A 55,490-nucleotide genomic window follows, 5' to 3' on the forward strand; every position below is an offset into this window, starting at 1 on the left:
TGACGCCTGTTGAAATCTCGGCGCTCTATATAGCCGCCAATATCCTTCTGCTGTGGTATCTTTCCTTCCGCGTGATCGGTCGCCGGCAAAGCGCCCGGGTCTCGCTGGGCACCGGCGGGGACAACGAACTCGAGATCCGTACCCGCGTGCATGGCAACGCGTCAGAGTACATTCCGGTGACGATGCTGGGCCTGTTCGTGCTGGCCACGCTGGGGGCGCCCGGCTGGGCGATCCATGCGGTCGGCGGCGTCTTCACCGTCGGGCGCCTCGTGCACGCCTTCGGCCTGTCGCGGACGATCCTGCCACTGCGGGCGGGCGGGATGGTGCTGACCTGGCTAGGCATGCTTTCCGCTGCCGGCGGTCTGGTCTGGCTGGCGTTGCATTGAGCCTCTGCGCACCGGCCCTGTTGCGCAGGGCTGCGGCGCGGTCCATCTAGCGCGGATGACTGGATTCACCGTACCTCCGGCCGAGCTTCTGGCCGGTCTGCTCGACAACTGTCTCAAAGCCGGCGCCAGCGCAGCCGATGCCCGGATCGGCGTGGCCGACGGCGTCAGCGTCTCGGTGCGCGATGGCAAGCTGGAAAGCATCGAGCGGGAGGAAAGCGCCAGCGTCGCGCTGCGCTGCTTCTTCGGCAAGCGCCAGGCCCATGTTTCGGGAGCGGACCTGACACCGGACGGGCTGAAAGCTTTATCCGAACGCTGCGTGGCGATGGCGCAGGCCGTGCCGGAAGACAAGTATTGCGGCTTGCCGGAGCCCGGCGCGCTGTCGACGGGCCCGTTCGACATGGACCTGACCGGTGAGCCGGAGATTTCCGCTGAGGTGCTGGAGCGGGAGGCGCTGGCGGCCGAGGCTGCGGCGCTGGCCGTGCCGGGCGTCAAAACGGTGGCCGGGTGCGGCGCTGCCTGGAACCGGTCTGAGCGCTGGGTCGCGGCGACCAACGGCTTCCGGTCCTGGAAGACCGGCACGTCCACCAGTCTGGGCCTTGCAGCCGTAGCGGAGAAGGACGGTCAGATGGAGCGGGACTATGACAGCTGGTCTGTCCGCTTCACCAAGGACCGTCCGGCCGCGGAAGAGATCGGCAAGACGGCCGGCGAGCGCACAATTGCCCGTCTCGGGGCCCGCAAGGTCGACACGCAGAAAGCGGCCGTGATCTTCGACCGGCGCGTTTCGGATAGCCTTATTGGCGCTTTCCTCGGTGCGATTTCCGGCCCGTCGGTGGCGCGCGGCGTGAGCTTCCTGAAGGACCGGATGGGCGAGCAGGTGTTCGCCAAGGGTGTCTACCTGACCGATGATCCTTTGCGCCCGATGGGCATGGGCAGCCGCGTGCATGACGGCGAAGGCCTGCCGGTCGCCGAGGCGCACCTGATCGAGGACGGACGGCTCACGTGCTGGCTGTTGAACACGCCGACCGCCCGCCAGTTGGGCCTTGCGCCGAACGGCTTTGCCGGCCTGGGCTTCGGCGATCCGCCGGGCGTGTCGACGTCGAACGTCTACCTGCGTCCCGGTACGCAGTCGCCCGGCGCGTTGGCCAAGGCTGCCGGCAAGGGCCTTCTGATCACGGACATGTTCGGCCCGTCGATCAACCCGAACACCGGTGACTACTCTGTCGGGGTTGCGGGCTTCTGGTTCGAGGATGGCGAGATTGCCTATCCGGTTTCGGAAGTGACCGTGGCGGGCGACTTGCCGTCGATGTTCGCGCGGCTCGTGCCGGCATCGGACCTCGAGATCCGCTCGACCCGGGATGCGCCGTCGATCCTGATCGAGGACATGAACCTTGCTGGCAGCTGAGCGGACACTCGACGCAGACGTCCGCTTGCTTTGCCAGCTGGCGCAGGAAGCCGGCGACCTCGCGATGTCCTATCTGGGCAATGGCGGGCCGGAATCCTGGAACAAGACGACCGGCGGTCCGGTCACCGAGGCCGACCTCGCCGTGAACCGGCTGTGCGCGCAGACGCTGAAGACGGCCCGCCCGGAATATGGCTGGCTGTCGGAAGAAACGCTGGACGATCCCGGCGCGCGGCAGAAATCGCGCTGCTGGGTGGTGGACCCCATCGACGGCACGCGCGCCTACATGCGCGGCGGGGCGGACTGGTGCGTGGGCCTGGCGATCGTGGAAGAGGGCGAGGCGGTGGCAGGGGTGATCTATGCCCCGGCGCTGGGCCAGTTTTACGAGGCGCGGCGCGGGGCTGGGGCGAGGCGGAACGGCCAGCGCATCCAGGTTTCGCAGCGCCGCGGCGAAGCCGGCACGCGCCTGATCACCAATGAAGGCATGATCGGCCACCCGAGCTGGCGCGAGCCCTGGCCGGAGGTGCAACTTGCCCGGCCCAAGCCGAACGCGACCCTTCTGCGCCTGGCGCTGGTGGCCGCCGGAGACTGGGACGCAGTGATCGTGCTGGCCGAAAAGGCCGACTGGGACCTTGCGGCCGGCGCCGTGCTCGTTTCCGAAGCGGGCGGGCAGGCGACGACCCATGCCGGCGAGCCGCTGGTGTTCAATCAGGCCGTTCCGGCCCAGCGCAGTGTGCTGGCCTCTGGAAACGGGCTTCATCCTTTGTTAGTGCGCCGCACTGGATATGTGCCGCTACCCGACCCGCAAACGCGGGCCGCGTTGAAACCGGCGCCAGAGACGACGGAGCTCCGCAAGATGGCCGACAAGGACAAACACGGTAAACAACTGCTTCACATCGTGTTCGGCGGTGAACTGAAAGACGTGACGGGCGTGGAGTTCGAAGACCTGTCGCAGATCGATTTCGTGGGGGCCTTCCCCAACTACCAGGCGGCCTATGACGCCTGGAAAGCGGCGGCGCAGCGCACCGTGGACCATGCCGAAACGCGCTATTTCATCCTGCATGCGCACCGGCTCCTCGACCCCGCGACGGGAGATACCCATAACATCTGAGCCCGCCCCCGCCGCACCGCAGCGGTCCCTCTGGCGGCTGTTCAAGGTGCATTTCTGGCCGCACCGGGCATGGTTTATCGGCGGCACCGCGCTCGCGTTGCTGACCGCGCTTTGGGGCATCGGCTATGTCGCCGCGCTCGACTATGTCGGCAATTCGCTGCAGGCGCAGATGACCGGCGACGCTGGCGGCGCGCCGACGGGGTGGATCTGGTCCGGCATCGCCGCGATCATCGTGCTGACCGCGGGGCGGTCGCTGTCGATGTATGGCATGACATTGTTGAACAATACCGGCGTGCAACGCGGTCTCGTCAGTGTGCAGACCGTTCAGTATGACGCGCTGATTGACGGTGACTACGCGCGCGTCGCGGCGGATGCCTCGGGCAGCTTCGTTTCCCGCTTCATCAGCGATGTGATCTCGATCCGCGAGGCAGCGCTGCGCTTTGCCAACAATTTCACCAAGAGCCTCGCCACAGTGATCGGTGTACTGATCTGGCTGTTCTGGAAGGACTGGCAGCTCGCGCTGATCATTGCGGTGGTCTACCCACTGGCGCTGGGCCCGGTTGTCTCGCTCGGCAATTCTGTGCGTAAGCGGGCGAAAAGGTCGGCCGAGCAGACGGGCGAAGTCACGTCGCTCCTGTCAGAAGGGTTCCAGTCTGCCCGTGTCGTCAAGGCGTTCGGGCTCGAGCGCTGGCAGAAGGCGCGGGCGGAAAAGGGCTTTGCCGAACGGTCCTCGTTGTTCCTGAAGGTCTTGTCCAAGCGCGCAGGCGTCGATCCGGTGCTGGAAGTGTTTGGCGGGTTTGCGCTGGCGGCGCTGCTAGGCGTCGTCGCCTGGCGGATATCGCAGGGGCAGAACACGCTGGGCGACCTGCTGGGCGTGATCGGTGCAGTGGCCGTCGCGGCGCCGGAAGTGCGCGCGCTCGGCTCCATCAGTGCGGTCGCGCAGGAAGGCGCCGCCGCGGCCGACCGCGTGTTCGAAATCGTCGATGCAAAGCCGAAAGTCGCTGACCGGCCCGGCGCGCTGGGCATCGAAACGGCGCGCGGTGAGATCGAGTTCAGCGATGTGCACTTTGCCTATCCGGACGGCACGCAGGCCCTGAAAGGGCTGTCCTTCACCGCGCGGCCCGGCGAGACGGTCGCGTTCGTCGGCGCGTCCGGCGCGGGTAAGTCGACCGTGTTCAACCTGCTGATGCGTCTCTACGATGCCGATGGCGGCTCGGTCCGTCTCGACGGACTGGACGTGCGCGATGTGACCGGCGCGAGCCTGCGCGGCCAGATGGCGCTGGTGGCGCAGGACGCAGCCCTGTTCGACGATACGATTGCCAACAACATCGCGCTGGGCAAACCGGGCGCAACGCGCGCGGCAGTCGAGAAGGCTGCCATGGCGGCCAACGCGCACGTGTTCATCCAGGCGATGCCAGGCGGCTATGACGCGCCGGCCGGTGAGATGGGCCGCAACCTTTCCGGCGGCCAGCGCCAGCGGGTGGCGCTCGCCCGCGCGATCCTGCGCGGCGCGCCCATCCTGCTGCTGGATGAAGCGACCTCGGCGCTGGACGCCGAAAGCGAAGCCAAGGTGCAGGAGGCATTGTCGCAGTTTGCGCGTGGACGGACGGTATTGATCATCGCCCACCGCCTCTCGACCGTGCGGGCCGCCGACCGCATCATCGTGATGGAGGACGGCCGCGCGGTTGAAGAGGGCACACACGATGCCCTTATGGCCAGGGGCGGCACTTACAACCGGCTGGTCGAGCTGCAGCTGAGCTGAGCGGTTTGCAGGCCTTCGCTATCTGGATTTGGGCTCGATCGGCACCATCACGTGCACCATGGGCGTGTTGTCCCACATGACGTACGGTCCGCCCGCATAGGGATCCCGCGGCAGGCTGGCGATCTCAGCCGTGGTCGGGAAAAGCATCATGATATGCGGGCCATCCTGAACCCACATACCGCTGTCATCGTGCGTCGTCGCGCCCGGGTCCATGTTATGCACCATGGCATCGCCCTGAAGCATGTAGGACACGCCGATAACGTCGGTCGAGAAATTGCTCCCTGTCATCGCCGCCTTCAGCCATGCCGTCCAGGCGGCGTCATTGCACATCGGGTGTTCGTCGCCGGGGATCAGCGGAATGCCGGGGAGGCAAGTCCAGCCATTGCTGCCTTCACGCAGGACTGTTCCGTCTACGTCAACGATGGTCGATTCCGCCGATATGTCGGACGGGGCGGCGAGCATGGCGCGCGCGATCTTCTGGTCAACGACTGACACTTCAGCCGGCTCCGCCGCCGCATAGGTTGCGCAGCCTGCGACGGCGACGGCCAGGGCTGGCGCGGTCAGCAGTTTCAAGGAGTTCCTGGTGTTTGAAAACGTCATATCTCTTGTCCTTTTGGGCTGACCGGGCGCCGTTCGGGCCGGATCAGCATGATGCGCAGTCAAGAAAGGGTTGCTCAAGCGCAATGCCTGAGTGTACGCCGTGCCTGACGCGGTGATCTTTGTACAAATCAACCCGCGCGTATGCGGACTTTCCGTTTGCCCGTCGATGCGCGGGCCTTTCCCCACCTGCGGAAACATGGCGGTCAGCGCCGCATTTCCGAGGATGCGTAACTGTGCGCTTCGAGGACGCGTCCGTCAACCAAAGTTCTGGTCGACACTTTTGCTTGCGGGCAAGGGTTTCCCGTCAGGGGTGCGTTGCGCGTCTAGTCACCTGTGAAATCCGGGTCGCGCTTCTCGAAGAAGGCTTTCACGCCTTCCTTGAAGTCTTCCGTCTGCTGCATCAGGGCGAAGGCTTCGAGGTCCCGGTGCGCCGTGGCTTTGGCCAGCGCGAGTGCGGCGACGTTCACGTCCTGCTTTACCATCTTCAGCGCGGTGGGTGGCAGTTTGGCGGCGGCTTCGGCGACTTCGCGGGCCTTGGCCAGCGCGCTGCCGGGGGCAACGACATGATCAGCAAGGCCCCAGTCCAGCGCCGTCCGTGCACTGATCTTTTCACAGAGCCCGGCGATCCGCTTCGCGCGGGCCGGGCCGACCAGCGCGACGAAACGCGGGATCGATCTCCAACTCATGTTCATGCCGCGCTCAACCTCCGGCACGTAAAGCGTGGAGTTTTCAGAAACGACCCGCAGGTCGCACGAGACGGCGAGCGCCGCGCCGCCGCCGACGCACCAGCCTTCGATGGCGCAGATCGTCAGTGCGTCCACTTGTTCCCAGGCTTCGCACATCGCGGGACCGGTGCGAAGGCCGATGCGGCGTTCGGACAGGCCGAGCCGGCGCACGTCGGCGCCTTCCGGATCGCGCAGGTCTGCGCCCAGCGTGAAATTGTCCGCACGGCCGGTCAGGATGACGGCAGAGATGGCCGGATCGCCTGCGAACAGGCAGGCGGCCGTCGTCAGTTCACGCATCAGTTTCTGGCTGAGTGCGTTAGCCTTGGCGCCGGTGTCGAACGACACGGTGGCGATGCGGCCCTGCGTTTGGATGCGCACGAGGTCCATGGCGGTCAGGCCTGAGGGCCGGCGGGGTGTTCCTCGGTCGGCAGCGTAGCGGCATGGCGGATGAACTTTGCCAGCTTCTCCGCGCTTTCGGCGCCTTGCACGGCGACGCGCCTGTTGGCGATATAAGTCGGCACACCTGAGATACCCATCTGCCGGAAGGTGTCCGCCTCGGCCCGCACGTTCGCTGTGTCCGCGCCATTGGTGAGCAGCTCGGCCACAATGTCCGTATCCAGACCAATCTGTCCGGCGATCTCTGTCAGCACGCCATGGTTGCCGATGTCGCGTGCGTCTTCGAAATAGGCCTGGAAGAGCGCTTCCTTGGCGGCCGCGCCCTTGTTCTGGCCCTGGGCCCAGCGCACGATGCGGTGCGCGTCGAAACTGTTGGGGCGGTGGGAAATCTTGTCGAACCGGTAGGGGATGCCTTCCGTCTCGCCATAGTCGATCAGCGCCTGCCGCATCATCGCCATGCGTTCCTTGCCTTCCGGCGAGGTCACCCGGCTGGACATGTAGGCCTTGTAGTCGACGCCCTCCGGCGGGATCGTCGGATCCAGCTCATACGGACGGAAAACAAGCTGCACATCGACGTCGGGCGCCAGGGCGCGCGCGGCTTCGATGCGGCGAAGACCCAGCCAGCACCAGGGGCAGACGAGATCGGATACCATTTCGAGGAGGACGGTCATGGCAGGACTATAAGCCAGCCGCTGCAGCCCGTCACCTTTGGCGCGAGGTTTCCGTAGCGTCGGGGTCGAGGCCGCGAATTTCCATCGCGCGGCGGATCTCGCGGGCCATCCAGATGTCGGGCTTCGGTTCCGGCTTGCGGCGGATTTCCAGCCCGAAGGGCAGGGTCATGCTTTCGGCCTTCACCGGCGGCACCTGTTCCGGATCGGCGAAGATTGTCTTCGGCGCCGGTTCCGGGATGAGCGCCGCAAGGACAAAGCCGATGGCGACCAGGCCGCCAGCCCAGACATTGGACTTGAACACGCCGAGCGCCGCCGACTCGCCGCGCGTCTTGAGGGTCATCGTCTGCCAGAGGCCATGAACGAGGAAGGCGAGCGCCGCGAGTGCGCCGATGCGTCCGGCATCGTTCAGCGCGGCGGCCAGCGCGATCAGCGCAGCGGCCCCGATATGGAAACCGAACGAGATCAGCACCGCCCGCTTGCCGAACAGCCGCGCCGTGGAGCGCACGCCGATCAGGGCATCGTCCTCGCGGTCTTGCAAGGCGTAGATCGTGTCGTAGGCGATGGTCCAAAGGCCGAGGCCGAAATACAGCACGTAGGCCGGACCGGTGATCAGGCTGGCGGTGGCGGCGCCCACCAGGACGCCCCAGTTGAACGTGAGGCCGAGCCACGCCTGCGGCCACCAGGTGACGCGCTTGGCATAGGGGTAGACCGCGACCAGCGGCAGGGCCAGCAAGGCAGTGATCTTTGCATCGCCGGGCAGCATCAGCCAGACGAGGAACCCGGCGGCCAGCTGGGCCAGCAGGAACATATACGCCTGCTTGACCGTGACCGCGCCAGACGGAATGGGCCGCTGCGCCGTGCGGGCGACTTTGGCGTCGAAGTCGCGGTCGGTGATGTCATTCCAGGTGCAGCCTGCCCCGCGCATCGCGGCGGCGCCGATGAAGAACAAGGCGGCCCAGGCGAGGTCGGCCAGGAACAGGCCGCTCGACAGGCGTTGGAACGCGAGGCCTATCACGCAAGGCAGGTAAAGCAGCCAGATACCGACCGGCCGATCGAGCCGTGCCAGCATCGCATACGGGCGCCATGAAGCCGGCAGGCTCCCCAGCCAGCCGGGGAGGGCCGTGTCAGCCGGAAAGCTGAAACTTCCTGTATCGTCTTGGCGTGGCGGAGCAGTCATCACGAGGGGATATACTTGATTTGCCATGGGCCCGCACCGGTTGTGGTTTCAAAACCACAAAACGTGATGCAAAAACCACACCTGACAGGTGCGCCCGTTCGGGACTATACCGCCCGCTATGCCCACGACGCTCCGACTCTTTGTTTCTGCTGATCTTTCTGCCGGCTCTGTCCTGGTGCTGGACGACGAGCAGTCGAACTACCTGCTGCGCGTGCTGCGGCTCGGGGTGGGCGGTGAGGTCCGGCTGTTCAATGGCCGAGACGGGGAATGGGACACCGCGATCACCTCGGTGACGGGCAAGCGGGCGACCGTGTCGCCGGTTTCGCAGCGGCGCCCGCAACCCGCGCCGACGTCCCCGGCAATGACCCTGCTGTTCGCTCCGGTAAAGAAAGACGAAACCGACCTGATCGTCGAAAAGGCGACCGAGCTTGGTGCAGTTTCGATTTGTCCGGTCCTCACCCAGCGCACGCAGACCCGCACGGTGCGGCTCGACCGGTTCAACAAGATTGCACTCGAGGCCGCGGAGCAGACCGAACGGTTGGACCTGCCCGCGATCACAGACCTGGCCGGACTGGACCAGGCGCTGGACGTGCTGACGCCCGGTACGGCCGTGATCTTCTGCGACGAAGCGGGCGACGAGGCTGGCGCGCCATGGGGCGGCGATACCGGCCGGGCCGGGCCCGCGAGGGCCGTGCTCGAAGGCCTGAGGGGCCGTAATGCTGCCATCCTGATCGGCCCCGAAGGCGGCTTCACGCCGGAGGAACGGGCGTTCCTGCGCGCCCGCCCCGACACCTTTGCGGTCAGCCTCGGGCCCCGCATTCTGCGGGCCGAAACGGCCGCGATTTCGGCTATGACGCTCTGGCAGGCCGTGTGCGGCGACTGGGGCTGAAACCTAATTTCGGTCCCCCCGTTGGCGTTGCCACATTTCGCCCTTATCTGCACGAACAGACAAAACAGAGCCGGGAGGCCCGACGGTGACCACGCCAACCAGCGACATCGATGAGGCCTCGCCCCGGATCGGTGGCAAGACCGAACTGGTCGAGTACCTCGAAGCCGGCTCCAAGCTCCGCACCGACTGGCGCATCGGCACCGAGCACGAGAAATTCGGCTTCCTATGGGACGGGTTCCGGCCCCTGCCATACGAGGGCAAGGCGTCGGTACTCGCGATGCTGGAAGGTCTGCGCGACCGGTTCGGATGGGAACCGATCTCGGAAGGCGGACACCTGATCGGCCTCAAGAAGAACGGCGCCAGCGTGAGCCTCGAGCCCGGCGGCCAGTTCGAATTGTCCGGCGCACCGCTTGAGTCGATCCACGAGACCTGCACCGAAGTCGGCCAGCACCTGTCGGAAGTACGCGAACTGGCTGAGCCGCTCGGCATCGGCTTCCTCGGCCTTGGTGCGAGCCCGATCTGGAGCATGGCGGAAACGCCGGTCATGCCGAAGGGCCGCTACAAGATCATGACCGCCTACATGGACAAGGTCGGACGGCTCGGCCGCCAGATGATGTTCCGTACCTGCACGGTTCAGGCGAACCTCGATTTCGGCTCCGAAGCCGACATGGTGAAGAAGCTGCGCGTGTCGCTCGCGCTGCAGCCGCTCGGCACGGCGCTGTTTGCCAACTCGCCCTTCATCGATGGCCGGCCGAACGGGTTCCTGTCCTACCGGTCACAGATCTGGACCGATACAGATCCCGACCGTTCCGGCATGTTGCCGTTCGCTTTCGAAAGCGGCTTCGGGTTCGAGCAGTATGTCGACTACGCGCTGGATGTGCCGATGTATTTCGTGCGCCGGGGCGGGCAGTACCTTGATGCCAGCGGCCTCAGCTTCCGCGATTTCATGGAGGGCAAGCTGCCGATCCTGCCGGGCGAGCGCCCGGCGATGGACGACTTTGCCGACCACCTGTCGACGATCTTTCCGGAAGTGCGCCTGAAGCGTTTCCTCGAAATGCGCGGCTCGGATGCGGGCCCATGGGACCGGTTGTGCGCCTTCTCGGGATTCTGGACCGGGATCCTGTATTCCCAGTCTGCGCTGGATGCGGCGTGGGACCTGGTGAAGGACTGGACGGCGCCGGAGCGCGAAGCGATGCGCCAGGGTGTGCGCACGCTGGGCCTCAAGACACCGATCCCGGGCGGGCGATCGATGCAGGACCTGGCCAAGCAGGTGCTGGAGATTTCAGGCGCAGGCCTGCGCGACCGCGCCCGGCTCAACGCCGCCGGCGACGACGAGACGGGCTTCCTGTCCGGCCTCCACGAGATCGCCGCATCAGGCCTCACGCCGGCCGAACGCTTGCTGCAGCGCTATTACGGCCCCTGGAACCGAGACCTCACGAAGGTCTTCGCGGAAGAGGCGTATTAGGCCGCAAGATCCGTCCATAAACTGTCCATAAGTGGGCATGTAGAGCGTATGGACTCCTGAAGTTGCGCAAGTTCCGTCCTGCGCAACGGCATTATGGGCCTTGAGCGACCCGGCGGAGCATGGTCAAACCTCAGTCACAGAACGGCTGCCTTTGGGGCATGCCGCTTTTTTATGTGCTGGGGAGCCATACATGCTGGTCATCATTCTGGGCATCATCATCACCTTGGCCACCTGCATACCGGTGTTCACCCAGATGAGGCAGCATCCCAAGGGGCTGCATATCCTGTTCTTCGCCGAGATGTGGGAGCGCTTCTCCTACTACGGCATGCGCGGCCTGCTGATCTTTTACCTGACCCAGCACTTCCTGTTCGACGACCGCACGGCGCAGGGCCAGTACGGCTCCTATACGGCTCTGGTCTACCTGCTGCCGCTCCTCGGCGGCTTCCTCGCGGACAAATACCTCGGCAGCCGCAAGGCCATCGCATTCGGCGCATTGCTGCTGGTCGCGGGCCACCTGACGATGGGCATGCACGGGCCGCAGGCCACCCAGACCATGAAGGTCGATGGCGTCGAGTACAATCTTGCGGTCGAAGGCCGCGGCGGCAATCGTCAGGTGTTCGTCGAGACCGGAACACAGCGCTGCCTGTTCGGCGCGGTGGCGGCCGAAGGCGAATGTTCGGCCAACGTCACGCCGGATGGCGGCATCGCTTTCACCGGCCTTGAGGAAGGCAGCCCGATGCCGGAAGTCGTACCGAACGTCATGGAAACCCTGTCCGAGCCGGCACGGAATCCTCTGTTCACGAACATCCTGTTCCTGGCGCTGGCCCTGATCGTGATGGGCGTCGGCTACCTGAAGGCCAACATTTCCTCGATCGTCGGCCAGCTCTATGAAGAGAACGATCCGCGCCGCGACGGCGGCTTCACACTCTACTATTACGGCATCAACCTCGGCGCTTTCTGGGCGTCGATCCTGTGCGGCTATCTGGGCCAGCAGGTCGGCTGGTGGGCCGGCTTCGGCCTCGCCGCGATCGGCATGGCGTTCGGCTGGCTGGTCTTCACGCGCCGGCGGCTGGCCTTCTGGACCGTGGGCGAGCCCCAACTGCCCGACTCGGTAGGTGCCCCGCCGAATCCGGAGCAGCTTGCCAAAAAAGTGCTGGGGCCAATCAGCCTGGAGAATATGCTCTACCTGCTGGCTATCCCGGGCGTCGCTGTAGTCTGGTACCTGCTGCAGACGCCGCAGTTCACCTTCCTTACACTGATGAGTGGCCTCGTTCTCTTTGGCGGCTACATCATTTTCTACATGATCACCAAATGTACATGGCGGGAGAGCCAGGAGCTCATCCTTGCGCTGTTCCTGATCTTCATGTCGGTTGTGTTCTGGTCGCTGTTCGAGCAGGGCGGCTCCTCGCTGAACCAGTTTGCAGAACGCAACACGCAGCTGCCGAATGACGGCTTCATGACGGTGACGGCCGCGCAGACGCAAAGCTTCAACTCCGGCTTCATCCTCCTGTTCGCGCCGGTCTTTGCCGCGCTCTGGGCTTGGCTGGGCACGCGCAAGCATGATCCCAATACGGCGCTGAAGTTCGGCCTCGCGCTGGTACAGGTTGGTCTCGGTTTCTGGGTGCTCGTCTGGGGCGCGCAGTTCGCGGACGAAAGCTACCGCGTGCCGCTGATGTTCCTGGTGCTTGCCTACCTGCTGCACACAACCGGTGAGCTGTGCCTGTCGCCCGTCGGTCTTTCGATGGTGACCAAACTCTCGCCGGCGGCCGTGGTCAGCTTCATGATGGCGGGCTGGTTCCTGTCATCCGCCTTCGCACAATACGTGGCAGGCATCATCGCGCAGTTCACGGCCAGCGATACGGTGGCTGGCCAGGTGCTTGATCCGGGCAAGGCGCTGGAGACTTATACAGGCGTGTTCTGGAGCCTTGGCGTTGTCGCGATCATCCTTGGCGTGCTGCTCGGCCTCGGCAGCTTCCTGCTGAAGTATCTCGGGCACGGCAAGGCCGGGCGTCTTGCCAGCAAGTCGGCCCTCGAAGCCGAGGCGGCAGCCCAGCAGGCGGGCTGATCTGCCGGTTCAGCGAACGGGATCGACCGGCAGGCCCGCGTCGATCCAGCCGCCGGACATGCTCATGCCGCCTTTGACGTTGTAGACGTTGGTATATCCGGCGGCGCGGGCCTTGTCGGCGGCCTGGCCCGAGCGGTTGCCGGAGCGGCAGATGAAGGCGACGGCCTTGTCCTTGTCGCCGCCGGTGGCGACAGCGAGCTGGTCCAGAAAGTCCGCATCCTGAAGGGTGATGCGAGCGGCGCCCGGGGCAACACCGGTCTGCGCCCATTCCTCGGCGCGGCGTACATCGACGATCAGCACGCCACCGGATTGCGCCTGCGCGTAGGCGGTCTGCACGGACACGTCCTGCGCCGCGGCGTGGCCTGCGCCCCCGAGCGCGAATATCGCGGCGACGATGGATGGGATTTTCATGGGGATCTCCTGAAGTTTAGCCTGCGCCGCCGACAGTGAGGGCGCCGACTTTCAATGTAGGTTGGCCGACGCCGACGGGCACGGATTGGCCGGCCTTGCCGCAAACGCCCACGCCGTCATCCATGGCAAAATCGTTGCCGATCATCGTGACATCTGAAAGCGCTGTGGGCCCGTGTCCGATCAGCGTGGCATTCTTCACCGGCGCGACGACCTTGCCGTTCTCGACCAGGTAGGCCTCGGTGCATTGGAACACGAAATTGCCGGAGGTGATGTCGACCTGTCCGCCGCCGAAATCGACGGCCCACAGGCCGCGCTTGATCGAGGCGACGATTTCCTGCGGATCCCTGTCGCCGCCGAGCATGACCGTGTTGGTCATGCGGGGCAGCGTCTGGGACTCGTAGCTTTCCCGGCGGCCATTGCCGGTCGGCGCCATGCCCATCAGGCGCGCGTTCATCCGGTCCTGCATGTAGCCCTTCAGGATGCCGTCCTCGATCAGAACGGTGCGCTGGGTTGGCGTCCCTTCGTCGTCGAACGAGAGCGAGCCGCGACGGGCCTCGATGGAGCCGTCATCGATAACGGTGACACCCTTGGCGGCCACCTGCTCGCCGATACGGCCCGCATAGACGCTGGTACCCTTGCGGTTGAAGTCGCCTTCGAGGCCGTGTCCGACTGCTTCGTGCAGCAGTACGGCCGGCCAGCCGGGGCCGAGCACGACTTCCATCTCGCCAGCGGGGGCGGGGATGGACTGGAGGTTTACATCCGCTTTCTGGATTGCGCGGCGAACCATCGCCTGCCAGCGCGAGGGTTCGATCCATTCGTCATAGGCGGCGCGCCCACCGGCACCGGCGCCGGCCGACTCGCGTCGGCCATTGGCCTCCAGCGTGACCGACACGTTCAGGCGGACAAGCGGTCGGATGTCGTGGAAATGGGCGCCGTCGGGGCGAAGGATGTCGACTTCCTTGTGGCTGCCCGACAGCGACACAGAGACCTGCACCACGCGGGGATCGAGCGCGCGGGCAAAGGCGTCGATCTCGGCCAGGAGGCTGGTCTTGTCAGTGAAGGCAGGGCTCAGCGTCGGGTCGATGGGCTGGTAGAGGCGACGGTTGGTCGGCTGGGGGCCTGCGGCCAGCTTGCCGGAATGCCCGCGCTTGGCCTGCGCGGCGGTGCCGGCGGCGCGGCGGATGGCGTCGAGGGTCAGTTGCGAGGCATAGCCGGCGCCTTGCGACTCGCCCGCGACCACGCGCAGGCCGAAGCCCTGGTCCGTGTCATAGGCGGCCGATTTGAGCCGGCCGTCATCGAAGACGAAACTCTCGGACCGCGAGCGCTCGATATAGAGGTCAGCATCGTCCGCGCCGCGGGCGGCGTCGGCGAGGATAGGCAGGGCGTCGGAGGCCGCGAAGGGCAGGGGTGTATCAGTCATGCCCCGAAGATGCGGTGGCCCGCGCCCCGGGGCAAGCGCCCCCCTGTCAATTCGTGGTGACCGTGAACCGGGCCAGCTGGCGTTCGGTCTGCGGGAAGTCCGGGTTCAGTTCCCTGGACTTCACGAAGTCATAATAGGCCCCTTCGGTGTCGCCGGTATGTTCCCGGGCAATCGCCCGGTTGTAATAGGCGGCATAAAGGTCCTCGGAATTGAGCTCGATCGCCTTGTCGAGCGAGACCAAGGCCGACTCATAGTCCTTCTTGAAGATGTAGGCGGCGCCCTCGTTCAGCCAGGTGGCGCCCTGGCCCGGCTTCATCCGCTTGGCGATGGCATAGTCCTCCAGGGCCGAATCATACCGGCCCTGACGCATCCGCAGCACGCCGCGATTGGTGTAGGTGGCGGCCTTGTTGGTCAGATTCAGGGCTTCCAGTTCGATGGCGCGGGTGCAGGTTTCTTCCGCATCGGCGGCCCGGCCGAGGCCGAATTTCACAGCTTCGTAGCAGTCCCGGGCGATGCCGCCGCCGATGACCGTGACCTGCGCTTGGGCGAACGGGGCGGCCGCGAGCACGCCGGCAGCGAGAATGAGGGCTCGAAACATGGTCAACTCCCTTTGATTTTGTCCGCCTGATCTATCACGATTTCCCCTCTGCGGCGATGCGCTGCGACAATTTTGAACGCTGAAAAAGCTGGGGTTCGGAACGCGGCTGGTATAGGTACTTCCCGAATCCGAACCGAATTAGAGGTTTTTCATCGTGCGACATCTGCTTGCCGCCCTGTCTGCCATGTTGTTTGCCGCACCAGCACTGGCGGCTCTCCCGGAAGACGGCGCGATCAACTTCCAGCCTGCTGCGACCCGCATTGCGGAACGTGTGCACGAGTTCCACAACGTCCTGCTGTGGATCATCGCCCTGATCACCGTCCTCGTTACCGTGCTGCTGATCTGGGTCATGGTCCGGTACAGCCGGGCCGCCAACAAGACGCCCCGCAAGTTCAGCCACAACACCACGGTGGAAGTGATCTGGACCGTCGTGCCGGCGCTGATCCTGGTTGGTATCGCCAGCCTGTCCTTCCCGAACCTGTTCTACCAGAACGTCACGCCGAACCTCGGCGAGATCGCCGCGACCTCGAAATCGCTTCTGGCCAACGGCAAAACGGCCCAGCATCTGGCCTACACGAAGAACTACTTCCCCGATGCGGCTGAGAAGGGCTTCGTGAACGTCAAGATCCAGGGCAACCAGTGGAACTGGACCTATACCTATCCTGACCTGGTCGATGAAACAGGCGCAGCCGTCGAGTTCGTCTCGAACGGCATCCACAAGGGCCGTCCGACCGACAAGGAAAACTACGAGTCGCTGACGGGCCGGACCGATTTCGACACGCAGCCGACGAACCTCGCCGTCGACTATCCGATGGTCATTCCGGCGGGCCGTTACATCCGTTACTACACTGCCGCTGCTGACGTGATCCACTCGTTCACGATCCCGGCGTTTGCCGTGAAGACGGACGCCGTTCCCGGCCGCCTCAACGAAGGCTGGTTCCTGGTTGAAGAGCCGGGCATCTATTACGGTCAGTGTTCCGAGCTTTGCGGCATCGACCACGCCTACATGCCGATCGAAGTGCGCGTGGTTCCGCAAGCGCAGTATGACCGCTGGGCCGAACTGATGAAGGCCGGCGACTTTGACGGCGCGGCTGCGTCGATCACCACAATCGCCGCGCTCGAGTCCGAGACCCAACTCGCGTCCACCAACTGATTTCAAGAAGAGTACGACCGATGCCCATGGATGAAATCGCCCTCGATCACGGCCACGACGCGCACGATCACAAGCCCGGCTTTGTGACCCGCTGGTTCTTCTCGACCAACCACAAGGACATCGGGACACTCTATCTCGTGTTCGCGCTGATCGCCGGCATTGTCGGCTATTCGCTGTCCGGCCTGATCCGCTGGGAACTGGCCGAGCCGGGCATTGGCCCGATGCTCTGGATCCAGACCAACTTCTTCGGCCTCACCGGCGATGAAGCGATCACCCACGCGAAGCACTTCTACAACGTCGTGATCAGCTATCACGGCCTCATCATGATCTTCTTCATGGTGATGCCGGCGCTGATCGGCGGGTTCGGCAACTGGTTCGTACCGCTGATGATCGGCGCGCCGGACATGGCTTTCCCGCGTATGAACAACATCTCGTTCTGGCTGACGGTCGGTGCGTTCATCCTTGCCAGTATTTCCATGGTCGTTCCGGGTGGTCCGGGCGGCAACGGGTTCGGCGGCGGCTGGACGCTGTATCCGCCGCTGTCGTCGGCGTCCGGTCACCCCGGCCCGGCGATGGACCTGCTGATCCTGTCGCTGCACACGGCCGGTATCGCGTCGATCCTCGGCGCCATCAACTTCATCGTCACCATCCTGAACATGCGCGCGCCTGGAATGACCATGCACAAGATGCCGCTGTTCGCCTGGTCGATCCTGGTCACCGCGGTCCTGCTGCTGCTCGCCCTGCCGGTGCTCGCCGGCGCGCTGACCATGCTGCTGACCGACCGTAACTTCGGCTCGCAGTTCTTCATCGCCAATGGCGGCGGCGACCCGGTCATGTTCCAGCACCTGTTCTGGTTCTTCGGCCACCCCGAAGTGTACATCATGATCCTGCCGGCCTTCGGCATCGTCAGCCATATCGTCTCCACCTTCTCGAAGAAGCCGATCTTCGGCTATCTCGGCATGGCCTATGCCATGGTGTCGATCGGCGTCATCGGCTTTGTCGTGTGGGCGCACCACATGTACACTGTCGGTATGAACGTTGACCTGAAGGCCTACTTCGTGGCGGCCACCATGGTCATCGCGGTGCCGACCGGTATCAAGATCTTCTCCTGGATTGCCACGATGTGGGGCGGCTCGATCGAGTTCAAGGTGCCCATGCTCTGGGCCATCGGCTTCATCTTCCTGTTCACCGTTGGCGGCGTTACCGGCGTCGTGCTGGCCAATGCCGGCATCGACCACTCTCTGCACGACACCTATTACGTCGTGGCGCACTTTCATTACGTGCTGTCGCTGGGCGCCGTGTTCGGCCTCTTCGCGGGCTGGTACTACTGGTTCGAGAAGATGTTTGGCGTGAAGTACAACGGCTTCCTCGCTGGCCTGCACTTCTGGCTGATGTTCGTTGGTTCGAACGTCCTGTTCTTCCCGCAGCACTTCCTCGGCCTGCAGGGCATGCCGCGCCGCTATATCGACTACAACGAAGGCTTCTCGACCTGGCACTATGTCTCGTCGATCGGCTACGCCATCACGCTCGTCGCCACGCTGATCTTCTTCCTGTCGATCATCGAAGCTGCTGTCCGCCGCCGCAAGGCCACCGTGGACGCCCAGGGCCATGGCAATCCGTGGGGCGAAGGTGCCACGACGCTCGAGTGGACGCTGCCCTCGCCGCCGCCGTTCCACCAGTACAACGAGCTGCCGGTGGTCAACACCAAGGGCGGTCACTGATCCCGCCCTCGGCCCGCCGCTCCGGGCCGGTACAGAACTGAACTCCGGGGCGGCCCACACGTGCACAGCGTGCGGGCCGCTTCGTCTAGGAAACACAGGACGACGCCATGACCGAGCTCGCCGCCATACCCCAGAAGCGCTATGCCAGCGCCGCGGACTATCTGAACCTGATGAAGCCCCGCATCATGATGCTGGTGGTGTTCACAGGTCTTGCCGGACTGATCGCAGCGTCCGGCATGACCGGCGTCCACATGCACCCCGTGATGGCCGCCATTGCCACGTTGGCTGTTGCGCTCGGCTCCGGCGCGGCCGGCGCGATCAACATGTGGTACGATTCCGATATCGACGCGATCATGACCCGCACTTCGACGCGCCCGATCCCGTCCGGCGCGGTGCCGCGCGATGAAGCGCTCGCCCTCGGCCTGATCATGTCCGGCGTGTCGGTGATGCTGATGTGGCTCGCCTCGAACTGGCTCGCGGCCGGCCTGCTGGCTTTCTCGATCTTCTATTATGGCGTGATCTACACGATGTGGCTGAAGCGGGCGACGCCGCAGAATATCGTGATCGGCGGCGGAGCGGGGGCGTTTCCGCCGGTGATTGGCTGGGCTGCCGTGACCGGAAACATGCCGGTGGATGCCTGGATCCTGTTCGCCATCATCTTCTTCTGGACACCGCCGCACTTCTGGGCGCTGTCGCTGCTGGCCCACAAGGAATACGCAAAGGTGTCCGTGCCGATGCTGCCGGTGACCCATGGCGCCAAGGCCACCCGCACGCAGATCCTGCTCTACACGCTGCTGCTTGTGCCGGTTTCGCTGCTGCCGGTTGCGACCGGCCTGGGCGGTTGGATCTATGGCGCGGTGGCCCTCGGCCTCGGCGCGGCTTTCCTCGCCTATGCGGTGCGCCTCGTACGGTCGACTGCCGGCGATGCCGAAGCGCAGGGCGCCGACATGAAACTCGCCAAGACGACGTTCGTGTTCTCGATCTTCTACCTGTTCGCGCTGTTCGCGGCGGTGATGGTCGAGCACGGCGCCGGCCTGCACTTTCCGCTGATGGGGGGCTGAGATGGCCGACGCGCCGACCCCTGACCCCGTTCCCCAGCCGGACGCTGAGGCCCTGAAGGCCCGTAAGCGGCGCAATCTCTGGCTTGGCCTGGCGCTCGGCGCCTTTGTTGTGCTGGTGATGGTGGTCACAGTGATCCGCCTCACCACCGGCACCGGTATTGCGGGGCGCATGTGATGGCCCTGTCGAACCGTACCATTGCCACGATCGCGACCGCCGGTGTGCTGGGCATGCTCGGCCTCGCCTTCGCGTCGGAGCCGCTCTACAAGACCTTCTGCCAGGTCACCGGTTTCGGCGGCACCACACGCATCGCCACCAAAGGCCCGGCCACGATCCTCGACCGGACCATCGAGGTCCGTTTCGACGCCAATGTGGCCGACGCGCCGCTCATCTTCCGGCCGCTGCAGACCACCGAAACGGTCAAAATCGGCCAGCACGGGCTCGCCTTCTTCGAGGTCAGCAACCCGACCCAGGCAGAAGTGCGCGTCATCGCGGCCTATAACGTGACGCCCCACTATGCGGGTCCGTACTTCAACAAGCTGGAGTGTTTCTGCTTTTCCGAGCGGGTGATTGCCCCCGGCGAAACGCGGAAACTGCCGGTGGTGTACTTCATCTCACCGGACGTGATCGAGGACCGGGTGGCGAACAAACTCGAGACGATCACACTCAGTTATACATTCTACAATAGTGCGAAATACGCAGGTCCGCGCAATCAGGCGGACAGCGAGGGTGCGGCGAATTCGGCAGCACCCGGCTGAATCGGTTGCAACGTGGCCGGGGCGCACGTTAAACAGCCCCAAAGTTCAGGGATTCCATAGGGGATTTGACACTCATGTCCGGCGGCGAAGTCAAACACGATTACCACCTTGTAAACCCGTCGCCATGGCCGCTGATCGGCTCCTTGGCGGTTGTAACTCTGGCGATTGGCGCTGTGACCTTCATGAAGGGTCTCTTCGGCATGCCCAAAGGCAGCTGGGAGATCATGGCCCTCGGCTTCGCGATGGTCATTTGGGTCATGTTCGGCTGGTGGGCCCAGGTGGTCAAGGAAGGCCGCACGGGCGATCATACCCCGGTGGTCCAGATCGGCCTTCGCTATGGCATGATCCTGTTCATCGCTTCGGAAGTCATGTTCTTCGTGGCCTGGTTCTGGGGCTTCTTCGAATTCTCGATCTTCTGGGATGCCCGCACCGGCCACACCTGGGATTCGCTGAACCCGCTGTTCCAGGAAGGCCTGGACCGCTTCAAGCAGTTCCCGCCCGCCGGCGTCACGACGTTCGACCCCTTCCACCTGCCGCTGATGAACACGCTCGTCCTGCTGCTGTCGGGCACGACCGTGACCTGGTCGCACCACGCGCTGCAGCACGGTGACATGAAAGGCGCGAAACTCGGCCTGATCGTTACCATCGTGCTCGGTCTCTGTTTCACCGCGCTGCAGGTCCTGGAATACAGCCATGCCGGCTTCTCGTACGACGGCACGCTGTATGGCTCGGCCTTCTTCATGGCCACCGGCTTCCACGGCGCCCACGTGATCATCGGCACGATCTTCCTGGCCGTCTGCCTGATCCGCATGTACGCTGGCAACCTGACCCCGCAGAAGCACCTCGGCTTCGAATTTGCTGCCTGGTACTGGCACTTCGTCGATGTGGTGTGGCTGTTCCTCTTCGCGTTCGTCTACGTGACCCCGTACCTCGCCTTCGAGGCGGGCAAGTAAGGCTGCAGCGCCAAGCACCATTGAAAGCCCGCCGGTGCGAACAGCTTCCGGCGGGCTTTTTTCTTCACGCCAAGGACCTGACGCATGACCTTCAAGCCCTATCCGGTGCTGACCCTGTTCACCGCTGTCTCGTTCGTCATCCTCATCATGTTCGGCAACTGGCAATGGGGCCGGTTCGGCGAGAAGAAAGCGATGCTCGCGGCTGAGCCGGAATGGGCCACCGTCTCCGGCGCGCTGATGCCTGGCACCGTGCGCCAGATCTACTCGCTCACGGATGGCAGCGCTGCCTGGCGCGATGTTGTGCTGGTCGACATGGGCGATACCGCCGCCTTCGTCGCGCAGACGATCCATTACGGCATGGAGCCGCCCGCACCATCCGTGATCAGCCAGCCGCAATTCTTCTCCGCGCGGGGCATCTGGCACGAAGGCAAGCATCGCAACACCTTCTCCTCGCCGGATGAACCGGAAAAGGGGCTGTTCCAGGCCTTCGATCCGGCGGCCCTGTCAGCCACGCTCGATCCGGAACTCGCCGCCCACGTCGACCCACGCATCTTCGAGCCCGAGACGATCCTGCGCACGGACGGCGCCTTGCCGGAGCCTGTGGAAAACCCCTTCATGCGTCCGGAACTGGACGATCCGCTGCCGCCAGAGCGCCATTTTGGCTACGCCTTGACCTGGTGGGGCCTCGCCATCGGCCTGATCGGTGTGTATCTCGCCCTGCATCATCAGCGCGGACGCCTCCGCTTCAGGGGAAATGGGAACCCGTGAAATACATCTCCACACGCGGCGAAGCGCCGGAAACCGGATTCGCGGAAGCCTGTCTCGCGGGCCTCGCCCCGGATGGCGGGCTCTATGTGCCGAAGGAATGGCCGCAGATCGCACCCGCTCAGCCCGGCGAGTCCTATTCCGCCGTCGCAGCGCGGATCCTCTCGGCCTTTGCGGGTGATGCGATCCCGGCGGCTGACGTCCGCACAATCTGCGATGAGGCTTATGCCGGCTTCGCGCACCAGTCGGTCGCGCCGCTGACGCAGTGGGGCCCGGACAGCTGGTTGATGGAACTCCATCACGGCCCGACGCTGGCCTTCAAGGACATTGCGATGCAGCTCATCGCGAAGCTGTATGACTACCTGCTGGCGAAGACCGGCGCGAAGCTGACCATCGTTTGTGCCACCTCCGGCGATACCGGCGGCGCGGCGGCGGCGGCCTTTGCCGGGGCCAAACAGGCCCGCCTGGTGATCCTGCATCCCGAGGGCCGTGTTTCGCCGGTGCAGCGCCTTTTCATGACCACGACGGGCGCCGATAACATCCTTAACATCGCCACCGACCGCGACTTCGACGACGCGCAGGCGATCGTGAAGCAGATGTTTGCAGACAAGGACTTCGCCCGCACCGTCAGCTTGTCCGGCGTGAACTCGATCAACTGGGCGCGGGTTGCGGCCCAGTCGGTCTATTATGCGACCAGCCAGGCGCAGCTGCGCGGTGCGCCGATCCGCTATGTCGTGCCCAGCGGCAACATGGGCGACGCGCTGGCCGGCTATGTCGCCGCGCGCTGCGGTCTGCTGACTGGCGGCTTCGAGGCTGTCTGCGCCGTCAACGAGAACGACGCGTTGGCCCGTCTGTTCAATACAGGCCGGATGACCCGCCAGGCGGCCGTGGCCACGCCGAGCCCGGCGATGGACATCTCGGTGCCGTCAAACTTCGAGCGGATCCTCTACGAAGTGACCGGTCGCGACGCGGACGCGGTGCGCCGGACCTATGCAGCCTATGCCCAATCGGGTGATACGCCCTTGCCGGATGGCGCGGCCTCAAAACTCGGCTGCTCTGGCCTGTCGGCGGCGACGATCAACAATGCCGACACACTGGCCGAGATGGAGCGCTTCCGCGGTGAGACGGGCTGGCTGATCTGTCCGCATACGGCGGTGGGCACGGCGCTGGCGCGGCGGCTGCCGAAGAAGGATGCCGTCACCGTGGTTCTGGCGACGGCGTCGGCTGCGAAATTCCCCGAAACCGTGCTGGAGGCGACCGGCCAGGACGCGCCGCTGCCCACGCGCAGTGCGGCGTTGCGGGCCCGCGGGGAAGTGTTCGAGCGCATCCCGTCAGACTTTGCAGCCGTGCGCGCCCGCGTGCTCGACTTTGCGCGCTGATCTGCCATGGGTAGCGTTCCGTCGGAAACGCTGATCGTCTCGTCCCGGCTGGTTCTCGCGCCGGCCCGCCGGTCTGACTATGAGGACTGGGCGAAACTGCGCGCCGCCAGCCGCGCCTATATCGAGCCATGGGAGCCGCTCTGGCCGAGCGATGCGCTGTCCCGGCGCGACTGGAACCGCCGGCTGAAGGCCTGGAATGAGGCCTGGCGCGCTGGTACCGCGTTCGTGTTCTTCATCCGGCGGATATCCGACAATGCGCTCGTGGGCGGCCTGTCCTTCACACAGGTGAAGCCCTGGCCGGCCGACAGCGCCAGTCTTGGTTACTGGCAGGGCGAGGACTTCGAAGGGCAAGGCTACATGCGTGAGGCCGTCAGCGCCGCCTGCAACTGGGCCTTCACCGATCTGGGCCTCTGGCGTATCGAAGCGGGAATCGTGCCCGAAAATGCGCGTTCCCGCCGGGTTCTGGAAGGCACGGGATTTGCTGAAGAAGGGTTGGCCGCCGCGTATCTGGAAATTGCCGGGGCGCGCCGTGATCATGTTCTTTTCGGTCTCGTCAGGCCGCGCCCGGACCGCTAGGACTCCTAACCATGGCTCTCATGAAACCCGCACAGGCCCAGGGCAGCTGGTATTGGCGCGCCGAAGCGGGGCGTCTTGAGATCGAGGCTCCCAGCGGCACCAGCCTGTCCGAACTGGGTGGTGTCTGGTCCATCGAAGCACTGGAAAAGATGTTGGAAGGCCTCAGCCGCGGCCGCCTGAAGCGCGTGTTTGCGCCCGGCGACGGCCCTGTACGCTGCCCGCTGCGCCTCTCCAACGGGCACGATATCCACCTCGTCGGCGCTTTCATCAGCGAAACCGAAGCGCGCGGTATGTTGCTGACCGGAGAGGATTTTCCCGAATTCGACCCCGTCGACCTGCAGCCGGGACCGGATCTTGTGCCGGTTTACCAACCCATCATCTCGCTGCGCGATGGCCGTGTGGTCGGCTTCGAGGCGCTCGCCCGATGGAACGGGCCGGGCCTGACCGCGCCGCCCAGCCGCTGGGAAGACCAGGCGCTCGCTTCCAACATGCTGATCCGCGCGGCGGAAACGCTGGCGGACCTGCGCCGAGAAGCCAAGCGCGACGACCTGTTCATGCACGTGAACCTCACCGCGCGCGAGCTGACCAAGAGCACCATCCCCGCGCTGATCGACGCCCTGTCGACCAGCTACCATTTGCCGGAGCGCGCGATCCGCATCGAGCTGACCGAACAGGCAGCCCTGCGCGACGAGGCCAAGACGCTGGCTTCGGCCATGGCGCTGAAGGCGGTCGGGGCCGGGCTCGTGCTTGACGATTTCGGCACGGGGCATTCCTCCTTCGCCTGGCTCGCAGACCTTCCGTTCGACAGCCTGAAGATCGACCATGACCTCACCGCGCGCCTCGGTCAGGCGCGTACCGACACGATCCTGTCGACGATCACGCTGCTCGCCCAGCGCCTTGGCATGTCGACCACGGCCGAGGGCGTGGAACGACGCGAAGATGCCGGGCGTCTGCGTGCCCTCGGGTTCGACAATGCTCAAGGCTTTGCCTTCTCCAAAGGCATTGATGCGAAATCCGCGCTGAAATTCCTCAAAGGCTGAAACAGGGCCGGCGGGTTGCGCCGCCTTCAGCCGATGTCGCTGAGTGAGCGTTCCATGAAAATCATCATCGGCCGCATCCGCTCGGGATACTCGATGAAGGGCGCGACCTCCTTGAACCCGAACGACTTGTAGAGGCCGATCGCCTCGACCATCTCCCGCGACGTATCGAGCCGCATCACGTCGAAGCCATCCTTCGCGGCAGCCTGCATGATGGCCTTGCACAGCATCCGCCCAAGGCCGCGGCCATTCGCTGTGGTGCGTACGAACATCCGTTTCATTTCGCAGGTGCGCGCGTCGACACGCTTGTAGGCAACGCCGCCAAGGACTTCGTAGGCGTCCTCGGCGATCAGCATGCGGCCGTTCGGCGGGCCGTAAAGCTCGGTCAGCTTCAGCAATTCCTCGTCCAGTCCCTGATAGCTGAACGCCATCTCGATCAGCCACGGATCGTTCTTGTAGCGCTCGCGGCACCAGGCCACGTACTCGGAGATCAATCCTCCGAACGCGTTGACCTCAAGCGGTGAAACCGCATCATGGATGGTCACGGCAGACGTTGGTCTCATGCGTTGCCCGCACCGGCTTGCAGCCGGGACAGGTCAACTCCCAGCCGCGTCATGGCATGACGCCATTTGTGATCGAAGGCATCGCCGAACACGAGATCGGAATCCGGCTCGCACACGAGCCAGGCATTCTCGGCGAGTTCGGCTTCCAGCTGTCCGGCGCCCCATCCGGCATAGCCGAGCGCGAACACCGATTGGCGTGGCGGAACGACCGATGCGATGATGCCGAGGATGTCGCGTGTGGCGGTCATGCAGATATCGCCGTCGACTTCCATTGTCGTGCCATCGCAGATGACATCGTCCGTGTGCAGCACAAAACCGCGATCCGTCGCGACGGGGCCGCCTTCCAGAACCGGGACGCCGCGCATCGAGGTTTCCATCTCCACACCCAGCTGGTCGAGCATGTCGTGCAGGTCGATACCGTCCATCGGCTTGTTCAGGACGATGCCCATCGCGAACTCCGGCGTATGGGCGCACAGAAGGATCACGGAGCGTTCGAACCGTTTGTCGCCGATCCCGGGAAGGGCGATCAGAAGCTTGCCGGTAAGGTCAGTTTCAGCGTGCATCCCTGCCTCCGGCCCCAAGGCTGGGCCAGCCGGGCAGCGATTGCAAGTGAAAACCGGGCGAGCTTAGGCGGGCGGGACCGCCTTGCGGCGGCGTGGTGGGCGTTTCAGGAAGGTCCAGGTGCCGACGAGGCCGAGGAGGGTCAGGGCCAGCCCTGTGAGCGCGGTAAACACATCATAAAGCCGCCCGCCGAGGCCTGCGGAATGGAGCGGGTAAAAGCTGTTATAGAGGCGGTCGGCGCGGTTCATGGCGCGGCCGTCACGCGTGGCCAGGGGCAGGCTGGTGGCCGGATCCAGCAGCACATACGTCCGCCCGTTCGGGTGCCACTCTTCCGGATTTCGCAGGCGCAGCGACGCAGGCGCGCCCGGCTTTGCCGGCAGGCTGACGAGCCGTGGGGCGGCCTCTGGAAAGGCGGTTTCGGCGGCTTTGAGCGCGGTGGTCCAGTCTGCCGGGCCGGCGCCGGCCTCGAGCCGTTCGGGTGCGGGGGCGGGCCGGGAGGCCGTGAGCGTGTGCAGGGTTGCACGCACAGGTTCAGAAAAGACCATGGCAAAGCCCGTGAAGGCGATGAGCAGAATCGGCACGGCAAAGATCACGCCGAGGTCGCGGTGCTGGGCCAGCAGGTCGCGCCGGGCGCCCGTCCGGGGCCAGACACGCCACCGGAACATGCGCAGGCTGGGCCAGACGATGATCAGGCCGGTGATCGACATCAGCACCGCCGCGCCGCCCGCCACGCCGCCGACGACCTCGCCGACCTCGCCCGCGAGCAGATGGTGATGCAGGTCGAACAGCCAGTCTTCGACTCGTCCATTGCGGGCCCAGCGCGCGACCGTGTTGCCGTCGCCGTCAATGTAGGCGGCGCTGTCGTCCTGCATCACGGCCTTGTGCAGACCGAACTGCGTATCGCCGAGCGCGACGTAGCGCAGGCCGTCCCCGCCATACGCCGCCTCGATGCGGTTCAGCACCGGGCCAAGATCTTCGGCCGCAAGGGACACGGCCTGGCGGGATTCAGGGAAGACCAGCCTGAGGTAGTCTTCCTTGAATACCAGCAGCGTTCCCGAAACGCCCAGAATGGCGATCAGGAGCGACAGGACGGCGCCCGACCAGGCGTGCGCCGTCCGCAAGGCAAGCATCGGCCTCAAAAGGCTTTCTCGAAGGCCAGCGAGATCACCCGGCCGCGCCCGGCGAAGAAGCGGTCATTGCTCGTGGTGCGCACGGTCTGGCTGTCATAGGTCACGTACTGTTCGTCGAACAGGTTGGCGGCCGACAGCGTGATGTTCCCGAACGGCGCCGAATAGCGCAGGAACGCGTCGGCCAGCGTGTAACCGTCGAAGTCGCTCGATGCCGGCAGGCCGTCGAAGGTCCGGTCGAGATAGCTGCGGCTCTGCAGGCGCAGGGCAAAGGGGCCACGCTCGAAATCGGCGGCCAGGTTCACGCGGTCCGGGCTGATATTGGCGCCGTCGAGGTCCTGGTCGACGCGGCCGTCGCCGTTGCTGTCCGATTGGCCTTCGAGCGCGGCATAGCCGGCGGAGAGCTTGAGGCCGTCGACCGGCGTTTCCCACGCGGCGTTCAGCTCAAGGCCTTCGATCTCGGTACGTTGGCGCTCGACTTCGAAGATGTCGTTGCGCAGGATGAGCAGCGAGCCGAGTTCGGCCGTGCTCCAGAAATAGGCCGCCGAAGCCGACAGCGGCCCGCGGCGCCATTCGAGGCCGATTTCGGTATTGTCCGTGACCACCGGTTCGACGTTGAGGAAGGTGTCGACGTCCTCTCCCGGCGTGGAGATGGCGCGCAGGATGCGGCCGACATCGGCCATGGTGAAACCTTCCGCATACGATGTATACGCGGTCAGGCCGGGCACGACTTCAGCCGTGACGCCGGCATTGACCAGGGTCTTCTGGAAATCGGGCTCGCCGCCACCGACTTGTTGCGGGCCATAGCTGTAGAGCGTCTCGTAGTCGGCCACTTTCAGCTGGGCCATCTCGTGACGCAGGCCGCCCGACACGTGCACGCGCTTGCCGAACAACGCCTGGTTCAGCTGAACGAACGGCGCATAGGACGTGAACTCGGTTTCCGGAACCCAGTTGCGGCCGGTCTTGATCAGTTCCTGGTAGGTCTTGTCATTGAGCACATCGAGACCTCCCGTCACATTGAGGCCGGGCACGGCGTCGAGCGCCCGCTCATAAGAGAGCCGCAGGCCCATCTTCTCGGAATTGTTCGCGGACTGATCGAACAGTGTGCCGGTCGGGTCGATGGCCGGGTCCTGAAAGGTGTCGAAGACGCCGCCGCCATAAACGGCCTCGAAGTCCTGGAAGAACAGCTGGCCGGTCAGCAGGCCGCCGGCGAGGTCCTTGTCGGAATAGGTCAGCGACGTGGTCAGCACCTTGTTGTTCGGGATCTCGCCTTCCTGGCTGCCGCGCACCGTGGTGGTCGGCGTGTTGGTGGCGCGCGAGCCGCTCACGAGAACATAGTTGCCATCGCCTTCCAGTTTGAAATGCTGCGCCATCAGCTCAAGACGGCGCGCGTCGCCGAGGTCGTAGCCGGCCTTGGCGAAGAAGGAGAGGCTGGTCGAGTTCTGCACCTCGCCCTGCGTTCCGTCGATGCCGACGCGGCGGCCGTCGCCGCTGTAATAGGCGCCGCGCGTTTGCGCGGAGACGCCAAGCGTCAGGTCGAGCAGGCCGAAATCCCGCCCGGCCACTGCGCCGGTGCGGGATTCATAGCCGTCACCCTGGAATTCGTTTGCCGCAGAGAACTGCGCCAGCAGCTTGCCGGTCCAAACGTCTTCCTCGGTCGGCGCGGCCACCGTGACGTAGTTCACCACGCCGCCGGTCGCGCCGATGCCCTGGATAGCGTTGGAGCCGAAGATGACCTCCACGCGGTCGATGAAGAACGGATCGATCGTGTAGCCGGCCCGGCTGCCGTCCCGCAGGGGATTGGACTGCGGCACGCCGTCGATCAGGTAGAGGGGTTTGCGTCCGCGCAGGGATTCGCCCGCGCCGCTCATTTTTTCCCGCGTCGGCGAGAAGGATGGCACCAGCGTCGACACCACGTCCACGGCAGATCCGGTCAGCTTGGCCTGCAGGGCGAGATCCTCGTTGCTGATCAGCTGGATCGTCGTCGGCAAGGCGGACGGCGGCAGGATGGTGCGTGCTGCAGTGACGACCACGGTTTCCTCAACACGCGTCTCCTCGGTATCTGCCGGGTCGGCACCGGATTGGGCCTGTGCGGTAGCGGAAAGGGCGAGCAGCGCGGCGCTGCTGACACTGATGAGACGTTTCATGGTGGGCTCCGGGAGGAAAGCTGGAAGATGAGGAGCGCAACATTATTGAGAGTGATTATCAATTGCAACTGGGTCAGGGTGTGCATTCCGCCGCAGGCGGGCTTCGGTTGGCAATGCGCGTATTGACCTGATCGCCGGGGCAGCCATTGCGGCCGGGCCCCGCGCGGCCTATCTCGGGCAGGCAACAATGGAGAATGCCTCATGACCATCAAAGTCGGCGACAAGCTGCCCGAAGCCACCTTCATGGAAATGACGGCGGATGGCCCCAAGCCCGTCACCACGGCGCAAGTGTTCGGCGGCAAGACCGTCGCCCTGTTCGCCGTGCCGGGCGCCTACACGCCCACCTGCTCGGCCCGCCACTTGCCGGGCTTTGTGGACAAGGCTGCGGATTTTAAAGCCAAGGGCGTCGATGAGATCGTCTGCACCTCGGTCAACGACGTGTTCGTCATGGGCGCCTGGGGCAAGTCCTCGCATGCCGACGAGGCCGTCCGCATGCTGGCTGACGGCAACGGCGCCTTCGCGTCGGCGCTCGGTCTGGAGCTGGATGCGACCGGCTTCGGCATGGGCAAGCGCTCGCAGCGCTATTCGATGCTGGTGAAAGACGGTGTCGTGGCTGAACTCAACGTAGAGCAGGGCGGCGAGTTCAAGGTGTCGGCCGCCGACTACCTGCTCGGCCAGCTTTAAGTCCGGCTGTTAACGAACCTTAACCGAATACCGCGATGATCGGCCTGCTCGGGGAACGGGCAGGCCGTTTTCGCGTCGATTTTTATTGAATAACGGCAAATCCCTCCCCATTTCAGACCTAGTACCCACTGTGGAGAGGGACACCATGGACATCATCGTTTCGGCCTTCCTGCTGATCTTCGTCGTCGTTGTCGTCGGCCTGTTCAGCGCCCTGAAATTCGTGCCGCAAGGCTATAACTGGACGGTCGAACGCTTCGGCCGGTACACCAAGACGCTGTCACCCGGACCGCACGTCGTGAACCCGATCTTCGACCGCATCGGCCGCAAGATGAACATGATGGAAACCGTGCTTGAAGTGCCCCAGCAGGAAGTCATCACCAAGGACAACGCGATGGTGTCGTGTGATGCCATCGTCTTCATCCAGGTCATCGACGCCGTGCAGGCCGCCTATGAGGTCAACAACCTCGTCAGCGCCATCACCAACCTTTCGATGACCAACATCCGTACCGTGGTCGGCTCGATGGACCTCGACCAGGTGCTCTCGAACCGCGACGAGATCAACGCGCGCTTGCTTGGCACGATCGACGCGGCCACGCTCCCCTGGGGCGTGAAGGTCACCCGTATCGAGATCAAAGACCTGACGCCGCCAGCCGACATCACCGAAGCCATGGCGCGCCAGATGAAGGCCGAGCGCCTGAAGCGCGCTGAGATCCTGACGGCCGAAGGCGAGAAGCAGTCGGCCATTCTGAAGGCCGAGGGCCAGAAGCAGTCGCAGATCCTGCAGGCCGAAGGCCGCCGGGAAGCCGCCTTCCGCGATGCTGAAGCGCGCGAACGCGAAGCAGAAGCTGAAGCGAAGGCCACTGCAATGGTCTCCGAAGCGATTGCGCGCGGTGACGTCAACGCCATCAACTACTTCCTTGGCCAGGCCTATGTGGCCGCCTTCGAGAAGCTGGCGACCTCGCCTCAGCAACGAACGGTGATCATCCCCGCCGAGTTCTCGTCGATCCTCGGCACCATCGAAGGCATCCGCGGCCTGACGGACGCGGCCCAGGCCGGTAACGCGGCACGCGCCGCGGGTGCGGTTCCGCCGACGCGTACCTGATCCATCCATCGGCCCACAGAAGGAGGACCCTATGGAACAACTGCTTTCCCAGATCACCTGGTGGCACTGGCTGGTGCTTGCCCTGATCCTGTTCGGCGTCGAAATGGTGACCGGTACGTTCGACCTGTTGATGGCGTCCATCGCCGCTGCAGCGACCGCCGCCTTCGCGGCCTTCGCCCCGGAATCGGCAACCGCCTGGCAAGTCCAGTGTCTCGTGTTCGCGGTGGCCAGCGTCGCGTTGATCGTGATCAGCCGCTTCGTGTTCCCCAACATGCGCCGCGCTGAGCCCGAGCACCCGACGCTGAACAAGCGCATGGTGCAACTGGTCGGGCAGCAGGGTGAGGTCACGCGCGACCTCTCCAGCGGTCACGGCCAGGTGAAGATCGGCGATACGGTCTGGGGCGCAGAAGCGGCCGAAGGCCAGGCGCCACTGGTGGTGGGCGACAGGATTGTCGTGGAAGCCACACGGTCGAACATGGCGATCGTCCGCAAGGCGTAAGCTGCGCCTTATTCCGTCCCCGGACGGCCCAACTGTTTCGGGTCGTGCTTGGGGGCGGGGGCGAGGCGCATCACTTCGGTCTGGAAGCGTTCGTCATCCCCCGCGATCAGGTAAGGCAGCGCCTTGCAGATCGCATCGCCCAGCGGCTCGAACCAGGCGAGATCCGCTTTCGAGAAGTCTGACAGCACATAGGGCATCACCAGCGTCTTGTCGCCGGGATGGCCGACACCGACACGGACGCGCCGGATGTCCGGCCCGATATGCGCAATGGCGGAGCGGATGCCGTTGTTGCCGGAATGCCCGCCGCCGCGCTTCACCCGCACGCGGCCGGGCGCAAGGTCGATCTCGTCATGCAGCACGGTCACCGCTTCGGCGCCGACCTTGTAGAAGGCGCAGGCCTTGGACATCGCGCGCCCGGACTCGTTGTAGAAGGTCTGCGGCTTCATCAGCAGCACCTTCTGCCGTCCGGAAGGCGTGTCGACCGAGCCTTCGGAAACCTCGGACTCAAACTTTGCGCGCCACGGGCCGAAACCTTGCGCGGCATGGATGCGGTCCAGCAGCAGGAAGCCGGCATTGTGCCTGTTCCTGGCATACTTGGCGCCCGGGTTTCCCTGTCCGGCAAGGATCAACATGGGTTGCGCATCTTTCCTGGTTCAGCCCCGGAATCGAAGAGGCCGCCAGCTTGTGACTGGCGGCCTCCTGATTGTCCAGAACGGATCACTTCTTGGCAGGAGCCTTCGCCGGTGCGGCGGCTGCAGCAGCGGCCGGGGCTTTCGCCTTGGCAGCCGGAACCGCGTCAGCAGCGGCTGGTGCGGCGGGCTCTTCTTCGGCCTTGCCACCGCGGCCTGCGATCGTGGCGATCGTGAAGTCGCGGTCCATGATGACCGGCGAAGCATCCTTCGGAAGCGGGATGTTCGAGATCTTCACGTTGTCGCCGACTTCGAGCGCCGAGATGTCGGCTTCGAGGTGTTCCGGGATATGGCCGGCCGGCACGTTGATCTCGACGGTGTGGCGCACGACGTTAAGCGTGCCGCCCTTCTTGATGCCCGGGCAGACTTCGACGCCTTTGAAGTGGACCGGAACCTCAACCTTGATGATCTGGTCTTTCTCGACGCGGCGCAGATCGACGTGCATCGGCTGGTCGGTGACCGGGTGCATCTGGATGCCCTGCGGGATGACCAGTTGCTTTTCGCCTTTGTGGATCAGCGTCGCGGTGGTGTTCAGGAACTGGCCGGTTTCGATGGCCTTCATGACTTCCGGCTTGCGCAGGTTGATGGCCACGGGAGCGAGTTCGCCGCCGTACAGCACGCCGGGCACAAAGCCCTGTCTGCGGGCTTCGCGCGCGCCGCCGGTGCCGGTGCGCGGGCGCACATCGACGTTGAATACAATATTATGCTTGGACATGTGTTTTCCTTTCGCCCTGGACCGTGCCCTCCCCAAGGGAAGGTCGGAACCTGACAGGCACGGCCTGGCGCCGCCCTTTCTGAACGGCGGCGTATAGGGGAAGGCGGGTCTGAAGGCAAGCGGGGGCTGAAGCCGAAACTTTGTGGGTATGATAGGGTGAAGCCGAACAGCCGGATTCGTCGGTTATGCCTGTCACACCGCGCATTATGGGAGGGTTTTTCCTGCTCGCGACCAGTATTTGCGCCGTCTCCGCATTGACCTTCCTCCACCCAGGCACGCTGCTCGACCGGATCTGGTCATTCAAGCGTGCCGAATATGCCAGCATGATGACCCATGCTGTTTGGGGCGGAGCCGGCTTCGCTTTACTGGCGCTAGTGTTTGCTGCGACCGCTTGGGGCGCGTTTCATCGCCGGCGATGGGGCCACGAGCTCGCCGTCGGCGTATTCCTCGTAAACGCCCTCGCAGACGCCGGCCGCATGATCTCCGGAAGTTTCGCGGAAGGTGCGTTGGGCGTGGTAATTTCCGGCGCGGTAGTCGTCTGGCTCACGCGGCCGGGCGTCAGGGCGTTGTTCTCGAACTGAGCGCAAGCGCGACCGTCAGACCCGGAACGCGTCCGCTGCCTGGCGCATCCAGCGGATCACCTCTTCTTTCTGCTCCAGAGGCGATTTGCCATTACGCACAAGGATCAGGTCCAGGTCCGGCACGATCAGCGTATACTGGCCTTCATAGCCATTGGCGGAGAAGCTTCCGGGCCCTGCCATCCCGAGCCACCAATGGGCGCCGTAGCCGAGCTCTTCGGTGGGCGGAACGGGCGTCGGCGTGCGGGCATAATCCACCCAGCCCTCCGGCAGGATACGCCGCCCGTCCCAAACGCCGCCGCGCAGGTAGAGCAGGCCGAACCGCGCAAAGTCGCGCACCGTGCAGTAGCAGAAGGACGAGCCGATGAACGTGCCTGCCGCGTCGAATTTCGGCGTGGCCGACGCTATTCCTATGGCATCGAACAATTCGCGCAGCATGAAGTCCCGGAACGCCGGCCCCGATGCGCCCAGCGCGCGGGCGGCGCAGCGCGCGACGATATTGGTGCTGCCGCTGGAGTAGCTCCACACCGTGCCGGGCGGGTGCACGAGCGGCGACTTCGCTGCATAGGCGGCCACGTCATCCTTGCCGGAGCCGAACAGCATCTCGATCACATCCGACACGCCGGCATCGACATAATCTTCCGCGAATTTCAGTCCGCTGGACATGCGCAGCAACTGGTCCAGCGTGATGGAGCGGCGCGGATCGTCCGTGCTCTGCCATTCCGGTACATCGGCGGGCGCGTGGATGTCGATCTTGCCTTCGCGCACAAGAATGCCGATCAGCGCCTGTGTCATGCTCTTCGCCTGCGACCAGGAATGATGCGTCGTGTCCTGGTCGTGATCGCGCCAGTAGCGTTCGGCTACAACGCGCCCAGCCTGCACCGCCAGGAAGCCGTGCGTTTCACCCATCTGGTCCGGCGCCGGATCGCTGAAAGCGAATTCGAGAAGCGGGTTCAGCCGCGCGGCAACCGGGGCTGGCAGTTCACTTGCGGGCCACTCCGCCGTGGGCCAGGGTACGTCCTCGGGTTGGGCGGGCATGGGCTTGAGATCACTCACAGTTTGTACACCTTTCGCGCTGTGCCGCTGAGCAGCGCGGCTTTGGCCGGTTCGGGATAGTCTGCTGCGATCTTCTTGAGGCCGTTCCAGAGCGTGCGGTAGCTGAGCGACAGGCGGTCGACCGGGAAGTTGCTTTCAAACATGCAGCGCTCCGGTCCGAACACCTTGATGGCATGATGATACCAGGGCGCCTGCGCCTCAACGAATTCGTCCGAGGTCGGAGGTTTGTCGCGCCCGTTCCAGCCAAAACCGTTGTCCGGCATCGCAAGCCCGCCGAGTTTGGCGTGGACGTTCTGGTTCTCCGCCACGGCGGCGATATCGTCTTTCCATTTCTCGAAGATGTCCGCGCGTTTGCCGGCATATTTGCCGACGCCGAGCGGCGTGCCGAAATGATCGAGGATCATCACCGTGCCGGGCACGGCCCGGGCCAGGGCGGCATATTCCGGCAGCTGGTGGTGGTAGAGCCAGGTGTCGAAGGTCAGTCCTTTCTCACCAAGGCGCGCCACGCCGCGCCGGAAATCCCGATCGGCAAACAGGCCGGCGGGCCCGCGTCCGGGGATCGACAGGGGCACGCTCTTGTCAGGCTCGAAGGAGCCGGCATGCCGGATGCCGCGGAACAAGCCGTTCGCGGCCGCCGCGTGTGCCTCAAGCACCTCGTCGAGGTTCGCCAACCGCAAGTCTGCGTGGGCCACCAACGCGGCGATCTGCGCCTTCGATTTGTCCTTCGCGGCCCGCGCCGAGGCAGCGGCAATGAACTCTGTCTCGCCAACCGGTTTCAGGTGGTCCGGGCCATCCTTGCGATAGGAGGCGCCGCATTCCATGAACACGGTCTGCACCACATTGTGCCCATCCTGCGTATCCGACCACAACTCCTCCAGATCGTAGGAGAGGTGCGGCTTCGGCCAGAGATGATGGTGCGGGTCCACGATCTCGCGGGCGGGATCGATCACGTCCTCGCGAACCTGGCTCAGCCATTCCGTATTGTTGAACATTTGTTTTCCTCCAGGCGCCTTTGTCGGGTGTTCCAGCCTGTCAGGCAAGAACGTCCGAGTCATTTGGCAGGATTGTCACCTTGTCTTCCCTTCGCCCTTGAAGCCGGTAAGGTGGGTCATCGCCGCGTCAGACGGCGTCTGCACAGGGGAGGGCGCGATGGCCGCTAATGACGAGACGCCCGACCGCCGGGCCTATTGGCCGGAAGTCATCCGGCTCACGCTGACGCTGCTGGCGATCTGGTTCGCCGTGTCTTTCGGTGCGGGCATCTTGCTGCGCGGCTTCCTCGACCAGTTCCACATCGGCGGCGCGCCGCTCGGTTTCTGGTTCGCGCAGAACGGCTCGATCTACGTCTTCGTGATCCTGATCTTCTATTACTGCGCCGCCATGAACCGCCTCGAGAAGAAATACCGGATCGAGGGCTGAGGCATGGACTGGACCATCTTCTGGGTCGCCGCGACCTTCGCCACCTATTTCGGCATCGCCATCTGGGCCCGCGCGGGTTCGACCAATGATTTCTACGTCGCGGGCCACGGAGTGCACCCGGTCGTCAACGGCATGGCGACGGCCGCCGACTGGATGAGTGCCGCCTCCTTCCTGTCGATGGCCGGCCTGATTGCCGGCATGGGATATGGCGGCTCGGTCTACCTGATGGGCTGGACGGGCGGTTATGTTCTGCTCGCGCTGCTGCTGGCGCCATTCCTGCGCGAGTTCGGCAAGTTCACGGTGCCAGACTTTGTCGGCGACCGGTACTATTCCGACACCGCCCGGATCGTCGCCGTGATCTGCGCCCTCTTCGTGTCGTTCACCTATATCGCGGGCCAGATGTCCGGCGTCGGCATCGCCTTCTCGCGCTTCCTGGGTGTGGACTTCAACACCGGCATCTTTGCCGGCATGGGCATCGTGTTCGTGTACGCCGTGCTCGGCGGCATGAAGGGCGTCACCTACACCCAGGTCGCACAATACGTGGTGCTGATCTTCGCCTACACGGTGCCGGCCATCTTCATTTCGCTGATGCTCACGGGGAACCCGGTGCCGCAACTGGGCTTCCTGTCGAACCTCAAGGGCGAAGAGATCTCGATGCTGCACAAGCTCGACCTGACGGTGCAGGATCTCGGCTTCACCAGTTATCTTTCGTCTACCAAATCGAACCTCGACATTTTCTGCATCACCGCTGCGCTGATGTTCGGCACGGCCGGCCTGCCGCACGTGATCATCCGCTTCTTCACCGTGCCGCGCGCCGCCGATGCGCGCCTGTCGGCCGGTTGGGCGCTGGTCTTCATTGCGCTGCTCTACACCGTGGCGCCTGCCGTCGGTGCATTCTCGCGCCTCAACGTCATCAGCACCGTCAACGAAACAACCTATGTGACGCCCGGCGAGGACTATGCCGCCAAGGCTGCGGCGCTTGAAGCAGCCGGCGAACGCGCTTCGCCCGCCTGGTTCGAGAACTGGGAGATCACGACCCTCGTCGCCTTCGACGACAAGAACGGCGACGGCAAGATGCAGATCCGGGGCCCGGCCGCCCCGGACGGGCTGGAGAACGAAGTCACGATCAACAATGACATTGCCGTGCTGGCAAATCCCGAGATCGCGAAGCTGCCGGACTGGGTGATCGGCCTCGTCGTCGCCGGCGGACTTGCGGCGGCCCTCTCGACGGCCGCCGGCCTGCTGATGGTCATCGCCTCCGCGATCAGCCACGACCTGTGCCGGCGCACCTTCTTCCGCAGTATGAGCGACAAGGCCGAACTGCGCGTCGCGCGGCTCGCGGCGGCCGGCGCAGTCGTGGCGGCCGGTTTCATGGGCATCTACTCGGCCCAGCTCGCCTTCGTGGCCCAGGTCGTCGCGTTCGCGTTCGGGCTGGCGGCAGCGTCGCTGTTCCCGGTCATCCTGCTCGGCATCTTCTGGAAACGGATGAACCGCGAAGGCGCCATCGCCGCGATGCTGGCCGGCCTCATCCCCACCTTCGCCTATATCTGGCACTTCAAGATCGGCGCCGGAAAGGCCGCCGGTCCGGACCAGTGGCTGTTTGGTGTGTCGCCGGAAGGGATCGGCTTCGTGTTCATGATCAGCTCGATCCTGATCGGTGTGGCCGTCTCGCTGCTCACCCAGCCACCGCCACAGGATATCCAGGACCTGGTGGAAGACCTCCGCGTCCCGGGGACCCGGCGTCCGCACGGGCCGGGCGACGCGGCGATGCCGCCGGCTGAATAGGGTATCCGGCGCCGAATTTGGGTCTGAAGTGCTTCACTTCTGAGACACTTTGTCAGGCGAAAGGCTTCACTTGGCGCGGCGTGCGCCATTGCCCCGGGCGGATGCGCCCCGTTAAACTTTATGCCACAACAAAATACCCCCAGGGCGGAACAACCAAGGCGACCTTCCATGAGCGACACATCGAAAACCTATCCCGTTCCCGAAGCCTTTGCGGCGAAAGCCAATCTGACGCCGGAGAAATACAAGGAAATGTACGCCGCCTCGATCGCGGATCCGGAAGCCTTCTGGGGCGAGCAGGGCAAGCGGCTCGACTGGTTCAAGCCTTATACCCAGGTGAAGGACGTCTCCTGGGAGACCGGCGACCTGCATGTGCGCTGGTATCACGACGGCGTGCTGAACGTTTCCGCCAACTGCCTCGACCGTCACCTGGACAAACGCGGTGACAAGCCCGCCATGATCTGGGAAGGCGACGCGCCCGGCGAGTCCCACACCCTGACCTATCGCCAGATGCACAGCGCCGTCTGCAAGTTCGCCAACGTGCTGAAGCAACTCGGCGTCAAGAAGGGCGACCGGGTCACCATCTACATGCCGATGATCGTCGAGGCGGCCTACGCCATGCTGGCCTGCGCGCGCATCGGCGCGGTCCACTCGGTCGTGTTCGGCGGTTTTTCGCCGGATGCCCTGGCAGGCCGGATCACAGATTGCGGATCGGAAGTCCTGATCACAGCCGATGAAGGCCTGCGCGGCGGCAAGACCGTCCCGCTGAAGGCCAATGCCGACCGGGCCGCCGAGATCGCCGGCGGCATGGTCAGGAAGATGCTCGTCGTGCAGCGCACCGGCGCCGATGTGCCGATGGTGGAGGGGCGCGATCATTGGCTGCACGAGATCGGCGCAGACGTTTCCGCCGATTGCCCGCCTGAGCCGATGAATGCCGAAGATCCGCTCTTCATCCTGTATACGTCCGGCTCCACCGGCAAACCCAAGGGCGTGCTGCACACGACCGGCGGCTATCTCGTCTGGGCCTCGATGACCCATGAATATGTCTTCGACCTGAAGGACGATGACATCTTCTGGTGTTCGGCCGATGTCGGCTGGGTCACCGGCCACACCTATATCGTGTACGGACCGTTGGCGAACGGCGCGACTACGCTGATGTTCGAAGGCGTCCCGACCTACCCGGATGCCAGCCGCTTCTGGAAGGTCTGCGACCATCACAAGGTCACGATCTTCTACACCGCACCCACCGCCATCCGCGCCCTGATGCGCGAAGGCGAAGGCCCGGTGAAGAAGACCTCGCGCAAATCCATCCGCCTGCTAGGCACGGTGGGCGAACCGATAAACCCCGAGGCTTGGGAATGGTATTTCCACGTCGTAGGAGAAGCGCGGTGCCCCATCGTCGATACCTGGTGGCAGACGGAAACCGGCGGCACGCTGATCGTGCCTTTGCCCAACACAACGGTCATGAAGCCGGGCGCCGGCTCGCATCCTTTCTTCGGCGTCAAGCCCATGCTCGTCGATGCCGAAGGCAAAGAGCTGCACGGCGCCGCCGATGGAAACCTTCTGATCACGGACAGCTGGCCAGGCCAGATGCGCACCGTGTACGGAGATCACCAGCGCTTCGTCGAAACCTATTTCACGGCTTATCCCGGATACTACTTCACCGGCGACGGTTGCCGCCGCGATGAAGACGGCTTCTACTGGATCACCGGACGCGTCGATGACGTGATCAACGTCTCCGGCCACCGCATGGGCACGGCCGAAGTCGAAAGCGCACTCGTCAGCCATGATGCTGTCGCCGAAGCTGCCGTCGTCGGATATCCGCACGACATCAAGGGTCAGGGTATCTATGCGTACGTCACGCTTGTTGCTGGTTGTGAGGCCGACGACGCGCTGCGCAAGAACCTCGTCCAGCATGTCCGCAGCGAGATCGGACCCATCGCGTCACCGGACCTGATCCAGTTCGCGCCCGGCCTGCCGAAAACGCGCTCGGGCAAGATCATGCGCCGCATCTTGCGCAAGATCGCCGAAAACGAGTTCTCGAACCTGGGCGACACCTCCACATTGGCCGAACCCGAAGTCGTCAAGGACCTGATCGAAAACCGCCAGAACCGCTAGTTCTAGATGTGGTCGAGACGCGGATTTGGACAGGCGGCGCTTAAACCGCCGGCAGGTCGACCGTAAATCTGGCGCCGCCTTCGGTGCGGTTTTCGGCCCAGACCTTGCCGTGGTGGGTGGCGATGATCTGTTTGACGATGGACAGGCCGAGGCCGGAATTGTTGCCGAAGGCGGTGCCTTTCGGACGGTCCGTATAGAAACGGTTGAAGATCGTTTCCAACTTGTCGGGCGGAACGCCGGGGCCTGAGTCCTCCACGGTCACCCGTGCCACGGTACGCGGTCCGTCATTCGTCTGGTCGAGCCGGACCTCAACCGTGCTGCCGCCCGGCGAGAAGGACCTTGCATTGTCGATCAGGTTACGCAGTACTTGGCCCAGCGGGCCTTCGCGGCCGCGCACGATAAGACGCGCGCCCATCGTCGCGTCGGTGAACGACACATGCACAGCCATCTCGCCGTCGCCTATACCTTCATAGGTTCGCACGATGTCGCGCACGAAGCGGGCGATGTCGATCTGCTCGCTGGGCAGGCGGGTCATCTCGGCTTCGAGGCGGGAGGCGTTCGAAATGTCCGTGATTAGACGGTCGAGACGTTTAACATCTGAAGCAATCACCTGGCGCAGGCGCGTGGCCGCGTCCGGATCTTTCACCCGTTCCAGCGTCTCCACCGCCGAGCGGATGGAGGTCAGCGGGTTCTTGAGCTCGTGCGCGACATCGGCCGCAAACTGTTCGTTCGCTTCGATCCGCTCCAGCAGCGCTTCAGTCATGCTCTGGATCGAGGTGGCGAGGTCGCCGATCTCGTCGGTGCGTTGGGTCAGCAGGGGCACGTCAATCTTGTCCGAGGCGCCCGACCGGATACGGTCGGCGGCCAGCGACAGGCGCCGCAGGGGCCGTGCGATGCCGAGGGTCAGCATGACCGACGTGATGAATGCCATCAGCACTGCAACGCCGATGAAGGGCACCAGCGCGACCCGCTCCGCCCGGATGATCTCGTCGATGTCGCTCGCTTCCAGAACCAGCACGCCCACCACGGCCGAAACGCGCTGTACCGGCATCGATACCGAAATCACGCGGCTGCCCCGGTCCGAAAAGCGTTGGCTGGCCGCTTGTCCGCCCAGCGCGGCGACCTTGAATTCTTCCTCGAAGCTCTGCGTGCGCAGCGCTTCGGAAGAGCGCCGTGGCGAGAAGAAGTTGAAGAATTCGCTGGCCCATTCGGACAGGTCGCGCCCCGTTCGAGCCAGAAATCCGGGATCGCTCAGCGGAGGCAGGGCCGAGACGTCCACGCGTTCGGACAGGTAATAGCTGTCGCCGATCAGTTCGCCATCCGGCGTGAAGATGCGCGCGCGCACCCGCTCTGGCAGGTTCAGACGCTGCAGCGTCTGGCGCGCAGCGTCGGGATTGAGCCCGGGCTCAGGCGTGGTCGCATCATCCGACAGGAGGCTCGAAAAGATCTGCGCCTGCGCTTCAAGGTCCTGCTTCTTGGACGCGACGAAGCCCGCGCGCATCTCGTTGAGCACCATTGCGCCGATGATGAGGATGGCGAGGCCGGCCATGTTGGAGGCAAAGATGAGCCGGGCGATCCGCGATCCGAGGATCGTGGTCGTCCGGCGCACGCGGGTCCGGCGAGACGTTTGCTTTTCGGCCATGGCCTGTCGTCCCCCTCGCTTTGCCCCCCGGCGCCGGGTTAGGCGTCCGCAGCGACGCGCATCGAGATGATGCGGTCCGGATTACGCGGCGGCTCGCCTTTGGCCAGCTGGTCAATGGCGTCCATGCCGTCCGTCACCTGACCCCAGACCGTGTATTGGCGGTTCAGGAACGAGGCGTCGTCAAAGCAGATGAAGAACTGGCTGTTGGCCGAATGGGGCGCCGACGTGCGCGCCATCGAACAGGTGCCGCGCACGTGGGGCTCCGCGTTGAATTCGGCTTTCAGGTCCGGCTTCTTCGAATTGCCGGTGCCGGTGCCCTTGGGGCAGCCCGTCTGCGCCATGAAGCCAGCGATCACGCGGTGGAAGATGATTCCGTCGTAAAACCCCTCCCGCGCGAGTTCCTTGATGCGGGCCACGTGGCCGGGCGCCAGGTCCGGGCGGAGCTTGATGGTGACGAGGCCTTTCGAGGTCTCCAGCAGCAGCGTGTTCTCGGGATCGGACATCGGGCACTCCTTGTTCTCTGTCTTTGATGTAAGGATCGGTGTTCTGGCTATTCAATAGCGGCTCTGGCGGCAAGCACAGCCTGCATGTAGGATCAGAAAGGGTGAATGGTGGGAGTGAGATGGATTGGCGGAGATTGTAGGCAATGGTCTGGCGCTGGCGCTCTGCGCGGGGGCCGCGCTGTATCTGCTCTGGGCGGCGGGGCTGACCTTTCCTTTCGCCAATGAACAGGCGCTTGCCCGCTCGATCATCGGCCGCCGCGGCATTACCCGCGTGCCCTCCCGGTTGTCTTTCCTCTACATCTGCGTCCTGTTGCTGTTTGCGGCCCTGGCGGCCTTCCTGATGGGCGGGTTCAGCGAGCAGGTGCCGCGCGCCAAACCCTATCTGGTCCCGGTTGGCCTGCTGCTGACCTTCGTATTCCTGGGCCGTGGCATTGTCGGCGTCCTGCCGGCGTTTGAACGCGCTGCGCCGGAACAGCCCTACCTCTCGCTGAACCGGCGCATCTACTCGCCGCTCTGCGCCCTCGTCGGCATCGGCTTCCTGTTCCTCACCCTGGCCCTGCCGAACTGGAGCTGGCGCCTCAGCCAGCTGTTTGGCTGAGCCGCTCGGGAAACACGGCCAGCCAGTCCTCCGCCGTCAGGCCATCCGGCCCGCGCGCTCTCATCATGCCGGTGAAGTTCCAGTGATTGAGCGCGGTGTCGATCCGCGTGTCCGCAAGCCGGAAGGCGCGGGGCGTTCCTCCGCCAGCAATGAAGCCGGCCGCCTTTACCAGATCCGAGCGGTCATAGGCGCCGGGCACGGCATCGACGTGCATCACCAGTGCGGCGGCGGCCGGGCGTCCGTCGCGGGCAGTCAGCCGTGACACCGGTTTGGCCACGGGATCAACCCCCAGAATGAAAGCGGGCGCGGTGAGTGAATGTGCTGCACGCAGCACCGTGTCCCCGCCCCAGCTGTGCCCGATCAGCGCAAGCGGATGACCGGCTGCAACGAAGTCAGCGGCGAGGTTCTTTGCCGCCGTGATCTTCCAATGCGGCAGGTATTCGACGCGCCGGTGGGCACCCATCTTGTCCCGGCGCCAATCCGCATATGAAAAGACGAGGCGGGAACTCTCGTCTCCCGCCCCGCCAATGTAGATCTCCGCTGGCGGCTTATTCCGTGTAGCGATAGCCGACGCCGTAGAGGGTTTCGATGGCATCAAACTCATCCGTCACTTCGCGGAACTTCTTGCGCAGCCGCTTAATGTGGCTGTCGATGGTGCGATCGTCCACATAGATCTGGTCGTCATAGGCCGCGTCCATCAGCTGGTCGCGGCTTTTAACATAGCCGGGCCGCGTCGCGAGGGCCTGCAGGATCAGGAACTCGGTCACCGTCAGGCGCACCTGCTTGCCGTCCCAGGTGCAGGCATGCCGGTTCGGGTCAAGCACCAGCTTGCCGCGCACGATCGGTTTGGAGTCGCCTTCCTCGGGTCCGGCCGCGCCGCCACGGGCCCGGCGCAGCACGGCTTTCACACGCTCTGCCAGCAGGCGGTTGGAGCAGGGTTTGCGCACGAAATCGTCTGCGCCGATGTTGAAGCCGATCACTTCGTCGATCTCTTCATCCTTCGAGGTAAGGAAGATTACCGGCAGTTCGGATGTCTGGCGCAGGCGGCGCAGCAGCTCCATGCCGTCCATCTTCGGCATCTTCACATCGAGGATGGCGATGTCCGGCGGGGATTCGGTCAGTCCGGGCAGGGCGGCCTCGCCGTCATGGTAGGTGCGCACCTGATAGCCTTCGGCTTCGAAAAACAGCTTCAGCGAAGCCACAATGTTTTCGTCGTCGTCCACCAGTGCCAGAGTCGTCATCGCCTTGTCCTTTTCCGCCAGCCGGAAGCTTGCATGCGCTTCGGTCTGCTTGGCAGTAGGTTCAATCACAGCTCGGTTCATTTCAAAAGCCCTCCGGTGGTGGAGCCTCAACAAAATCAACGGAGTGCGGCGCGCATTTGCGCGGAATGGGGCAGTCTCGCGATTCATTGCGGCGGAAAGCGCCCCAAGTGTGAAGGGCGAGGCATTCGGGCCGCCCGTTTGTTGCGTAAGTCCGGCCTTGCGCAACGAAGTCCGCACGCTTTTTTGCCTGTCTCGAAACCGGTGCGCATTTCTTTGCGCGGCACTTGAGCTGATGCCCGGCGGACTGATCCTGTCGCAGGCGCAGGCGCAGGCGCAGGCGCAGGCGCAGGCGCAGGGGAACTGACGGAATGACGTGGCGGCTTCGCCTGCTCCAGGACGAGTCCGTCCGGAAACTCCTGCGCAAATCGAATCCGGCGGGGTTAGTCTCCTGTTTCAGCTTGGGGCAGGGCCTTGACGGGCCAGGCCGCTTTCGGGTCCGGTGTTGGCAATTGGCGTTGCCTGCACCGGAGGCGGATGGATTTCGTGCTCCGCGGCCACGGGGACATTGAACAACCCTACCTCATCGCGCCATCGTCCTCGCAACCATGGCCGCTGCCCATCCGCTGGACCCGCATGACACGCAAAACCGGAAGGAGAGGTTCCTGTCCGGCATATTGTGCAGCGCGTGATGGTCAGGCAGGCGGCGGCGGATCATCCGGCGGCGGCGCAGGCGTTTCCTTCGCGGCGCTTGCAAATTCGTTGATCGCCTTGCGGAAGGGCCGCAGCGCGCCCGGCCGGTATTTCAGTTCACGTCTCGTCGCGCGGATCAGCACCGCCTCGTCGAACAAGACTTCGAGGTCGCTCACGCTCGGGCGTTGTTTCTGCTTGCTGCGGGTCTTCGGCCAGACTTGCCGGGGGCGGATAGGCCAGTTGATCAGACTGAACGAGCGCGCAAACGAGGGCCGGTCAGGCCGCGCGTCGTAGGTCGCTTTCGCGATGGCATCGGCGAGGGGCGATGTGTCGTCGCCGACCGTTTCATAGAACCGCAGGCCCTCGGCGGCCGCGCCTTCGGCGATCCATTTCAGCGACCAGGCTGAAAGCTCCTCGCGCCCGCCGCCACCCACATCGCCGTGGAAGCCGACGAACCAGCGCTGCATGTAGGCCACGCGTCCGGCGCGGTCATTGTGTTCGTCGAGGGCCTCCCATTCCGTCACCGGAAACCCTGCGCGGCATTCGTCGATTGCAAGCGCATGACGCGCCGCGCACACATTTGACGCAAGGCGGCGGTTCTTGAGGCGGAAACGGTCCTTGTCCTTCGAGGTCAGGTAAGAGCGGACAACTTCGCTGGCGCCGCGCTGGGCCACCGTATCGAACACGCCGACATAGGTGATCGGCGGCGGCGCATCGAGTGCCATCCGCGCACCGGTTTCTGTTCGGGTTCCCTTGCCATACTTGACACGAAACGCGCGGGCCTGTTCGGCATGGGCGAGTTTGTCCGCCTCCGGCGCATCGTCGCGCGGCGCCCGGTAATAGAGGCGGAAACCTTCGCGCGCCTTTTCGGCATGGCGCCGGCTGACAATGCCCGCCGTGTTGATGAAGCCCGCCAGGCGGCGGGCCGCGAAGGCGCCCCGGCTGAACCCGAAGATGTAGATCTCGTCGCCCTCTTCATAGGCGAAGGCGAGGCGCAGGTAGGTCTCGACGATGATGTCTTCGAGCCCTTCGCCGAAGGCGCCGCCGAACAGCCGCGTCGTGCGATAGATCAGGCCGCCGAAGAAACCGGACTTCTCTAGCGCGCCGACCGTTGAGCCGACGCCTTCGCTGTAGATGACCTGCTGGTGGATGCGCGTGCCGTCGGGACGGATGTCCTGATGCGCGACGGACCGGGCAATGATGGCGATGTTGGTCAGCTTGGCCTGGTTCAACGTTTGCCAGGTCCCGTCCATGCAGATGATGATGCGCTTCATGCGCCAAGCCCCACCTTTGCGCTCCCCCGAGCCAGAATTCACGATAGATTACAAACGCGACAGGCGGAAGATGCTCTTGTGCCTATGGGTACTAGTGCGCGGCGGCCCAGTTTTTCGCGGCTTTGGCTTCAACGACGAGCGGAACCGATAGCTTGAGCGAGGGGCCATCGGCGCCCGACATCGTGTCCTGCGCCACCTTGATCAGCTGGTCCGCCTCCTTCTCCGGGCACTCAAACACCAGTTCATCGTGCACCTGCAGCAGCATTCGAGCCTTCAAGCCCGCAGCCGCCAGCGCCTCCGGCATACGGATCATGGCACGCTTGATGATGTCGGCGGCCGTGCCCTGCAACGGAGCGTTGATCGCCTGGCGCTCGGCAAAGGCCCGGGCCGGGCCCTTGGCCTTCATGTCGGGCAGGTTGATTTTGCGGCCGAACGCCGTGCGCACGAAACCGGCCTCACGGGCGAACTCCTTGGTTTCGTCCATGTACTGACGAATGCCGGGGAACCGCTTGAAGTATTGCTTGATATACTCCGCCGCCTCGCTTTGCGGGATGCCCAGCTGGCGGGCAAGACCAAACCCGGAGATGCCGTAGATGATGCCGAAATTGATGGCCTTGGCTTGACGCCGCACCATCGGGTCCATGCCTTCGATGGGGGTGTTGAACATCTCACTGGCCGTCATCGCGTGGATGTCGAGCCCGTCCTTGAACGCCTGTTTCAGCGCCGGAATATCCGCCATGTGCGCGAGGATGCGCAGCTCGATCTGCGAATAGTCCGCAGAGACGAGCACATTACCGTCTTCTGCGATGAAGGCTTCGCGGATCTTGCGGCCTTCTTCCGTCCGTACAGGGATGTTCTGCAGGTTCGGGTCAGTTGAGGAAAGTCGCCCGGTCTGCGCGCCGGCCATCATGTAGCTGGTATGCACACGGCCGGTCTCTGGCTTGATCGCAGCCTGCAGCGCCTCGGTATAAGTCGAGCGCAGCTTCGATAGCGTGCGCCAGTCCACGATGGTGCGCGGCAGGGGATGGCCTTCTTCCGCGAGGCCTTCCAGAACGTCCGCATCGGTTACCCAGGCGCCGGTCTTGGTTTTCTTCCCGCCGGGAATGTTCATCTCGTCGAACAGGATTTCGCCCAGTTGTTTAGGCGAGCCGATATTGAACTCGCGTCCGGCCTGCTCATAGGCTTGGGCTTCCAGCGCCGCCATGCGCTGCGAAAAGTCGGCCGACAGGCGCGACAGCATCTGGCGGTCCACCTTGATGCCGGCCTGTTCCATCGCGGCCAGCACTGGCACCAGCGGCCGTTCCAGCGTTTCGTAAACGGTGGTGACCTGTTCGGTGCGCAGGCGCGGCTTCAGCACCTGCCAAAGGCGCAGTGTCACGTCGGCGTCTTCAGCCGCATATTCGGTCGCCTTGTCCAGCGCGACCTGAGCAAAGCTTTTCTGCGCTTTGCCTGTGCCGGCGACTTCCTTGAATGAAATCGGCTTGTGGCCGAGATAACGCTCGGAAAGTTCGTCCATGCCGTGGCCGTGCATGCCGGCATTCAAGGCGAACGAGATCAGCATCGTGTCGTCGACCGGCGCGACCTTGATACCGTGGCGGGCGAAGACGCTGAGATCATACTTGATGTTCTGGCCGATCTTCAGCGTCGCCGCGTCCTCAAGCATCGGCTTGAGAGCCTTGATCGCTTCGGCCATCCGGATCTGGCGCGGCGGATCGGCGCCGAACATGTCGCCATCGCCTTTCGAGTCCGGATCAACATGCGCGAGCGGAATATAACAGGCTTCACCCGGCGCCAGCGCCATCGACACGCCCACCAATCCTCCGCCTACGGAATCGAGCGCGTCAGTTTCAGTATCGACGGCCACCCATCCTTGCGCAGTGGCGCGGGTCACCCAGTCTTCCAGTGTCTTCAGATCGCGGATGCAGACATAGGCGGTCCGGTCGATCGTCGCCGCTTCCGGCCCGTCCGCCACGAGGACGCCTTCTTTCTCCATCTGCTCGCGCACGCGGCGGGTGATGGTGCGGAATTCCATTTCTTCCAGGAAAGGCAGCAGCACTTTCGGATCCGGATCCTGCACGGCGAGGTCTTCGAGTTTCACCTCGAGCGGCACGTCATCCTTCAAGGTGACGAGCTGTTTCGAGACGCGCACCTGGTCGGCAAAGTTCAGCAGCGTTTCGCGGCGCTTGGGCTGCTTGATCTCCTCAGCGCGCTCCAGCAGCGCTTCGACGCTTCCATATTCGGTGATCAGCTGCGCGGCGGTCTTCACGCCAATGCCGGGCGCGCCGGGCACGTTGTCGACGCTGTCGCCGGCCAGCGACTGCACATCGACTACATGCTCAGGCCCGACGCCGAATTTCTCGATCACCTCGTCGCGGCCCATCAGCTTGTTCTTCATCGTGTCGAGCATCAGCACCTTGTCGGAGACAAGCTGCATCAGGTCCTTATCGGACGAGACGATGGTGACGCGCGCGCCTCTAGCTTCCGCCTGGCGGGCATAGGTGGCGATCAGGTCATCGGCCTCGAAGCCCATCATCTCGATCGCATGCGCGGCGAACGCTTCGGCGGCGCGGCGCACGAGGGGGAATTGCGGGCGCAGTTCTTCCGGCGGTTCCGGACGCTGCGCCTTGTAGGCGGGAAAGAGTTCATTGCGGAAGGTCTTGGACGACGCATCGAAGATGCACGCGAAGTGCGTCGGCCGCTCCGGGCCTTTGAGGTCTTCCAGCAGCTTGAACAGCATATTGCAGAAGCCCGAGACCGCGCCGATCGGAAGTCCGTCGGATTGGCGCGTCAGCGGCGGCAACGCGTGGAACGCGCGGAAAATGTAGGCGCTCGCATCGATCAGATAGAGGTGGCTTTTCTCGGTGACGGGGGCCGTGGCCATGGGCGATTCCTCTTCTTTCCAACGGTCTAGCGGCTGGAAGCGGAGCCGTCACCCGCCAGCGCGGGGCGCGGTGTCAATTACAGTGTGTAAAGGTGAGTCGGATTCCGCTTTGCCCCCCTCGAATGTGTGCTAAAAATACATCATGCAAAGAGACCTCGCCTTCGAAGAAGCCGTGGCCCTCGCTCCGCCGGTGCAGAAGCCCGCGCCCAAGGCGCCATGGCATCTCTACCTGATCGGCACAGCTGCTGTGCTGTGGAGCCTTCTCAATGTATTCGATTTTCTGGCCACGGCGACCCAGTTCGGACCCTACATGGACCGTTTCCCGGACGGCGCACGCCAGTATTGGGAAACCCAGCCGGCCGGCGTGTTTGTCGTCTGGGCGCTGGCGGTCTTCTCGTCCCTTATCGGATCGGTGTTGCTGATCCGCCGGCACGCGCTCGCGGTGCGGGTCCTCGGCGTGTCGACCATTTCGACCATCGCCGCGATGGCGCTCAGCTATTCGCGCCCGGCCGCCGACTATGATGCCACACGCGTCTTTGCGGTGTGCATCATCGTCGTGTCTTTGCTGATCCTCAACTACGCCTGGCACCAGGCCAAACGCGGTATCCTGCGCTGAACACCGCCCGGCATTCGCCGCGGCGCGTTGGTGATTTCCCGAAAGCGGCTTATGCTGGCGCCCTCTTGGGAGGGAGAACCACATGACAGAACAATCTGCGCCGGACGGCGTAAACGCGGGCTGGCATCTCTGGCTCGTCGGCGGGCTCGGCATCTTGTGGAACGGGTTCGGTTGTTTCGACTACATCATGACCGTCACGCGCAACGCCGCCTATCTTGAGCCCTATCCAAAAGAAATGCTGGACTACTGGTTCGCCATGCCGTGGTGGATGTTCGGGCTTTGGGCCGTCGGTGTGTTCGGCGCCTTCCTGGGAAGCGTGGCCTTGCTGATGAAGCGCGAAGCTGCGGTCACGCTTTTTGCGGCCGCGTTCATTGCGTCGATCATCAGTTTCGTCACGGGCGCGATGGACCAGAACGCGCCCAAGATGGAAGGACAGGAGTTCTTCCCCTTGCTGATCATCGGGCTTGGCTTCGTTTTCCTCGCCTATTCCTACTGGCAGATGAAGCGCGGCGCCTTGCGCTGAAACGGATTCGCTCTAGCGTTCCTTCCAACGAAACAGGGAGGTCGCGATGACGAACGAGATGAACAAGACCTGGGTGCTGCGCAAGCGCCCCGTGGGTGACCTGCAGGAGGGCGATCTTGAGCTGGTCGAGAGCCCGCTTGCGCCGCTCGCGGACGGCGAAGTGCGTGCCAAGACGATCTATCTCTCGCTCGACCCGACGAACCGGATCTGGATGAGCGACATCGATGCCTACCTGCCACCCGTGCAGATCGGCGACCCGATGCGCGGCGGCGGGCTCAGCATCATCACCGAAAGCCGGTTTGACGGCCTCTCGCCCGGCGATATCGTCAATACCGGCCTTTCGGGTTGGGCGATCTACAATACGCTGCCCGGCGCCTCACTGGCCAAGTTACCGAAGCTGCCCGGTGTTCCGCTCACGGCCTACATGGGTCCGCTCGGTGCCACCGGCATGACCGCCTATTTCGGCCTGATGGACATCGCCAAACCGAAGGCGGGCGAAACGGTGGTCGTCTCGGCCGCCGCCGGCGCCGTCGGCTCGATGGTGGGGCAGATCGCGAAGATACAAGGCTGCCGTGTGGTCGGCATCGCGGGCGGCGCGGACAAGTGCCGCTGGCTCACCGAAGTCGCGGGCTTCGATGCGGCGATCGACTACAAGAATGAGGATGTCGGCAAGGCGCTCGACAAGCATTGTCCGAACGGCATCGACATCAACTTCGAAAACGTCGGCGGCAAGATCATGGACACAGTGATCGCACGCCTCAACGATTTCTCGCGCATGCCGCTGTGCGGTCTGATCTCGACCTATAATGCGACCGCACCGGTGCCGGGGCCGTACAATTTTTCGAACCTGCTTATGCGCCGGACGCTCGTGAAGGGCTTCATCGTGATCGATTACTTCCCGCGCTTCCCGGAAGGCATCCAGCAGATGGCGATGTGGCTGATGGAAGGGAAGATCAAGTTCGAGACCGACATCGTCGACGGCTTCGAAAGAGCGCCGGCCAGCCTCTCACGCCTCTTCGAAGGCAAGAATCTGGGCAAACTGGTCGTGAAAGTCAGCGACGAGCCGGCGTGACACCGGTTCAGGTTGCATTCATCCGGGCTCGCCGCAAAATAACCTGAACGGAATCGGGGCTTTGAGGGGTGCGGACATGATGAAACTTGCGGGCGTGAAACTGCGCCTTTGGCTTGCCGGCGCGGGCGCACTGTCACTCGCAGGCTGCACGACGGCGGATTTGGAAGCCTTCGCGGCCGGGCTCGACATGGCGGCTGAGGAGATGTCGGTGACCATGACGATGGTTCCGGCCTTTGGCTGCGACTTCAATGTAAACGGCTATCTCGTCTGCGATGATAGCGGCGATGGCTATGCGGACCGTTACGGCGACCCGACGCTCGACTATGTGCCGGGCTACTATTCCGGCCCAGCCACACGCATCAGCGATTATGGCGAGGCCTTTCAGTATGATGCGGGCTGCGATTGCTGGCTGCGGGAGCCATCGCTTGACACCTACCCGAAATAGGCCCGCCCGGGCTGTTCAGCCGCGCGTCTTGCAAGCGCGGGCCGGACTTGGTCATATACTGACAGGCGTACGGACCTCAGGAGTGCGGGATGCGGTGGCAGCCTCTGTTCGGAATGGTGTTTCTGCTGGCCGCCCTGTGCGTCGGGCCGGGCCGGGCCCAGACGCCGGACGTGATCGAGTCGGGCGGCTACGACGACTGGGCCGTCGGCATCCTGGCGGCGGACTGGCGCGACGGCAGCGGCGCGCCTATCGATGCGTTCGACAACGCTGCCCGTGCCCTCGCCAAGGGATTTGAAGCGGTCGGCTTCAAATCCGAAAATATCTCCAACCTGTCGCTTCGCCCGAACCCGCAGAATGGCCGGGCGCTGGCCTCCGACATTGCCTTTGCAGCTTTCGGTTCCAAGGCGGCCGCGGCCAAAGCGGGCTGCCTGTTCTACTTCACCTCGCACGGATCGCCGGACGGGATGGTGCTGGGCCGGGAAGGGTTGCTGACGCCGTCGCGGCTGGCCAGTCTGGTCGATGGCTGGTGCGGGACGCGGCCGACGGTTGTGGTCGTCTCGGCCTGCTATTCGGGCGGCTTCATGCCCGCTCTATCGGCACCCAACCGCATGGTGATCACTGCGGCGCGGCCGGACCGGTCCTCGTTCGGATGCGCGGCGGGCGTGGAGTATCCTTATTTCGATGGCTGCGTGCTGGAAGCCCTGCCGAGCGCCGATGATTTCGTCGACCTCGCAAGCCGGGCGCGGCGATGCGTGGCGCAGCGGGAGTATGATGAACAGCTTTGGCCGCCGTCGGAGCCGCTGACCGACGTCGGCGCCGATGTCGAGACGCTGTTCATTCTCAAGAACTTCGAGCACGCCCCGCCACCCTGAAGCGGCCGGTCGGTCAGCTTGCAGACAATGCCGTGAAGGCGGCGCTGAGGTCGGCTTTCAGGTCTGCGGTCGCTTCCAGCCCGATGTGCAGGCGCAGAAGTGGGCCGGCGCGGCCTTCGGTCCAGCTGCCCTTGGTGCGCGTCAGTTGCTGGTCGCAGGGGATGATCAGGCTCTCGAACCCGCCCCAGGAGAAGCCGAGTCCGAACAGCGACAGCGTCTCGAAGAAGCGCTCCATTCCGCCTTCAGGAACCGGGTTCAGGATAATCCCGAACAGGCCGTTCGAGCCTGTGAAGTCACGCTTCCAGAGCGCATGATCGGGATGGTCCGGCAGGGCCGGATGCAGGACATCCGCCACTTCGGATCGCGCCGCCAGCCAATGCGCCATCTCGAGGCCGGCCGCCTCGTGCGCCCGCAGGCGGGTGGCCAGCGTGCGCAGGCCGCGCACCGCGAGATAGGCATCATCCGGCGCAAGACCGATGCCCCACTCTTCGGACGTTGCAGCAATCCGGCCCGCGAGACCTGCATCGCGCGTCATCACTGCGCCGCCGAAGGCGTCTGCGTGGCCCACCACGTATTTGGTGAGCGCCTGAACCGATATATCTGCGCCCAGCGCCAGCGGCTGGTGCAGCAGGCCTGCGCCCCAGGTATTGTCGCAGATCGTCCGTATGCCCCGAGCCTTGGCAGCGGCGATCATTGCCGGCGCATCACCGACTTCGAAGGTTAGTGAACCGGGGGACTCGATGAACACCGCTTTCGTGTTCGATTTGAACAAGGCTTCGATACCCGCGCCGATGCGGGGATCGTACCGCTCCGCCTCGACACCTGTCTCGCGCAGCCGTTTTTCACAGAAGCGCGCGGTTGGGCCATAGGAGCAATCCGGATACAGCAAATGGTCGCCTGCGGAGACGCAGGTGGTGATGGCCAGCGCGCAGGCTTGCAAGCCGTTGGACGCGAGGCGCGCATGCCTGGCGCCCTCCAGCTCGCACATGCCGGATTCCAGCTCGCGGTGAACCGTCAATCCCATCCGGCCATAGGTCGGCTTGGCGCCATAGAGGCCGGCCTCGTCGCGGAACAGCACGGTCGAGGCCCGCTCGACCGGCGGGTTTACGGTGACACGGCCAAGCCGTGCGGCGCGCGTGTGGATCAGGCGCGTCTCCGGGGCGGCTTCGTCCTTGTTCATGGGCCTGTCGCGATCGGGCGGGCAGGGTCGGAGGCCCATTCCGTCCACGAACCATCATAGACCGCAACATCGAAATTGCCGAGCCGGGCAAGGGCCAGCGCGGTGATGGCGGCCGTCACGCCGGATCCGCAAGTGGTGACCGTGGGCGCGTGCGGGTCCCTGAACAGTTTCTTCAGTTCGGCGGCCGGTTTCATCCGGCCGTCGCTGGTCAGCAGTTGGCTGCCGGGCAGGTTTACGCTGCCGGGGATATGGCCCGAGGGCAGGCCGGCGCGCGGCTCGGGCTCGCGGCCGAAGAAGCGGCCGTCCGGGCGGGCATCGATGATGGTGGTCCGTGCGGTGCCGACAAGGGCTTCAAGCGCCTTGGCGTCCATCACGAGATCGGTGCGCACGCGCGGGGTGAAGTGGCGCTCGCTGGCAATCGGCGGCATGTCGTCAATCTCGCCGCCGGCCTCGACCCAGGCATTCAAGCCGCCGTCCAGAACCAGCACTTCTTTATGTCCCATCACGCGGAACATCCACCAGGCGCGGGCGCCAGCGAAGAAGTTGTTCTGGTCGTAGATGACGATCCGATTCCCGTCGCCTAGCCCCAGCCGGCGCACGCGCGAGGAGAATTTCACCGCATCCGGCAACATGTGCGGAAGATGCGAGGAGGTGTCCGAAATATCGTCGATGTCGAAATGCACCGCTTTCGGGATATGCCCGCGCATCCAGGCTTGGCGACCGGTTTCCGGCGGATTGGTGAACGGCGCAAACCAGGTGGCGTCCACCACGCGCAGGTCGGGCGCTTCGATATTGGCGAGCAGCCATTCGGCACTGACGAGGGGATCACCATTTTCCATAAGTCTATTTCTCCATCCAGGCTGGAACGGGCAATCCCTTTCCGCGCAGGAATTCCGGGTTGTACAGTTTCGTCTGATAGCGGTTGCCGTAGTCGCAGAGGATCGTCACGATCGTGTGGCCCGGGCCGAGATCCTTCGCGAGCCGCATCGCGCCGGCGACGTTGACGCCGGCCGAGCCGCCGAGGCAAAGGCCTTCATGCTCGACCAGGTCGAACAGGATCTTGAGCGCCTCGTCATCGCTGATGCGGTAGGCCTTGTCGACTTCGATTCCTTCGAGGTTCGCCGTGATGCGGCCCTGGCCGATGCCTTCGGTGATCGAGGTGCCCTCGGCCTTCAGCTCGCCATTCTTGTAATACTCGTAGAGCGCGGCGCCGCCGGGATCGGCGATGCCGATCTGGATCTTCTTGTTCTTATCCTTGAGCGCGAGGGAGACGCCGCCCAGTGTGCCGCCCGAGCCGACCGCGCAGATGAAGCCGTCGAGCTTGCCGCCGGTCTGCTGCCAGATTTCCTGGCCGGTCGTGGCATAGTGGGCCCGGCGGTTGGCCTGGTTGTCGAACTGGTTCGCCCAGATCGCGCCGTTCGGTTCGCTCGCCGCAAGTTCCTCGGCGAGCCGGCCGGAATAGCGTACGTAATTGTTAGGGTTGGCATAGGGCACCGCATCGACCTCGATCAGTTCGGCGCCGAGCAGGCGGATCGCGTCTTTCTTCTCCTGGCTCTGGGTGCGCGGCATGACGATGACGACCCGGTACCCGAGGGCCTTGCCGACCAGGGCGAGGCCGATGCCGGTATTGCCGGCCGTGCCTTCGACGATGGTGCCGCCCGGCTTGAGCAGGCCCGCCACTTCGGCCTCGCGCACGATGCCGAGGGCAGGGCGGTCTTTCACGGACTGGCCGGGGTTCAGGAACTCGCACTTTCCGAGAATCTCGCATCCCGTGGCTTCCGACGCCCCCTTGAGGCGAAGGAGCGGCGTATTGCCGATCAGGTCGATGATCGAGCTGTGGACGGTCATTCGGGGGCGTTTCCTGTGTCGATTCCGAGGCTGGTCCAGACTTAGGGGGCGAACGCGCCTGCGGCAATCGCATGGCGGCGATTTGATCCAACTGGTGGTGTGAGACGTATTGAACTTACCCAACAAAACCAGACCCCCAGCTTACCGGAGGATGAAGTCATGCTCTTGCGCGCCCTGCTGTCACTGACCTGTCTGGCCGCCGTCTACATCGGCGGTGCTGCGGCCGATACAGGCGACCGGTGGCAACCCAAAGCCGGTGATGTGATCCGGTTCGATGTGTTGCGGGAAGGCAAGCCCTTCGGCAGCCACTCGGTGGCGTTCGAGACGGCCCCGGATGGCACCCTGACGGCGCGGACCCGTGTCGCGCTGAAGGCCGGACTGGGGCCGATCACGCTGTTCCGGTACAATCTGGACGCGACTGAAACCTGGCTGGGTGACAGACTGCTGGGCGTAAGCGGCGCGGTTGTTCAGGATGGCGACAAGCGTGCCGTGTCAGCCCGGCGCGACGGCGACGTGCTGCGGGTCGATGGCAGTGACTTCAAGGGCCTGGCCCCCGCAGATGTCATCCCCG

56 protein-coding genes (2 of these 56 cut by a window edge) are annotated in these 55,490 nt (G+C 64.3%); 32 read left to right on the forward strand and 24 right to left on the reverse strand.

All coding sequences use genetic code 11. The features are described from left to right. The 4 genes in view from GC148_RS04070 to GC148_RS04085 are tightly spaced (at most 55 nt apart) and all read left to right on the forward strand, a layout consistent with a single transcriptional unit that may run on beyond the window. Nucleotides 1-386, forward strand: the 3' portion of a protein-coding gene (locus GC148_RS04070) for an MAPEG family protein (RefSeq protein WP_291068913.1). Its footprint begins 1 nt before the window's first position; only the last 386 of its 387 coding nucleotides appear in the window; its start codon straddles the left edge of the window (only 2 of its three bases are visible, at nt 1-2); its stop codon occupies nt 384-386. A 55-nt stretch (nt 387-441) separates the two neighbouring features. Continuing rightward, nucleotides 442-1,788: a TldD/PmbA family protein gene (locus GC148_RS04075; RefSeq protein ID WP_291068914.1), complete on the forward strand. Its 1,347-nt coding sequence runs from the start codon at nt 442-444 to the stop codon at nt 1,786-1,788. Then, nucleotides 1,775-2,896 carry an inositol monophosphatase family protein gene (locus GC148_RS04080; protein WP_291068916.1) on the forward strand — a complete coding sequence of 374 codons (1,122 nt, stop codon included), beginning with the start codon at nt 1,775-1,777 and terminating at the stop codon, nt 2,894-2,896. Before GC148_RS04075 ends, GC148_RS04080 begins: the two co-directional genes overlap by 14 nt. Before the next feature lie 46 nt (nt 2,897-2,942). Beyond that, a complete protein-coding gene (locus GC148_RS04085; protein ID WP_291068918.1) occupies nt 2,943-4,658 on the forward strand; it encodes an ABC transporter ATP-binding protein in 1,716 nt (571 codons plus the stop codon). An 18-nt stretch (nt 4,659-4,676) separates the two neighbouring features. Here GC148_RS04085 and GC148_RS04090 read toward each other — a convergent pair whose 3' ends face one another. From GC148_RS04090 to ubiA, 4 genes are all read right to left on the reverse strand, one after another. Continuing rightward, entirely contained in the window at nt 4,677-5,258 is a 582-nt protein-coding gene (locus GC148_RS04090) for a hypothetical protein (protein WP_291068920.1), read from the reverse strand. A gap of 323 nt (nt 5,259-5,581) precedes the next feature. Beyond that, nucleotides 5,582-6,370 (reverse strand): enoyl-CoA hydratase/isomerase family protein, encoded by a 789-nt coding sequence (locus GC148_RS04095; RefSeq protein ID WP_291068922.1) that lies wholly within the window; start codon nt 6,368-6,370, stop codon nt 5,582-5,584. Between the two features lie 5 nt (nt 6,371-6,375). Next, on the reverse strand, nt 6,376-7,050 hold the full coding sequence (locus tag GC148_RS04100; RefSeq protein WP_291068924.1) for a DsbA family oxidoreductase: 675 nt from the start codon (nt 7,048-7,050) through the stop codon (nt 6,376-6,378). 31 nt (nt 7,051-7,081) lie between these two features. Then, the gene (ubiA, locus tag GC148_RS04105; protein WP_291068926.1) at nt 7,082-8,254 is read right to left on the reverse strand and encodes a 4-hydroxybenzoate octaprenyltransferase; all 1,173 of its coding nucleotides are present in this window, start codon (nt 8,252-8,254) and stop codon (nt 7,082-7,084) included. A 91-nt stretch (nt 8,255-8,345) separates the two neighbouring features. Between ubiA and GC148_RS04110 the strand changes: the two genes are divergently transcribed. From GC148_RS04110 to GC148_RS04120, 3 genes are all read left to right on the forward strand, one after another. Next, entirely contained in the window at nt 8,346-9,116 is a 771-nt protein-coding gene (locus GC148_RS04110) for a 16S rRNA (uracil(1498)-N(3))-methyltransferase (protein ID WP_291068928.1), read from the forward strand. An 85-nt stretch (nt 9,117-9,201) separates the two neighbouring features. Further along, complete coding sequence (locus GC148_RS04115) at nt 9,202-10,581, forward strand: glutamate--cysteine ligase (protein ID WP_291068929.1); 1,380 nt, start codon at nt 9,202-9,204, stop codon at nt 10,579-10,581. A gap of 190 nt (nt 10,582-10,771) precedes the next feature. After that, nucleotides 10,772-12,646 carry an oligopeptide:H+ symporter gene (locus tag GC148_RS04120; protein ID WP_291068931.1) on the forward strand — a complete coding sequence of 625 codons (1,875 nt, stop codon included), beginning with the start codon at nt 10,772-10,774 and terminating at the stop codon, nt 12,644-12,646. Between the two features lie 9 nt (nt 12,647-12,655). Here the strand turns inward: GC148_RS04120 and GC148_RS04125 are convergent, their stop codons facing one another. The 3 genes from GC148_RS04125 to GC148_RS04135 are packed head-to-tail and all read right to left on the reverse strand — an operon-like array spanning nt 12,656 to nt 15,075. Next, nucleotides 12,656-13,057, reverse strand: a complete 402-nt coding sequence (locus GC148_RS04125) for a rhodanese-like domain-containing protein (protein WP_291068932.1) — start codon at nt 13,055-13,057, stop codon at nt 12,656-12,658. 16 nt (nt 13,058-13,073) lie between these two features. Continuing rightward, entirely contained in the window at nt 13,074-14,477 is a 1,404-nt protein-coding gene (gene tldD / locus GC148_RS04130; RefSeq protein WP_291068934.1) for a metalloprotease TldD, read from the reverse strand. Nucleotides 14,478-14,523: 46 nt separating this feature from the next. Then, nucleotides 14,524-15,075, reverse strand: coding sequence for a tetratricopeptide repeat protein (locus tag GC148_RS04135; RefSeq protein ID WP_291068936.1), 552 nt, complete (start codon nt 15,073-15,075; stop codon nt 14,524-14,526). Nucleotides 15,076-15,229: 154 nt separating this feature from the next. On the opposite strand from GC148_RS04135, the gene coxB reads away from it, so the two are divergent. The 10 genes from coxB to GC148_RS04185 all read left to right on the forward strand — a co-directional run bounded on the left by coxB (nt 15,230) and on the right by GC148_RS04185 (nt 24,479). After that, nucleotides 15,230-16,228 (forward strand): cytochrome c oxidase subunit II, encoded by a 999-nt coding sequence (coxB, locus tag GC148_RS04140; RefSeq protein ID WP_291068938.1) that lies wholly within the window; start codon nt 15,230-15,232, stop codon nt 16,226-16,228. Nucleotides 16,229-16,248: 20 nt separating this feature from the next. Further along, nucleotides 16,249-17,949: a cytochrome c oxidase subunit I gene (gene ctaD, locus GC148_RS04145; RefSeq protein ID WP_366063074.1), complete on the forward strand. Its 1,701-nt coding sequence runs from the start codon at nt 16,249-16,251 to the stop codon at nt 17,947-17,949. 107 nt (nt 17,950-18,056) lie between these two features. Beyond that, a complete protein-coding gene (locus tag GC148_RS04150; protein WP_291068941.1) occupies nt 18,057-19,010 on the forward strand; it encodes a heme o synthase in 954 nt (317 codons plus the stop codon). 1 nt (nt 19,011) lies between these two features. Further along, nucleotides 19,012-19,185, forward strand: coding sequence for a hypothetical protein (locus GC148_RS04155; protein WP_291068943.1), 174 nt, complete (start codon nt 19,012-19,014; stop codon nt 19,183-19,185). Continuing rightward, nucleotides 19,185-19,766 carry a cytochrome c oxidase assembly protein gene (locus tag GC148_RS04160; RefSeq protein ID WP_291068945.1) on the forward strand — a complete coding sequence of 194 codons (582 nt, stop codon included), beginning with the start codon at nt 19,185-19,187 and terminating at the stop codon, nt 19,764-19,766. The genes GC148_RS04155 and GC148_RS04160 overlap by 1 nt, the downstream gene beginning before the upstream one ends. A gap of 74 nt (nt 19,767-19,840) precedes the next feature. Continuing rightward, the gene (locus GC148_RS04165; protein WP_291068947.1) at nt 19,841-20,719 is read left to right on the forward strand and encodes a cytochrome c oxidase subunit 3; all 879 of its coding nucleotides are present in this window, start codon (nt 19,841-19,843) and stop codon (nt 20,717-20,719) included. 84 nt (nt 20,720-20,803) lie between these two features. Further along, nucleotides 20,804-21,487, forward strand: coding sequence for an SURF1 family cytochrome oxidase biogenesis protein (locus GC148_RS04170; protein ID WP_291068949.1), 684 nt, complete (start codon nt 20,804-20,806; stop codon nt 21,485-21,487). Then, entirely contained in the window at nt 21,484-22,863 is a 1,380-nt protein-coding gene (thrC, locus tag GC148_RS04175; RefSeq protein ID WP_291068951.1) for a threonine synthase, read from the forward strand. Before GC148_RS04170 ends, thrC begins: the two co-directional genes overlap by 4 nt. 6 nt (nt 22,864-22,869) lie before the next feature. After that, nucleotides 22,870-23,439, forward strand: coding sequence for a GNAT family protein (locus GC148_RS04180; RefSeq protein WP_291068953.1), 570 nt, complete (start codon nt 22,870-22,872; stop codon nt 23,437-23,439). Nucleotides 23,440-23,450: 11 nt separating this feature from the next. Beyond that, complete coding sequence (locus tag GC148_RS04185) at nt 23,451-24,479, forward strand: EAL domain-containing protein (RefSeq protein ID WP_291068955.1); 1,029 nt, start codon at nt 23,451-23,453, stop codon at nt 24,477-24,479. A gap of 26 nt (nt 24,480-24,505) precedes the next feature. Here GC148_RS04185 and GC148_RS04190 read toward each other — a convergent pair whose 3' ends face one another. The 4 genes from GC148_RS04190 to GC148_RS04205 all read right to left on the reverse strand — a co-directional run bounded on the left by GC148_RS04190 (nt 24,506) and on the right by GC148_RS04205 (nt 28,874). After that, nucleotides 24,506-25,039 carry a GNAT family N-acetyltransferase gene (locus tag GC148_RS04190; RefSeq protein WP_291068957.1) on the reverse strand — a complete coding sequence of 178 codons (534 nt, stop codon included), beginning with the start codon at nt 25,037-25,039 and terminating at the stop codon, nt 24,506-24,508. Next, a complete protein-coding gene (locus GC148_RS04195; protein WP_291068959.1) occupies nt 25,036-25,602 on the reverse strand; it encodes a YqgE/AlgH family protein in 567 nt (188 codons plus the stop codon). The genes GC148_RS04190 and GC148_RS04195 overlap by 4 nt, the downstream gene beginning before the upstream one ends. 63 nt (nt 25,603-25,665) lie before the next feature. Next, nucleotides 25,666-26,730 (reverse strand): PepSY-associated TM helix domain-containing protein, encoded by a 1,065-nt coding sequence (locus GC148_RS04200; RefSeq protein WP_291068961.1) that lies wholly within the window; start codon nt 26,728-26,730, stop codon nt 25,666-25,668. A 5-nt stretch (nt 26,731-26,735) separates the two neighbouring features. Continuing rightward, on the reverse strand, nt 26,736-28,874 hold the full coding sequence (locus GC148_RS04205; protein WP_291068963.1) for a TonB-dependent receptor: 2,139 nt from the start codon (nt 28,872-28,874) through the stop codon (nt 26,736-26,738). Between the two features lie 201 nt (nt 28,875-29,075). Here GC148_RS04205 and GC148_RS04210 point away from each other — a divergent pair, with 201 nt between their 5' ends. From GC148_RS04210 to GC148_RS04220, 3 genes are all read left to right on the forward strand, one after another. Next, nucleotides 29,076-29,558, forward strand: coding sequence for a peroxiredoxin (locus GC148_RS04210; RefSeq protein WP_291068965.1), 483 nt, complete (start codon nt 29,076-29,078; stop codon nt 29,556-29,558). Nucleotides 29,559-29,703: 145 nt separating this feature from the next. Next, the gene (locus GC148_RS04215) at nt 29,704-30,660 is read left to right on the forward strand and encodes an SPFH domain-containing protein (RefSeq protein ID WP_291068967.1); all 957 of its coding nucleotides are present in this window, start codon (nt 29,704-29,706) and stop codon (nt 30,658-30,660) included. Between the two features lie 31 nt (nt 30,661-30,691). After that, nucleotides 30,692-31,159 (forward strand): NfeD family protein, encoded by a 468-nt coding sequence (locus tag GC148_RS04220; RefSeq protein ID WP_291068968.1) that lies wholly within the window; start codon nt 30,692-30,694, stop codon nt 31,157-31,159. 8 nt (nt 31,160-31,167) lie between these two features. Here GC148_RS04220 and pth read toward each other — a convergent pair whose 3' ends face one another. Further along, nucleotides 31,168-31,791, reverse strand: a complete 624-nt coding sequence (pth, locus tag GC148_RS04225; protein ID WP_291068970.1) for an aminoacyl-tRNA hydrolase — start codon at nt 31,789-31,791, stop codon at nt 31,168-31,170. Between the two features lie 85 nt (nt 31,792-31,876). Next, nucleotides 31,877-32,563, reverse strand: a complete 687-nt coding sequence (locus GC148_RS04230) for a 50S ribosomal protein L25/general stress protein Ctc (protein WP_291068972.1) — start codon at nt 32,561-32,563, stop codon at nt 31,877-31,879. Nucleotides 32,564-32,748: 185 nt separating this feature from the next. Between GC148_RS04230 and GC148_RS04235 the strand changes: the two genes are divergently transcribed. Beyond that, the gene (locus GC148_RS04235; RefSeq protein ID WP_291068974.1) at nt 32,749-33,144 is read left to right on the forward strand and encodes a hypothetical protein; all 396 of its coding nucleotides are present in this window, start codon (nt 32,749-32,751) and stop codon (nt 33,142-33,144) included. A gap of 15 nt (nt 33,145-33,159) precedes the next feature. On the opposite strand, the gene GC148_RS04240 is transcribed toward GC148_RS04235, so the two are convergent. Both GC148_RS04240 and GC148_RS04245 read right to left on the reverse strand, forming a co-directional pair. After that, on the reverse strand, nt 33,160-34,197 hold the full coding sequence (locus tag GC148_RS04240) for a serine hydrolase (RefSeq protein ID WP_291068977.1): 1,038 nt from the start codon (nt 34,195-34,197) through the stop codon (nt 33,160-33,162). Further along, the gene (locus GC148_RS04245; RefSeq protein WP_291068979.1) at nt 34,194-35,189 is read right to left on the reverse strand and encodes an amidohydrolase family protein; all 996 of its coding nucleotides are present in this window, start codon (nt 35,187-35,189) and stop codon (nt 34,194-34,196) included. Before GC148_RS04245 ends, GC148_RS04240 begins: the two co-directional genes overlap by 4 nt. 157 nt (nt 35,190-35,346) lie before the next feature. Between GC148_RS04245 and GC148_RS04250 the strand changes: the two genes are divergently transcribed. The 3 genes from GC148_RS04250 to acs all read left to right on the forward strand — a co-directional run bounded on the left by GC148_RS04250 (nt 35,347) and on the right by acs (nt 39,513). Then, entirely contained in the window at nt 35,347-35,613 is a 267-nt protein-coding gene (locus GC148_RS04250) for a DUF4212 domain-containing protein (protein WP_291068981.1), read from the forward strand. Nucleotides 35,614-35,616: 3 nt separating this feature from the next. Beyond that, complete coding sequence (locus GC148_RS04255) at nt 35,617-37,398, forward strand: sodium:solute symporter family protein (protein ID WP_291068982.1); 1,782 nt, start codon at nt 35,617-35,619, stop codon at nt 37,396-37,398. A gap of 168 nt (nt 37,399-37,566) precedes the next feature. Next, a complete protein-coding gene (acs, locus tag GC148_RS04260; RefSeq protein WP_291068984.1) occupies nt 37,567-39,513 on the forward strand; it encodes an acetate--CoA ligase in 1,947 nt (648 codons plus the stop codon). 40 nt (nt 39,514-39,553) lie between these two features. On the opposite strand, the gene GC148_RS04265 is transcribed toward acs, so the two are convergent. After that, nucleotides 39,554-41,155 carry a stimulus-sensing domain-containing protein gene (locus GC148_RS04265; protein WP_291068985.1) on the reverse strand — a complete coding sequence of 534 codons (1,602 nt, stop codon included), beginning with the start codon at nt 41,153-41,155 and terminating at the stop codon, nt 39,554-39,556. A gap of 38 nt (nt 41,156-41,193) precedes the next feature. Further along, nucleotides 41,194-41,658: a peptidylprolyl isomerase gene (locus GC148_RS04270; RefSeq protein ID WP_291068987.1), complete on the reverse strand. Its 465-nt coding sequence runs from the start codon at nt 41,656-41,658 to the stop codon at nt 41,194-41,196. Nucleotides 41,659-41,782: 124 nt separating this feature from the next. Between GC148_RS04270 and GC148_RS04275 the strand changes: the two genes are divergently transcribed. Continuing rightward, nucleotides 41,783-42,256, forward strand: a complete 474-nt coding sequence (locus GC148_RS04275; protein ID WP_291068989.1) for a DUF3995 domain-containing protein — start codon at nt 41,783-41,785, stop codon at nt 42,254-42,256. Here the strand turns inward: GC148_RS04275 and GC148_RS04280 are convergent. Both GC148_RS04280 and GC148_RS04285 read right to left on the reverse strand, forming a co-directional pair. Continuing rightward, nucleotides 42,237-42,719 (reverse strand): hypothetical protein, encoded by a 483-nt coding sequence (locus tag GC148_RS04280; RefSeq protein WP_291068991.1) that lies wholly within the window; start codon nt 42,717-42,719, stop codon nt 42,237-42,239. The two genes, GC148_RS04275 and GC148_RS04280, sit on opposite strands and share 20 nt — an antisense overlap. 85 nt (nt 42,720-42,804) lie before the next feature. Beyond that, a complete protein-coding gene (locus tag GC148_RS04285; protein ID WP_366063097.1) occupies nt 42,805-43,497 on the reverse strand; it encodes a response regulator transcription factor in 693 nt (230 codons plus the stop codon). Nucleotides 43,498-43,735: 238 nt separating this feature from the next. Here GC148_RS04285 and GC148_RS04290 point away from each other — a divergent pair, with 238 nt between their 5' ends. Beyond that, entirely contained in the window at nt 43,736-43,882 is a 147-nt protein-coding gene (locus GC148_RS04290; protein ID WP_291068994.1) for a hypothetical protein, read from the forward strand. Nucleotides 43,883-44,210: 328 nt separating this feature from the next. Here the strand turns inward: GC148_RS04290 and GC148_RS04295 are convergent, their stop codons facing one another. Further along, nucleotides 44,211-45,482 carry a DUF2235 domain-containing protein gene (locus tag GC148_RS04295; RefSeq protein ID WP_291068996.1) on the reverse strand — a complete coding sequence of 424 codons (1,272 nt, stop codon included), beginning with the start codon at nt 45,480-45,482 and terminating at the stop codon, nt 44,211-44,213. A gap of 91 nt (nt 45,483-45,573) precedes the next feature. Continuing rightward, on the reverse strand, nt 45,574-48,363 hold the full coding sequence (polA, locus tag GC148_RS04300; protein ID WP_291068997.1) for a DNA polymerase I: 2,790 nt from the start codon (nt 48,361-48,363) through the stop codon (nt 45,574-45,576). A gap of 142 nt (nt 48,364-48,505) precedes the next feature. Here polA and GC148_RS04305 point away from each other — a divergent pair, with 142 nt between their 5' ends. The 5 genes from GC148_RS04305 to GC148_RS04325 all read left to right on the forward strand — a co-directional run bounded on the left by GC148_RS04305 (nt 48,506) and on the right by GC148_RS04325 (nt 51,891). After that, entirely contained in the window at nt 48,506-48,979 is a 474-nt protein-coding gene (locus tag GC148_RS04305) for a hypothetical protein (RefSeq protein ID WP_291068999.1), read from the forward strand. 82 nt (nt 48,980-49,061) lie between these two features. Then, nucleotides 49,062-49,502: a hypothetical protein gene (locus tag GC148_RS04310; RefSeq protein WP_291069001.1), complete on the forward strand. Its 441-nt coding sequence runs from the start codon at nt 49,062-49,064 to the stop codon at nt 49,500-49,502. 46 nt (nt 49,503-49,548) lie between these two features. Then, on the forward strand, nt 49,549-50,574 hold the full coding sequence (locus GC148_RS04315; RefSeq protein ID WP_291069003.1) for an NADP-dependent oxidoreductase: 1,026 nt from the start codon (nt 49,549-49,551) through the stop codon (nt 50,572-50,574). A gap of 76 nt (nt 50,575-50,650) precedes the next feature. Beyond that, nucleotides 50,651-51,019 carry a hypothetical protein gene (locus GC148_RS04320; RefSeq protein ID WP_291069005.1) on the forward strand — a complete coding sequence of 123 codons (369 nt, stop codon included), beginning with the start codon at nt 50,651-50,653 and terminating at the stop codon, nt 51,017-51,019. An 89-nt stretch (nt 51,020-51,108) separates the two neighbouring features. After that, nucleotides 51,109-51,891, forward strand: coding sequence for a C13 family peptidase (locus GC148_RS04325; RefSeq protein WP_291069006.1), 783 nt, complete (start codon nt 51,109-51,111; stop codon nt 51,889-51,891). A gap of 13 nt (nt 51,892-51,904) precedes the next feature. On the opposite strand, the gene metC is transcribed toward GC148_RS04325, so the two are convergent. Genes metC through GC148_RS04340 form a run of 3 tightly spaced genes read right to left on the reverse strand, consistent with a single transcriptional unit; the run spans nt 51,905 to nt 54,919 of the window. Next, complete coding sequence (gene metC / locus GC148_RS04330; protein ID WP_291069008.1) at nt 51,905-53,071, reverse strand: cystathionine beta-lyase; 1,167 nt, start codon at nt 53,069-53,071, stop codon at nt 51,905-51,907. Further along, nucleotides 53,068-53,910, reverse strand: a complete 843-nt coding sequence (locus GC148_RS04335; RefSeq protein ID WP_291069009.1) for a sulfurtransferase — start codon at nt 53,908-53,910, stop codon at nt 53,068-53,070. The genes metC and GC148_RS04335 overlap by 4 nt, the downstream gene beginning before the upstream one ends. 4 nt (nt 53,911-53,914) lie before the next feature. Further along, nucleotides 53,915-54,919 (reverse strand): cysteine synthase A, encoded by a 1,005-nt coding sequence (locus GC148_RS04340; RefSeq protein ID WP_291069010.1) that lies wholly within the window; start codon nt 54,917-54,919, stop codon nt 53,915-53,917. Nucleotides 54,920-55,078: 159 nt separating this feature from the next. Between GC148_RS04340 and GC148_RS04345 the strand changes: the two genes are divergently transcribed. Then, nucleotides 55,079-55,490 carry the 5' portion of a DUF6134 family protein gene (locus GC148_RS04345; protein WP_291069012.1) on the forward strand. The gene runs 257 nt beyond the window's last position, so only the first 412 of its 669 coding nucleotides appear in the window; it begins with the start codon at nt 55,079-55,081; its stop codon lies off the right edge, out of view.

Source organism: Hyphomonas sp. (genome assembly GCF_016125515.1).
In the GTDB taxonomy this organism is placed as follows: Bacteria; Pseudomonadota; Alphaproteobacteria; order Caulobacterales; family Hyphomonadaceae; genus Hyphomonas.

Bases quoted from the DNA above. Each gene is read 5' to 3' on its own strand.
- GC148_RS04075 (WP_291068914.1), top strand. From the start codon at position 442: ATGACTGGATTCACCGTACCTCCGGCCGAGCTTCTGGCCGGTCTGCTC.
- GC148_RS04090 (WP_291068920.1), bottom strand. From the start codon at position 5,258: ATGACGTTTTCAAACACCAGGAACTCCTTGAAACTGCTGACCGCGCCA.
- GC148_RS04095 (WP_291068922.1), bottom strand. From the start codon at position 6,370: ATGGACCTCGTGCGCATCCAAACGCAGGGCCGCATCGCCACCGTGTCG.
- GC148_RS04100 (WP_291068924.1), bottom strand. From the start codon at position 7,050: ATGACCGTCCTCCTCGAAATGGTATCCGATCTCGTCTGCCCCTGGTGC.
- ubiA (WP_291068926.1), bottom strand. From the start codon at position 8,254: ATGGCAAATCAAGTATATCCCCTCGTGATGACTGCTCCGCCACGCCAA.
- GC148_RS04110 (WP_291068928.1), top strand. From the start codon at position 8,346: ATGCCCACGACGCTCCGACTCTTTGTTTCTGCTGATCTTTCTGCCGGC.
- GC148_RS04120 (WP_291068931.1), top strand. From the start codon at position 10,772: ATGCTGGTCATCATTCTGGGCATCATCATCACCTTGGCCACCTGCATA.
- GC148_RS04125 (WP_291068932.1), bottom strand. From the start codon at position 13,057: ATGAAAATCCCATCCATCGTCGCCGCGATATTCGCGCTCGGGGGCGCA.
- tldD (WP_291068934.1), bottom strand. From the start codon at position 14,477: ATGACTGATACACCCCTGCCCTTCGCGGCCTCCGACGCCCTGCCTATC.
- GC148_RS04135 (WP_291068936.1), bottom strand. From the start codon at position 15,075: ATGTTTCGAGCCCTCATTCTCGCTGCCGGCGTGCTCGCGGCCGCCCCG.
- ctaD (WP_366063074.1), top strand. From the start codon at position 16,249: ATGCCCATGGATGAAATCGCCCTCGATCACGGCCACGACGCGCACGAT.
- GC148_RS04150 (WP_291068941.1), top strand. From the start codon at position 18,057: ATGACCGAGCTCGCCGCCATACCCCAGAAGCGCTATGCCAGCGCCGCG.
- GC148_RS04155 (WP_291068943.1), top strand. From the start codon at position 19,012: ATGGCCGACGCGCCGACCCCTGACCCCGTTCCCCAGCCGGACGCTGAG.
- GC148_RS04160 (WP_291068945.1), top strand. From the start codon at position 19,185: ATGGCCCTGTCGAACCGTACCATTGCCACGATCGCGACCGCCGGTGTG.
- GC148_RS04165 (WP_291068947.1), top strand. From the start codon at position 19,841: ATGTCCGGCGGCGAAGTCAAACACGATTACCACCTTGTAAACCCGTCG.
- GC148_RS04170 (WP_291068949.1), top strand. From the start codon at position 20,804: ATGACCTTCAAGCCCTATCCGGTGCTGACCCTGTTCACCGCTGTCTCG.
- GC148_RS04180 (WP_291068953.1), top strand. From the start codon at position 22,870: ATGGGTAGCGTTCCGTCGGAAACGCTGATCGTCTCGTCCCGGCTGGTT.
- GC148_RS04185 (WP_291068955.1), top strand. From the start codon at position 23,451: ATGGCTCTCATGAAACCCGCACAGGCCCAGGGCAGCTGGTATTGGCGC.
- GC148_RS04190 (WP_291068957.1), bottom strand. From the start codon at position 25,039: ATGAGACCAACGTCTGCCGTGACCATCCATGATGCGGTTTCACCGCTT.
- GC148_RS04195 (WP_291068959.1), bottom strand. From the start codon at position 25,602: ATGCACGCTGAAACTGACCTTACCGGCAAGCTTCTGATCGCCCTTCCC.
- GC148_RS04200 (WP_291068961.1), bottom strand. From the start codon at position 26,730: ATGCTTGCCTTGCGGACGGCGCACGCCTGGTCGGGCGCCGTCCTGTCG.
- GC148_RS04205 (WP_291068963.1), bottom strand. From the start codon at position 28,874: ATGAAACGTCTCATCAGTGTCAGCAGCGCCGCGCTGCTCGCCCTTTCC.
- GC148_RS04210 (WP_291068965.1), top strand. From the start codon at position 29,076: ATGACCATCAAAGTCGGCGACAAGCTGCCCGAAGCCACCTTCATGGAA.
- GC148_RS04215 (WP_291068967.1), top strand. From the start codon at position 29,704: ATGGACATCATCGTTTCGGCCTTCCTGCTGATCTTCGTCGTCGTTGTC.
- GC148_RS04220 (WP_291068968.1), top strand. From the start codon at position 30,692: ATGGAACAACTGCTTTCCCAGATCACCTGGTGGCACTGGCTGGTGCTT.
- pth (WP_291068970.1), bottom strand. From the start codon at position 31,791: ATGTTGATCCTTGCCGGACAGGGAAACCCGGGCGCCAAGTATGCCAGG.
- GC148_RS04230 (WP_291068972.1), bottom strand. From the start codon at position 32,563: ATGTCCAAGCATAATATTGTATTCAACGTCGATGTGCGCCCGCGCACC.
- GC148_RS04235 (WP_291068974.1), top strand. From the start codon at position 32,749: ATGCCTGTCACACCGCGCATTATGGGAGGGTTTTTCCTGCTCGCGACC.
- GC148_RS04245 (WP_291068979.1), bottom strand. From the start codon at position 35,189: ATGTTCAACAATACGGAATGGCTGAGCCAGGTTCGCGAGGACGTGATC.
- GC148_RS04250 (WP_291068981.1), top strand. From the start codon at position 35,347: ATGGCCGCTAATGACGAGACGCCCGACCGCCGGGCCTATTGGCCGGAA.
- GC148_RS04255 (WP_291068982.1), top strand. From the start codon at position 35,617: ATGGACTGGACCATCTTCTGGGTCGCCGCGACCTTCGCCACCTATTTC.
- acs (WP_291068984.1), top strand. From the start codon at position 37,567: ATGAGCGACACATCGAAAACCTATCCCGTTCCCGAAGCCTTTGCGGCG.
- GC148_RS04265 (WP_291068985.1), bottom strand. From the start codon at position 41,155: ATGGCCGAAAAGCAAACGTCTCGCCGGACCCGCGTGCGCCGGACGACC.
- GC148_RS04270 (WP_291068987.1), bottom strand. From the start codon at position 41,658: ATGTCCGATCCCGAGAACACGCTGCTGCTGGAGACCTCGAAAGGCCTC.
- GC148_RS04280 (WP_291068991.1), bottom strand. From the start codon at position 42,719: ATGGGTGCCCACCGGCGCGTCGAATACCTGCCGCATTGGAAGATCACG.
- GC148_RS04285 (WP_366063097.1), bottom strand. From the start codon at position 43,497: ATGACGACTCTGGCACTGGTGGACGACGACGAAAACATTGTGGCTTCG.
- GC148_RS04295 (WP_291068996.1), bottom strand. From the start codon at position 45,482: ATGAAGCGCATCATCATCTGCATGGACGGGACCTGGCAAACGTTGAAC.
- polA (WP_291068997.1), bottom strand. From the start codon at position 48,363: ATGGCCACGGCCCCCGTCACCGAGAAAAGCCACCTCTATCTGATCGAT.
- GC148_RS04305 (WP_291068999.1), top strand. From the start codon at position 48,506: ATGCAAAGAGACCTCGCCTTCGAAGAAGCCGTGGCCCTCGCTCCGCCG.
- GC148_RS04310 (WP_291069001.1), top strand. From the start codon at position 49,062: ATGACAGAACAATCTGCGCCGGACGGCGTAAACGCGGGCTGGCATCTC.
- GC148_RS04315 (WP_291069003.1), top strand. From the start codon at position 49,549: ATGACGAACGAGATGAACAAGACCTGGGTGCTGCGCAAGCGCCCCGTG.
- GC148_RS04320 (WP_291069005.1), top strand. From the start codon at position 50,651: ATGATGAAACTTGCGGGCGTGAAACTGCGCCTTTGGCTTGCCGGCGCG.
- GC148_RS04325 (WP_291069006.1), top strand. From the start codon at position 51,109: ATGCGGTGGCAGCCTCTGTTCGGAATGGTGTTTCTGCTGGCCGCCCTG.
- metC (WP_291069008.1), bottom strand. From the start codon at position 53,071: ATGAACAAGGACGAAGCCGCCCCGGAGACGCGCCTGATCCACACGCGC.
- GC148_RS04335 (WP_291069009.1), bottom strand. From the start codon at position 53,910: ATGGAAAATGGTGATCCCCTCGTCAGTGCCGAATGGCTGCTCGCCAAT.
- GC148_RS04340 (WP_291069010.1), bottom strand. From the start codon at position 54,919: ATGACCGTCCACAGCTCGATCATCGACCTGATCGGCAATACGCCGCTC.